This is a genomic window from Streptomyces sp. WMMB303 (genome assembly GCF_029351045.1).
Taxonomy (GTDB): domain Bacteria; phylum Actinomycetota; class Actinomycetes; order Streptomycetales; family Streptomycetaceae; genus Streptomyces.
In genome coordinates, this window is record NZ_JARKIN010000001.1 from 225,322 (window position 1) to 282,091 (window position 56,770).

General features: G+C 73.2%; 49 protein-coding genes and 3 pseudogenes (1 of these 52 cut by a window edge). 22 read left to right on the forward strand and 30 right to left on the reverse strand.

What is annotated here, in order from left to right; all coding sequences use genetic code 11:
- From P2424_RS01050 to P2424_RS01075, 6 genes and pseudogenes are all read right to left on the reverse strand, one after another.
- Nucleotides 1-432 carry the 5' portion of a TIGR03086 family metal-binding protein gene (locus tag P2424_RS01050; RefSeq protein ID WP_276473916.1) on the reverse strand. It extends 177 nt beyond the left edge of the window, so the window shows 432 of its 609 coding nt (coding positions 1-432); it begins with the start codon at nucleotides 430-432; its stop codon lies beyond the left edge, outside the window.
- A 60-nt stretch (nucleotides 433-492) separates the two neighbouring features.
- Nucleotides 493-1,590 (reverse strand): epoxide hydrolase, encoded by a 1,098-nt coding sequence (locus P2424_RS01055; protein ID WP_276473917.1) that lies wholly within the window; start codon nucleotides 1,588-1,590, stop codon nucleotides 493-495.
- Nucleotides 1,591-1,665: 75 nt separating this feature from the next.
- The gene (locus P2424_RS01060; RefSeq protein WP_276473918.1) at nucleotides 1,666-2,415 is read right to left on the reverse strand and encodes a LysR substrate-binding domain-containing protein; all 750 of its coding nucleotides are present in this window, start codon (nucleotides 2,413-2,415) and stop codon (nucleotides 1,666-1,668) included.
- 7 nt (nucleotides 2,416-2,422) lie between these two features.
- A pseudogene (locus P2424_RS01065) lies at nucleotides 2,423-2,602 on the reverse strand (LysR family transcriptional regulator); the annotation flags it as partial.
- A 212-nt stretch (nucleotides 2,603-2,814) separates the two neighbouring features.
- Nucleotides 2,815-3,312 (reverse strand): nucleoside deaminase, encoded by a 498-nt coding sequence (locus tag P2424_RS01070; protein WP_276473919.1) that lies wholly within the window; start codon nucleotides 3,310-3,312, stop codon nucleotides 2,815-2,817.
- Nucleotides 3,313-3,394: 82 nt separating this feature from the next.
- Nucleotides 3,395-3,868 carry an Rrf2 family transcriptional regulator gene (locus tag P2424_RS01075; protein ID WP_276473920.1) on the reverse strand — a complete coding sequence of 158 codons (474 nt, stop codon included), beginning with the start codon at nucleotides 3,866-3,868 and terminating at the stop codon, nucleotides 3,395-3,397.
- 85 nt (nucleotides 3,869-3,953) lie between these two features.
- Here P2424_RS01075 and P2424_RS01080 point away from each other — a divergent pair, with 85 nt between their 5' ends.
- Together P2424_RS01080 and P2424_RS01085 are read left to right on the forward strand one after the other, a co-directional pair.
- Nucleotides 3,954-4,706, forward strand: coding sequence for an NAD(P)H-binding protein (locus P2424_RS01080; RefSeq protein WP_276473921.1), 753 nt, complete (start codon nucleotides 3,954-3,956; stop codon nucleotides 4,704-4,706).
- 130 nt (nucleotides 4,707-4,836) lie between these two features.
- Entirely contained in the window at nucleotides 4,837-6,279 is a 1,443-nt protein-coding gene (locus P2424_RS01085; RefSeq protein ID WP_276473922.1) for a cytosine permease, read from the forward strand.
- 99 nt (nucleotides 6,280-6,378) lie between these two features.
- On the opposite strand, the gene P2424_RS01090 is transcribed toward P2424_RS01085, so the two are convergent.
- Entirely contained in the window at nucleotides 6,379-7,113 is a 735-nt protein-coding gene (locus P2424_RS01090) for a hypothetical protein (protein WP_276473923.1), read from the reverse strand.
- Between the two features lie 158 nt (nucleotides 7,114-7,271).
- Here P2424_RS01090 and P2424_RS01095 point away from each other — a divergent pair, with 158 nt between their 5' ends.
- The gene (locus P2424_RS01095; protein WP_276473924.1) at nucleotides 7,272-7,718 is read left to right on the forward strand and encodes a BlaI/MecI/CopY family transcriptional regulator; all 447 of its coding nucleotides are present in this window, start codon (nucleotides 7,272-7,274) and stop codon (nucleotides 7,716-7,718) included.
- Between the two features lie 3 nt (nucleotides 7,719-7,721).
- Nucleotides 7,722-8,672 carry a M56 family metallopeptidase gene (locus P2424_RS01100; protein WP_276473925.1) on the forward strand — a complete coding sequence of 317 codons (951 nt, stop codon included), beginning with the start codon at nucleotides 7,722-7,724 and terminating at the stop codon, nucleotides 8,670-8,672.
- A gap of 94 nt (nucleotides 8,673-8,766) precedes the next feature.
- On the opposite strand, the gene P2424_RS01105 is transcribed toward P2424_RS01100, so the two are convergent.
- Nucleotides 8,767-9,408, reverse strand: coding sequence for a TetR/AcrR family transcriptional regulator (locus P2424_RS01105; RefSeq protein ID WP_276473926.1), 642 nt, complete (start codon nucleotides 9,406-9,408; stop codon nucleotides 8,767-8,769).
- A gap of 488 nt (nucleotides 9,409-9,896) precedes the next feature.
- On the opposite strand from P2424_RS01105, the gene P2424_RS01110 reads away from it, so the two are divergent.
- Nucleotides 9,897-12,794 (forward strand): penicillin acylase family protein, encoded by a 2,898-nt coding sequence (locus P2424_RS01110; RefSeq protein WP_276473927.1) that lies wholly within the window; start codon nucleotides 9,897-9,899, stop codon nucleotides 12,792-12,794.
- A gap of 78 nt (nucleotides 12,795-12,872) precedes the next feature.
- Here the strand turns inward: P2424_RS01110 and P2424_RS01115 are convergent, their stop codons facing one another.
- Entirely contained in the window at nucleotides 12,873-13,286 is a 414-nt protein-coding gene (locus tag P2424_RS01115) for an organic hydroperoxide resistance protein (protein WP_074999530.1), read from the reverse strand.
- A 120-nt stretch (nucleotides 13,287-13,406) separates the two neighbouring features.
- Here P2424_RS01115 and P2424_RS01120 point away from each other — a divergent pair, with 120 nt between their 5' ends.
- Complete coding sequence (locus tag P2424_RS01120; protein ID WP_276473928.1) at nucleotides 13,407-13,934, forward strand: MarR family transcriptional regulator; 528 nt, start codon at nucleotides 13,407-13,409, stop codon at nucleotides 13,932-13,934.
- 154 nt (nucleotides 13,935-14,088) lie between these two features.
- On the opposite strand, the gene P2424_RS01125 is transcribed toward P2424_RS01120, so the two are convergent.
- From P2424_RS01125 to P2424_RS01145, 5 genes are all read right to left on the reverse strand, one after another.
- Nucleotides 14,089-15,507 (reverse strand): glutamate decarboxylase, encoded by a 1,419-nt coding sequence (locus P2424_RS01125; RefSeq protein ID WP_276473929.1) that lies wholly within the window; start codon nucleotides 15,505-15,507, stop codon nucleotides 14,089-14,091.
- Nucleotides 15,508-15,704: 197 nt separating this feature from the next.
- Nucleotides 15,705-17,219 (reverse strand): cryptochrome/photolyase family protein, encoded by a 1,515-nt coding sequence (locus tag P2424_RS01130; RefSeq protein ID WP_276473930.1) that lies wholly within the window; start codon nucleotides 17,217-17,219, stop codon nucleotides 15,705-15,707.
- A 16-nt stretch (nucleotides 17,220-17,235) separates the two neighbouring features.
- Entirely contained in the window at nucleotides 17,236-18,606 is a 1,371-nt protein-coding gene (locus P2424_RS01135) for a deoxyribodipyrimidine photo-lyase (protein WP_276473931.1), read from the reverse strand.
- A gap of 212 nt (nucleotides 18,607-18,818) precedes the next feature.
- On the reverse strand, nucleotides 18,819-21,188 hold the full coding sequence (gene secD / locus P2424_RS01140) for a protein translocase subunit SecD (protein ID WP_276473932.1): 2,370 nt from the start codon (nucleotides 21,186-21,188) through the stop codon (nucleotides 18,819-18,821).
- Nucleotides 21,189-21,497: 309 nt separating this feature from the next.
- Complete coding sequence (locus tag P2424_RS01145) at nucleotides 21,498-21,923, reverse strand: hypothetical protein (protein WP_276473933.1); 426 nt, start codon at nucleotides 21,921-21,923, stop codon at nucleotides 21,498-21,500.
- A gap of 167 nt (nucleotides 21,924-22,090) precedes the next feature.
- Here P2424_RS01145 and P2424_RS01150 point away from each other — a divergent pair, with 167 nt between their 5' ends.
- Nucleotides 22,091-22,744: a DUF4232 domain-containing protein gene (locus tag P2424_RS01150; RefSeq protein ID WP_276473934.1), complete on the forward strand. Its 654-nt coding sequence runs from the start codon at nucleotides 22,091-22,093 to the stop codon at nucleotides 22,742-22,744.
- A 197-nt stretch (nucleotides 22,745-22,941) separates the two neighbouring features.
- Nucleotides 22,942-23,853, forward strand: a complete 912-nt coding sequence (locus P2424_RS01155) for a glutaminase (protein ID WP_276473935.1) — start codon at nucleotides 22,942-22,944, stop codon at nucleotides 23,851-23,853.
- Between the two features lie 78 nt (nucleotides 23,854-23,931).
- On the opposite strand, the gene P2424_RS01160 is transcribed toward P2424_RS01155, so the two are convergent.
- On the reverse strand, nucleotides 23,932-26,748 hold the full coding sequence (locus P2424_RS01160; protein ID WP_276473936.1) for a SpoIIE family protein phosphatase/ATP-binding protein: 2,817 nt from the start codon (nucleotides 26,746-26,748) through the stop codon (nucleotides 23,932-23,934).
- A gap of 276 nt (nucleotides 26,749-27,024) precedes the next feature.
- On the opposite strand from P2424_RS01160, the gene P2424_RS01165 reads away from it, so the two are divergent.
- Both P2424_RS01165 and P2424_RS01170 read left to right on the forward strand, forming a co-directional pair.
- Nucleotides 27,025-28,308 (forward strand): PP2C family protein-serine/threonine phosphatase, encoded by a 1,284-nt coding sequence (locus P2424_RS01165; protein WP_346660057.1) that lies wholly within the window; start codon nucleotides 27,025-27,027, stop codon nucleotides 28,306-28,308.
- Between the two features lie 211 nt (nucleotides 28,309-28,519).
- Nucleotides 28,520-29,353, forward strand: coding sequence for an alpha/beta hydrolase (locus P2424_RS01170; protein WP_276473937.1), 834 nt, complete (start codon nucleotides 28,520-28,522; stop codon nucleotides 29,351-29,353).
- Nucleotides 29,354-29,438: 85 nt separating this feature from the next.
- Here the strand turns inward: P2424_RS01170 and P2424_RS01175 are convergent, their stop codons facing one another.
- Nucleotides 29,439-29,867, reverse strand: a complete 429-nt coding sequence (locus P2424_RS01175; protein ID WP_276473938.1) for a CBS domain-containing protein — start codon at nucleotides 29,865-29,867, stop codon at nucleotides 29,439-29,441.
- Between the two features lie 125 nt (nucleotides 29,868-29,992).
- Nucleotides 29,993-30,589, reverse strand: coding sequence for a TetR/AcrR family transcriptional regulator (locus P2424_RS01180; protein WP_027761899.1), 597 nt, complete (start codon nucleotides 30,587-30,589; stop codon nucleotides 29,993-29,995).
- Between the two features lie 230 nt (nucleotides 30,590-30,819).
- On the opposite strand from P2424_RS01180, the gene P2424_RS01185 reads away from it, so the two are divergent.
- The 3 genes from P2424_RS01185 to P2424_RS01195 are packed head-to-tail and all read left to right on the forward strand — an operon-like array spanning nucleotide 30,820 to nucleotide 34,501.
- Nucleotides 30,820-31,392 carry a 2Fe-2S iron-sulfur cluster-binding protein gene (locus tag P2424_RS01185; protein WP_276473939.1) on the forward strand — a complete coding sequence of 191 codons (573 nt, stop codon included), beginning with the start codon at nucleotides 30,820-30,822 and terminating at the stop codon, nucleotides 31,390-31,392.
- Nucleotides 31,389-32,381: a xanthine dehydrogenase family protein subunit M gene (locus tag P2424_RS01190; RefSeq protein ID WP_276473940.1), complete on the forward strand. Its 993-nt coding sequence runs from the start codon at nucleotides 31,389-31,391 to the stop codon at nucleotides 32,379-32,381. Before P2424_RS01185 ends, P2424_RS01190 begins: the two co-directional genes overlap by 4 nt.
- Nucleotides 32,378-34,501, forward strand: a complete 2,124-nt coding sequence (locus P2424_RS01195) for a xanthine dehydrogenase family protein molybdopterin-binding subunit (RefSeq protein ID WP_276473941.1) — start codon at nucleotides 32,378-32,380, stop codon at nucleotides 34,499-34,501. The genes P2424_RS01190 and P2424_RS01195 overlap by 4 nt, the downstream gene beginning before the upstream one ends.
- Before the next feature lie 99 nt (nucleotides 34,502-34,600).
- On the opposite strand, the gene P2424_RS01200 is transcribed toward P2424_RS01195, so the two are convergent.
- Nucleotides 34,601-35,548, reverse strand: coding sequence for a LysR family transcriptional regulator (locus P2424_RS01200; RefSeq protein ID WP_276473942.1), 948 nt, complete (start codon nucleotides 35,546-35,548; stop codon nucleotides 34,601-34,603).
- Nucleotides 35,549-35,719: 171 nt separating this feature from the next.
- Here P2424_RS01200 and P2424_RS01205 point away from each other — a divergent pair, with 171 nt between their 5' ends.
- From P2424_RS01205 to P2424_RS01220, 4 genes are all read left to right on the forward strand, one after another.
- The gene (locus P2424_RS01205) at nucleotides 35,720-36,892 is read left to right on the forward strand and encodes an FAD-binding oxidoreductase (protein ID WP_276473943.1); all 1,173 of its coding nucleotides are present in this window, start codon (nucleotides 35,720-35,722) and stop codon (nucleotides 36,890-36,892) included.
- Complete coding sequence (locus P2424_RS01210) at nucleotides 36,882-38,348, forward strand: VOC family protein (RefSeq protein ID WP_276473944.1); 1,467 nt, start codon at nucleotides 36,882-36,884, stop codon at nucleotides 38,346-38,348. The genes P2424_RS01205 and P2424_RS01210 overlap by 11 nt, the downstream gene beginning before the upstream one ends.
- Nucleotides 38,349-38,356: 8 nt before the next feature.
- Complete coding sequence (locus P2424_RS01215) at nucleotides 38,357-39,886, forward strand: aldehyde dehydrogenase family protein (protein ID WP_276473945.1); 1,530 nt, start codon at nucleotides 38,357-38,359, stop codon at nucleotides 39,884-39,886.
- Nucleotides 39,887-40,078: 192 nt separating this feature from the next.
- Entirely contained in the window at nucleotides 40,079-40,852 is a 774-nt protein-coding gene (locus P2424_RS01220) for an SDR family NAD(P)-dependent oxidoreductase (RefSeq protein WP_276473946.1), read from the forward strand.
- A gap of 80 nt (nucleotides 40,853-40,932) precedes the next feature.
- On the opposite strand, the gene P2424_RS01225 is transcribed toward P2424_RS01220, so the two are convergent.
- Together P2424_RS01225 and P2424_RS01230 are read right to left on the reverse strand one after the other, a co-directional pair.
- Entirely contained in the window at nucleotides 40,933-41,253 is a 321-nt protein-coding gene (locus tag P2424_RS01225) for a hypothetical protein (RefSeq protein WP_276473947.1), read from the reverse strand.
- 173 nt (nucleotides 41,254-41,426) lie between these two features.
- On the reverse strand, nucleotides 41,427-42,227 hold the full coding sequence (locus tag P2424_RS01230) for a DUF1990 family protein (protein ID WP_276473948.1): 801 nt from the start codon (nucleotides 42,225-42,227) through the stop codon (nucleotides 41,427-41,429).
- A 78-nt stretch (nucleotides 42,228-42,305) separates the two neighbouring features.
- On the opposite strand from P2424_RS01230, the gene P2424_RS01235 reads away from it, so the two are divergent.
- Together P2424_RS01235 and P2424_RS01240 are read left to right on the forward strand one after the other, a co-directional pair.
- A complete protein-coding gene (locus P2424_RS01235) occupies nucleotides 42,306-42,557 on the forward strand; it encodes a hypothetical protein (RefSeq protein WP_276473949.1) in 252 nt (83 codons plus the stop codon).
- On the forward strand, nucleotides 42,547-43,254 hold the full coding sequence (locus P2424_RS01240) for a DUF1990 family protein (RefSeq protein ID WP_276473950.1): 708 nt from the start codon (nucleotides 42,547-42,549) through the stop codon (nucleotides 43,252-43,254). Before P2424_RS01235 ends, P2424_RS01240 begins: the two co-directional genes overlap by 11 nt.
- Nucleotides 43,255-43,298: 44 nt before the next feature.
- On the opposite strand, the gene P2424_RS01245 is transcribed toward P2424_RS01240, so the two are convergent.
- From P2424_RS01245 to P2424_RS01275, 7 genes and pseudogenes are all read right to left on the reverse strand, one after another.
- Nucleotides 43,299-45,386: an MMPL family transporter gene (locus tag P2424_RS01245; RefSeq protein WP_276473951.1), complete on the reverse strand. Its 2,088-nt coding sequence runs from the start codon at nucleotides 45,384-45,386 to the stop codon at nucleotides 43,299-43,301.
- A gap of 115 nt (nucleotides 45,387-45,501) precedes the next feature.
- Nucleotides 45,502-45,999, reverse strand: coding sequence for a MarR family transcriptional regulator (locus P2424_RS01250; RefSeq protein ID WP_276473952.1), 498 nt, complete (start codon nucleotides 45,997-45,999; stop codon nucleotides 45,502-45,504).
- An 89-nt stretch (nucleotides 46,000-46,088) separates the two neighbouring features.
- On the reverse strand, nucleotides 46,089-47,225 hold the full coding sequence (locus tag P2424_RS01255; protein WP_276478776.1) for a phospholipase D-like domain-containing protein: 1,137 nt from the start codon (nucleotides 47,223-47,225) through the stop codon (nucleotides 46,089-46,091).
- Nucleotides 47,226-47,931: 706 nt separating this feature from the next.
- Nucleotides 47,932-48,156: pseudogene (locus tag P2424_RS01260) on the reverse strand (DUF5133 domain-containing protein); the annotation flags it as partial.
- Between the two features lie 932 nt (nucleotides 48,157-49,088).
- A pseudogene (locus tag P2424_RS01265) lies at nucleotides 49,089-49,916 on the reverse strand (SigB/SigF/SigG family RNA polymerase sigma factor); the annotation flags it as partial.
- 224 nt (nucleotides 49,917-50,140) lie between these two features.
- A complete protein-coding gene (locus P2424_RS01270) occupies nucleotides 50,141-50,515 on the reverse strand; it encodes an ATP-binding protein (protein WP_276473954.1) in 375 nt (124 codons plus the stop codon).
- A gap of 172 nt (nucleotides 50,516-50,687) precedes the next feature.
- A complete protein-coding gene (locus P2424_RS01275) occupies nucleotides 50,688-50,930 on the reverse strand; it encodes a DUF6411 family protein (protein ID WP_276473955.1) in 243 nt (80 codons plus the stop codon).
- 388 nt (nucleotides 50,931-51,318) lie between these two features.
- Between P2424_RS01275 and P2424_RS01280 the strand changes: the two genes are divergently transcribed.
- Complete coding sequence (locus P2424_RS01280) at nucleotides 51,319-52,233, forward strand: diiron oxygenase (RefSeq protein ID WP_276473956.1); 915 nt, start codon at nucleotides 51,319-51,321, stop codon at nucleotides 52,231-52,233.
- A 60-nt stretch (nucleotides 52,234-52,293) separates the two neighbouring features.
- Nucleotides 52,294-53,967 (forward strand): FAD-dependent oxidoreductase, encoded by a 1,674-nt coding sequence (locus P2424_RS01285; protein WP_276473957.1) that lies wholly within the window; start codon nucleotides 52,294-52,296, stop codon nucleotides 53,965-53,967.
- 165 nt (nucleotides 53,968-54,132) lie between these two features.
- On the opposite strand, the gene P2424_RS01290 is transcribed toward P2424_RS01285, so the two are convergent.
- Entirely contained in the window at nucleotides 54,133-54,588 is a 456-nt protein-coding gene (locus tag P2424_RS01290; protein WP_276473958.1) for a nuclear transport factor 2 family protein, read from the reverse strand.
- 101 nt (nucleotides 54,589-54,689) lie between these two features.
- Between P2424_RS01290 and P2424_RS01295 the strand changes: the two genes are divergently transcribed.
- On the forward strand, nucleotides 54,690-55,259 hold the full coding sequence (locus P2424_RS01295) for a PadR family transcriptional regulator (RefSeq protein ID WP_276473959.1): 570 nt from the start codon (nucleotides 54,690-54,692) through the stop codon (nucleotides 55,257-55,259).
- 119 nt (nucleotides 55,260-55,378) lie between these two features.
- On the opposite strand, the gene P2424_RS01300 is transcribed toward P2424_RS01295, so the two are convergent.
- Together P2424_RS01300 and P2424_RS01305 are read right to left on the reverse strand one after the other, a co-directional pair.
- Nucleotides 55,379-55,999 carry an L-threonylcarbamoyladenylate synthase gene (locus tag P2424_RS01300; protein ID WP_276473960.1) on the reverse strand — a complete coding sequence of 207 codons (621 nt, stop codon included), beginning with the start codon at nucleotides 55,997-55,999 and terminating at the stop codon, nucleotides 55,379-55,381.
- 97 nt (nucleotides 56,000-56,096) lie between these two features.
- On the reverse strand, nucleotides 56,097-56,684 hold the full coding sequence (locus tag P2424_RS01305) for a TetR/AcrR family transcriptional regulator (protein ID WP_276473961.1): 588 nt from the start codon (nucleotides 56,682-56,684) through the stop codon (nucleotides 56,097-56,099).
- Nucleotides 56,685-56,770 lie beyond the last annotated feature (86 nt).

A 56,770-nucleotide genomic window follows, 5' to 3' on the forward strand; every position in this document is an offset into this window, starting at 1 on the left:
CAGGTCCGCGGTCAGCGGCGAGGGCCGCCCGAGCGCGACCGCGATGTCCCAGGCGTGCACGGCGGCGTCGAGTGCGCAGGCTCCCCGGCCGAGCTCCGGGGTCATCGTGTTGGGCGGCACCGGCACCCGCACCTCCTCGGCGGCGGCGGGCACCTCCGCCCAGGCGGCGGCCGCCGCGGTGAGCGCCGGCTCCAGCAGCACCCCGGGCTCGTCGCCGAGCTCGCCCGAGGGGGCGAAGGGGTCCTCGGCCGGGCCGGGGCCTCCGGTCAGGAAGGCGGCGAAGGCGAGCTGGTCGCCCACCGCGTGCTGCAGGACCTGTGCGACGTCCCACTTCCCGCAGGGTGTCGGCAGCCGCAGGTCCGCCGGGCCGGCCCCGCGCACCGCCGCGCGCAGCGCCTGGTGCGCCTGCTCCAGTACGAGTCGTCCGGTCACGGTCTTCTCCATCCGTTCGAGGTTCACAGGCTGTTCGAGGTCACAGGTTGTCCGGGCTGTTCACAGGCTCTCGAAGAACGCCACGAGGTCGTCGGCCAGCGTCCCGGGGGCGACGTGGTGCAGGTAGTGGGTGGGCTCCGGATGCACCGTCCAGAATCGGATGTCGCCGTGGTCGCGCTCGGCGAACCGGCGGATTCCGTAGAAGTCGCCCACGGATCCGGACAGCCCGAGCGGCACCGTCGTCCGGCCGTCCGGCCGGGGCGCCTTGGCGTTCTCGTGGTACAGCCGGAGCGCGGATCCCGCGGTCCGGGTGAACCAGTGGATCGCGGCGGTGGTCAGCACGAAGTCGTCGTCGAGTTCCTCGCCCAGCAACTGGTCCAGCCAGCCCAGCAGTCCCGCCGGCGAGTCCAGCAACGCGTGCGCGAGGGTCTGCGGCTGCTGCGCGTGCACCTGGTTGAAGGCCGACTTGTGCTCCATGAACCAGTTCAGGTTCTCGAGCGCCTGCCGCTCCTCGTCGGTCAGTCCGGCCAGTTCGGCCGGATCACCCGAGGGGAAGGAGAAGACCTGGGTGACGTGGGTGCCCACGACGCGCTCCGGAGCGGCCCTGCCCACCTCGACGGAGATCATCGACCCCGCGTCGTTGCCCGCCGCGCCGTACCGTCCGTAGCCGAGTCGCCGCATCAGGGTGTCCCAGGCACGGACGATCCGCCGGTTGTCCCAGCCCTGCTCGGTGGTCGGGCCCGAGAAGCCGAAGCCGGGGATCGACGGGATCACCAGGTGGAAGCCGCTCGCGGTGAGAGGGGCGACGATGTTCTCGAACTCCACGACCGAGCCGGGCCACCCGTGGGTCAGCAGCAGCGGCAGCGCGTCGGCGTGTTCGGAGCGGACGTGCAGGAAGTGCACCCGCTGCCCGTCGATCCGGGTGGTGTACTGCGGGTGGCGGTTGAGCCGCTCCTCCTGGGCCCGCCAGTCGTAGCCGTGCCGCCAGTACTCCACCAGGTGCCGGACCCGGTCGGTCGTCACACCGTGGTCCGGGCCGGGGGCCGGATCGGCGAACCTGGTCGCCGCGAGCCGGGCGGCGAGAGCGTCCGTCTCACTTCTGGGGATCTCGATCCGGAACCGCCGTATCGCCGCGTCCTCGCGGGTGTCCTCGCTCATGCAATCCATCATTCCGCCCGCTCCGACCTGGAACAACGCCCGATCGCAGCACGACCGTGATGCCAGACGAAACGATCACCGGGACGCGGCTGCGGGTCCGTCGGCGAGCCAGCCGCCCGCCCGGGCGAACGCGGCGGCCTCGTCGACGAACGACTGGCCGAGCGCGTGCCGCGTCGCGGCGGCCCACACCGGGCGGATCGGCATCGACGGCAGCCCCAGCAGCGGCAGCACGACCACGCCGGGGCGGTGGTAGGCGTCGAGCAGCGAGCTGAACGTCAGGTGGACGAGACGCTGTTCGGCGACCAGCGGCAGCACGTCCTCGATATTACGCGAATCGGGCCGCCGGAACGAGAGCTTCCGGCCTCCGGGGGTGATGGCGGGGGCCCAGGCGTCCCCGTACCACTTCGGCAGGCTGGGGTAGATCAGTTCGTGCTCGGCCAGGTCCTCCACGTGCACCGTCGCGCCCCCGGCGAGCGGGTGGTCGACGGACATCATCACCGTACGCGGCGTGCGCTGCAGCACCGGCCCGACGACCAGTTCGGGGAGCGGCGCCGATTCCACCCGCATCCAGGTCACGAACACGTCGACGGGCCAGCGCCCCTCCGCCCCGATCCAGTCGAACAGGTCCACTGTCGGGTGGGCCGACTGCACGATCCGGGCAGCCGGGAATCTGCCCTCGAACGCCTCGACGAGCGCCGGGGGCACCTTCTCCGGAAGGGTGGTGGAGAAGCCCCTTGCCGCCCTGCCCGGCGGCTTCCCGCACCTCGGCGACCGCCCGCTCGATCCGGATGTACGCCGCCCGCAGCTCGGCGAACAGGTGCTCACCCGAGGGGGTCAGCCGCACTCGCCTGCTCGTCCGCTCGAAGAGTGGGGTCCCCGCCCGGCGCTCCACGGTACGGACCAGGGTGCTCACCCGCGAGGTCGAGAGCGTCAGCCGCTCCGCCGCCCGGCCGAAGTGCAGTTCCTCGGCCACCGCCAGGAACGCCTCGATCTCCCGCATCTCCAGACCCATATCACCAACGCCCCCCCGAATCGCCGCACGTACGAACCGGCATGCTCATCCGGTATCCAGGAACGCGGATGCGATTGCGGGGTTCGCCGACGACCGGCACGTACCGGCACCTGGAGCGGGCGGATCCACGGATACCCGAAGCGGGCCCCTCCGGCCCTCCGGCCGACGCGCGCCGTCCCGGTGCCGCGCGGACGGCGCACCCGCACCGCCCGTCAGGCGGCGGCCCGCGGACCGGACCCCGTGAGCAGACGGTGGTGCAGGGCCCGTACCTCGTCGAGGAGTTCGGGCACCGGTCCTTCCACGACGGCGTCCGGCACCACCTGGGTGACCGGCAGGGGGGCGACCGGTGCGGCGGGGACGCCCCATGCGGCGAGCCAGTCGGCCAGTTGTGCGCCGGAGGCCACATACACGATCCGCCCGAGGCCCACCCAGCCGTGGGCGGCGGCGCACATGGCGCAGTGCTCGCCCGAGGTGTAGACGGTGGCCGCGGCCCGCTCCTCGGGGGTCAGGTGCTCCGCGGCCCAGCGGGCGAGGGCGAACTCGGGGTGCTGGGTGCGGTCGCCGCCGGCCACCTGGTTGCGGCCCTCGCCCAGCACGACGCCGTCTCCCCCGACCAGTACGGAGCCGAAGGGCTCGTCGCCCGCTTCCAGTGACTCCGCCGCCAGGTCCACGCAGCGCCGCAGGTGCCGAAGGTCGATGTCGTTCGTCACGCGGCCACCTTAGCGAGCGTTCGGGCCCGCCGGGCTCGGCGGGAGCATGCCCGGGTGCGGCCGCGCTCGCGGGGCGCGGAGTCTACGGCGTCCCGGTCAGGCGCCGCCGGGTGCGTGCGGGAGCAGAGGGGGGCAGGCCGTCGATGATCTGGGCGAGCGAGGTCGCGGCCAGACTGCGCCGCCAGGCCTCGTGGGCTTCGGCCATCTTCTCGGCGAGCACGCAGGGGCTCCGGCACTCCTCGTCGGGCAGCGCTCCGCGCCCCTGCCGGCGGATCTCACGGCACTCGTACGGCGCGGAGGGACCGTCGACGGCCTCGACGATGTGCAGGAGTGTGATTTCGGAAGCGGGCCGGGCCAGCCGGAACCCGCCGCGCGGGCCCGTCGTCGCCGCCAGCACACCGGCCCTGACCAGCGCTTGGAGTTGCTTGGCAAGGGAGGCCGCCGGCAGGTCGAAGTACTGGGCGAGGTGTGCCGCCGACGCGGTGGTCCCGGCCTCGAGCTGCGCCAGTGACGTGGCGCAGTGCAACAGCCATTCCGTACTCACAGGCAGCTTCATGATCCCGAGCATATCTCAGATATTGCGGAACTATTTAGTCCTGGATAAGGTCCGCGGCAGCACACGAGACAGAGGAGAGTTCGCCATGCGGACCATGCGCATCGCCGTCGCCGGAGCGACGGGGAACATCGGAGCCCTCACGGTCACCGCTCTGGAGAAGGCCGGGCACCACGTGGTGCGCATCAGCCGCTCTCTCGGCGTGGACCTGCTCTCCGGCGACGGCCTCGACGACGCCCTCACCGGCGTCGAGGCCGTCGTGGACACCACGAACTGCACGGCCACCGACCGGGATGAAGCCGTCGCCTACCTCGGGACCACCACCAGGAACCTGCTCGCAGCCGGGGAACGGGCCGGCATCCGCCACCACGTGCTGCTCTCGATCGCCGGCGTCGACCGCGTCGAGGGCAACGCGCACTACGCCGGCAAACGCGAGCAGGAGCGCCTCGTGGCCGAGGGCCCGGTTCCGTGGACGATCGTTCCGGCCACCCAGTTCCACGACTTCGCCGCGATGGTGACGAGCTGGACCGAGCAGGACGGCACCGCCGCCATCGCACCCCTGCTCGTCCAGCCGATCGCACCCGGAGACGTGGCCGGCATCCTCGCCGAAATCGCCACGGGTGCGCCGCAGGGGCGCTACCGCGAGGTCGCGGGGCCAGAGCCGCAGGACCTGGTGGACATGGCCCGGCGCACGAACGACGCACGCGGCCACACGGTCACGCTGGTACCGACGTGGGCGTCGCTGTTCGGCCCGGCGATGGCCGGCGAGGTCCTCCTGCCCCGTGCGGATGCCCGCATCGCGCCGACCACCTTCGACGAATGGCTCGCAGCGCAGCGGTAGCCGTCCCGCAGGATTCCCGCTGATGTATTGACGGCCATTCACTCGACCCCCAGCATGAATACACCCATGCAGAACCGGCCGGGCTACTACAGGAAGAGCCGTCCGGACCGGCGGAGGAAAGGTGCGGCGGATGGCGGGAGTGGTGGAGCGGCGTTCGATCGACGTCGTCCCGGACGCGGAACGACACGGCAGGGCATTCAGCCAGTTCACCCTCTGGCTGGGCGCCAATCTCCAGATCACCGCCGTGGTGACCGGCGCCCTCGCCGTCGTCTTCGGGGCACCGGCCTTCTGGGCGGTGGCCGGCCTGCTGCTGGGCAACCTGCTCGGCGGGGCGGTCATGGCGCTGCACTCCGCGCAGGGGCCCCGGCTGGGACTGCCGCAGATGATCTCCAGCCGGGCCCAGTTCGGAGTACGGGGCGCGGTGGTGCCGCTGGCCCTGGTCGTCGTGATGTACATCGGCTTCTTCGCCAGCGGAAGCGTGCTGGCGGGCCAAGCCGTCGGCGAGCTGACACACCTCGGCGAAACCCCGGGCATCGTGCTGTTCGCCACCGTCACCGCCGTGGCCGCAGCCGTCGGATACCGGATCATCCACGCGCTGGGCAGGGTGGCGAGCCTGGTGTGCGCCCTTGCCTTCGTCTTTCTCGGAGCCCGGCTGCTGGAGCGCGCGGACCTGTCCGGACTGCTGGCCGAGCGGGAGTTCTCCTTCCCCCTCTTCCTGCTGGCGGTCTCGCTCTCCGCCTCCTGGCAGCTGGCCTTCGGCCCGTACGTCGCCGACTACTCGCGCTACCTCCCGCGTTCGACCTCGGCCCGCGCCACGTTCTGGTGGACGCTGGGTGGTTCGGTGCTCGGCTCCCAGTGGTCCATGACCTTCGGCGCCCTGGCCGCAGCGGCTGCCGGTCCGGCGTTCGTGGGGCACGAGGTGAGCTACGTCGTGGGGCTGGGCGGCGCCGGACTCATGGCCTCGCTGTTCTACTTCGTCATCGCCCTGGGGAAGCTGACCATCAACGTCCTCAACACCTACGGCGGATTCATGTCGATGGTGACCGGCGTCAGCGGCTTCCGGGGGCAGCGCGAGCTGGGGCCGCGGGCCCGGGCCGGGTACATCGCCGTCATCATGGCCGCCGGCACGGCGGTGGCACTGGCCGGCAAGGACAGCTTCCTGACCTCCTTCAAGGACTTCCTGCTCTTCCTGCTCACCGCGTTCACACCGTGGTCGGCCATCAATCTGGTGGACTACTACCTGATCGCCAGGGAGCGCTACGACCTGCCGGCGCTCAGCGACCCGCACGGGCGGTACGGCGCGTGGCGCTGGAGGGCCCTCACCGTCTACGGCGTCGGCCTCTGCGTGCAGTTCCCGTTCCTCGCCACGCACTTCTACACCGGACCGCTGGTGGATCCGCTCGGCGGCGCGGACATCTCCTGGCTCGTGGGGCTCGCCGTGCCCGCCGCCCTCTACTGGCTGCTGTGCCGCAACGACACGGCCCACATCCCGGAGCGGACCGTCCTGACCCCGCCCGGCGACAGTGGCCCCGCGCCGGAGGCCGCACCGGTGGCGGCACAGCCGCCCGGGTGAGGAACGGCCCGCGCGGCCGCCGGGCCGCCACGACGCTCCGGAGGACGAGCCGGTGGCAGCCGGCCCGGTGCGCGTCCCGGGCTTCCCCCGGGGCGCGCCTCACCGTGCAGCGCCGGGCCCGCCGAATCCGGGGCTGTCGAATCCCGGGGACGAGAAGCGGGGGCCGGCACGGCCCCGGGGCCCGGCCTGTTCGGATCCGGAGGGGGTGCCGGGGTCCGCGGCGTCGAGCAGGCGGTGGTGGAGGTAGGGCAGCACCGCGCGCTCCAGCAGCGCCGCGCGCCAGGCCGCACGTGCCGCTTCCTCGGCGGCGGACCGACGCGCCGGCCCGGAGCGGCTGCGTGCCGCGACGGCGAGGCGTCCGAGCCCCAGCGAAGCCGTCACCGCCGCGACTCCCGCTCCGGCCCAGCCGGTCACCACCAGCGAGGCGCCCGCGGACTGTTGCACACCGACGAACATCAGAAGATAGCCGAGGACGAGGAAGATCACCGCTGCCGCGCCCGCGGTCAGGGGGACGAGGACGGCGAGCGCGGCCACCAGGTCGCCGCCCGGCCCCGCGGCAGCGCGGGACGGCGTGTGGGACGGCGCGTCCGGCACGTCGCGCGCCGTCCGCACCCTGCACCACTCGCGGTGCTCGGCCGCCGCCTGCGGCCAGAGGTCCTCGACCGCCTCGTGCGCCCAGCCCCGCAGCCGCTCCGCAACCGCCGGGGGTGCATTCCGCAGTGCCTCGCCGAGCGCCCCGGACCGCAGGGCCTCTTCGACCACCCGCGCGTACTCGGCCCGTTCCTCGGGTCCGATGGGGGAACCCGTCCTCCCCGCGATCGGCGGCGCTCCCATTACTCTTCCTCTCGAAGTACCGACGGAGACCACGAAAATCTACAGACGTGTAGAAGATACTGGGTGAGCGGCACCACGGCCACACCGCCGCCCGGCGGGCGGATCCGGTTGGCAACTCCCCGGCAGGGGCCGCGAGGAGCAGCGGAAGGAGCGAGACGTTGGTCGGCACAGGCGGCACTGACAGCCCCGACGGCACGGCGCGGGAGCCGGGGCGCCGACGCGGCCAGGGTGAACTGGAGGCCGTCGTCCTGGAAGCCCTGCACGGCGCCGGCGAACCGGTCACCGCCGCCTGGGTGCGGGAGCGGCTGGGCGGCGACCTGGCGTACACCACCGTGGTCACGATCCTCACCCGGCTCCTGGCCAAACAGGCGGTCACCCGGCGGAAGTCCGGCCGCTCGTTCCTGTGGTCCCCCGCGGCCGACCCGGCGGGACTGGCGGCCAACCGGATGCGGCAGGTGCTCGACGGACAGAGCGACCGCGGAACCGTGCTGACCCGCTTCGTCTCCGGGCTGTCCGACGACGACGAGCGGCTGCTGCGCCGCCTGCTGCGCCGGACCGCCGGCGAGGGCGCCCACGCCCGCGGCGCGGAACCCGAGGGCGGGTGACCCGTGGGGTTCTTCGTCCTGCTCCCGCTGGTGCTGCCGGTGACCTCCTGGCCCGCGGCCCGGCTCGCCGAGCGGCATCTGCACCCGCGGGCGGCGACCCGGCTGCTCACCGGACTCGGCGTGGTGCTGGCCCTGTGCAGCACCGTCTGCCTGGGGCTGCTGGTCGTGGTGGGAACGGCCCAGCTTCCGGGGAATCCGCTGCCCGACGCCTGGTCCGACCCCGAGGTACGGGCCGCGGTCCCCTACGACGAAGCCCTGGGCCAGGTGTCGATCCCCGCGCTCGGACTGCTGTGCGCCGCCGCCACAGCCACCCTGGTACGGCACGGGCACACCAGGCGGCGCACGAGGCGGGCGCTCCGGGGGCTGCGCCGCTCACCCGTCGCGGTCCTCCCGGACCGTAGCCCCTACGCCTTCGCGCTGCCGGGCGGCCGCGGCGACCGGGCGCGCGTCGTCGTCTCCACCGGGATGCTGGAGGCGCTGGAGCCGGCCGAACGGCGCGCCCTCTTCGCCCACGAGCGTGCACACCTGGCGGCCCGCCATTCCCGCACCCTGCTGCTGGCCGAACTCGCGGCAGCCGCCCACCCCTTCCTCCGCCCGCTGCGCGCCGCCGTCGCCTTCGGCGTGGAGCGCTGGGCGGACGAGGAAGCCGCACGTCAGGTCGGCGACCGGGTGCTGACCGCCCGTGCCGTCGGCAAGGCCGGGCTTCTCATGCGGCGCAGCCCCGCGCCGACGGTGCCCGCCGCCGCGGGTGGCGGACCGGTGCCCCGGCGGGTACGGGCACTGCTGGCTCCTGCCCCGGCAGCCGGGCTGCTGCCCAGGCGCGGGACGGCCGCCGGACTCGTCGCCGGGCTGGCCGCCTGGTTCGCCGCCGCGGGAGCTGCCGTCTCCGCCCTCTCCTCGGCGAACGCCGCCATCGCGCTCGCCGTCATCCTGCACGCGGCCACTCCGCTGTGAGTGCCGGCCGGCGAGCGCCCTCCGCCCGTTCCACGGGAGCGGCCGGGTTCGGTTGCCACCCGGCGGCACGGGCACCGCAACCGACCGCCGCGGATCAGCCCGGCACCGCGCTGTCGTCGCCGGCGTGCTCCTCGGCGGCGGCCCTGGGCCGCACCTGGCCGACCAGGTGCTCGGCCAGGGTGTCCAGGACCGCGGCTGCCTCCTGCCCACCGCCCAGCACGAGGTAGTTGAGCGTGAGCCCGTCGATCACCGAGGTCAGATAGCGCACCAGGATCTCGGCCGGAACCACGGGCACGAGGTCGAGCTCTGTGCACAGGTGGTCGAGGAGTTGCCGGTTGGCGGCGGCGTACTGCTCGTACTGGCGCTCGGCCAGGTATGCGAAACCGGGCCGGCGCAGTGCGTACTGGGTCAATTCGTAGGTGAGCATGTGCTCGGCGGGATGGGCGCGCACATGGTCCCAGTAGGTGCGCAGCGCGGCCACGACGCTCTCGTGCACGTCGCGGCCCGGCCTGAGGTGCTCGGCGACCGGGGTCACCGAGTGCGCGGTGATGGTGTGCATCACAGCCTCGACCAGTGCCTGCTTGGATTCGAAGCAGTAGTGGAAGACGCTGAGCGAGACCCCGGCCTCCGCACAGATGGAACGCGTGGTCGTCTGCGCGACGCCGTCCCGGGTCATCACGCGGATCGCCGCCTCGACCAATTGCCTGCGCCGCTGAGCCGACGGCAACCGTCCCATGGTCCCCTCCTCCTGAGGCCGGGTCCGGGCCCGTGGTGCCTCTCGTTCGGATCGTGCCGGGCACGCGCTCGCGGCGAGCCGGTGCGCGGCCACCCTCGCCCCGGTACTGCTCCGCGACGCCGACCGAGCCCCACGGGCCCGCGCACCGTACCCCGCACCCCGGCCGGTCCGGTCCGGCCCGGCGAAGGTCGCGGCCGCGGCCGAATGCGGTGAAGACTCCGTGGACCCGGCGCGGAGGAACGGAGACGGGCGGGTGCGGCAGGCACCGAAGCGGCGCGGCAATGTCGGGTTTTGACGTACTCGCGCCGGAATTGCGCCGAGCGGGAACGGACAGAGCACGACGTGAGGATGCGTCAGGCGCCGCACCGGTTCAAGCGTCCGGGACGATTGACCTGATGATCCGGCGGCTGCATCCTTCCGGTCACGGGACGGGGGGAGGCCCGGCCTCGCGCCCCCCGTCGAGCAGCGATCGCCTGAGGGGGCATCAGATGCGAAAACGGTGGACCGGTCTGGTCACGGCAGCGTGTCTTGTGGTGACAGCCGCGCCCTCGCTCGCGGTCGCCGCTCCCGCCGCCCCGGCACCGCACGAGCGGACCTCTGCGGCGGACGGGGAGGTCACCGACTACTGCCAGGGGCAGTGCCACGACATCCTGCCGCCGGGCGAGAACGGCTCGGCCACCGCGGCCCAGATCATCCTGAACAAGATCACCGGTGCCAAACCGAAGCACACCGACGACCAGTTGGGCCCGTACGCCGACCTGGTGGACGAGTACACCGGACTGACCAACGGAAAGCTCAGCACCTTCTTCAACGACGCCTCCTTCGGAGTCCCCGACGACCAGGTCGAGAGCAGGAAGCGACCGGGCGGCCGCGACGACGTCACCATCACCCGCGACAGGTCCGGGATTCCGCACATCAAGGGGACGACCAGGTTCGGCACCGAGTACGGCGCGGGTTACGCGGCGGGCCAGGACCGGCTGTGGATGATGGACGTCTTCCGGCACATCGGACGCGGCGAGCTGTCCTCCTTCGCCGGCGGAGCCGAGGGCAACCGGCAACTGGAGCAGCAGTTCTACCTGGGCGGCGCCTACCGGGAGAGCGAACTGGCGGCACAGGTGGACCGGGTGCGCAACTCGGGGCCGCGGGGCGAGCAGGCGTACCAGGACGTCACCGCCTACCTCGAGGGACTCAACCGGTACATCAGCGACGCGAAGAAGGGGCTGTACTTCCCCGGCGAGTACGACCTGACCGGCAACGCCGACATCTTCACCGGCGACGGGATCGAACCGTTCGAGGCGACCGACCTGGTCGCCATCGGCACCGTCATCAGTGCGCTGTTCGGCTCCGGAGGCGGCAACCAGGTCGCCGCCGCGCTGGTCAAACAGGCGGCCGAGCGCAAGTACGGGAAGGAGGAGGGGGAGAAGGTCTACCGGGCCTTCCGCATGCAGAACGACCCCGAGGCCGACCTCACCCTCCACGACGGCCAGCGGTTCGACTACGCGGCCTCTCCCGAGAATCCCCGCGCGGTGGCCATGCCCGACCCGGGTTCGGTGAGCAGGCAGCAGGTGGTCTACGACCCCACCGGCTCGGCCGCCGACGGGCAGGCGGCGCAGCGGAAGTCCGGCACGGACGCGGTGGGCACCGGCGCGGCGGCCGAGTCGGCGCGGGAGCGGTCGGCCACCGCCGAGGCCAACGTCCGGCACAAGCCGGAACTCGCCCGGGCCGAGGACGCGATGTCGGACGGCGTGCTGCCGAAGGATCTCTTCGCCCGCAAGCACGGCATGTCGAACGCCCTGGTGGTGTCCGGCAAGCACACCGACACCGGCAACCCGGTGGCCGTGTTCGGCCCGCAGACCGGCTACTTCGCGCCCCAGCTGCTGATGCTCCAGGAGCTCCAGGGCCCCGGACTCAGCGCCCGCGGCGCCGCGTTCGCCGGGCTCAATCTGTACGTGCAGCTCGGCCGGGGCCAGGACTACGCCTGGAGCGCCACCTCGGCGAACCAGAACATGACCGACACCTACGCCGTCGACCTGTGCAACACCGACGGCAGCCCGGCGACGAAGGACTCCAGCGGGTACATGTTCCACGGCACCTGCACTCCGATGGAGAAGCTCGTCCGCAAGAACGCCTGGAGCCCGACCGTGGCCGACGGCACCAAAGCCGGCTCCTACAAGCTGGTGGCGCACCGTACGGCCTACGGGGTGGTCCGCTACCGCGCCACGATCGACGGCGACCCCGTGGCGTACACCACGCTGCGCTCCACCTACCGGCACGAGGTGGACACGCTGATCGGCTTCCAGATGTTCAACGACCCGGAGGCGGTGACCGGTCCCGAGAGCTTCCAGGAGGCCGCGTCCAGGATCGGCTACACGTTCAACTGGTTCTACGCCGACGCCCGGCACACGGCCTACTACAACTCCGGGCTCAACCCGACCCGCAGCCCGGGGGTGGATCCGAACCTGCCCATCAGGGCCGATGAGAGCACCGAATGGCGGGGCTGGGAGCCGGAGACCAACACCGTGCCCAACACGCCGGATGCGGAGCATCCGCAGGACATCGACCAGGACTACTACGAGTCCTGGAACAACAAGATCGCCAAGGGCTACACGGTGGCGGGTTTCGGCGACGGCCCCGTCTACCGCAGCAATCTGCTCGACCGCCGGATCACGTCCCTGATCAGCGACGGCGGGAAGGTCTCGCGGGCCTCCCTGACCCGCGCCATGGAGGACGCCGCGGTCACCGACCTGCGCGGCGAGGCGGTGCTCCCCGAACTGCTGAAGGTCATCGACACCGAGAAGGTCACCGACCCGGAGGTGAAGGAGGCCGTCGACGGCCTGCGCGGCTGGCTGGAGGACGGGGCTCGACGCAAGGAGACCGGGCCGGGCACCCGGACCTACGCGCACGCCGACGCGATCCGGACGCTGGACGCCTGGTGGCCGCTGCTGGTGAAGGACGCGTTCCGCCCCGGTCTGGGAGCGGACCTCTACGGCGCCCTGACCCACGCCCTGCAGATCGACGAGACGCCCTCCACCCCGGGCGACGGGGTGGCGCACAAGGGCTCGTCCTTCCAGCACGGCTGGTGGTCCTACGTGCACAAGGACCTGCGCAAGGTGCTCGGGGAAGAGGTGCCGGGGGCCGCGCCGAAGACGTTCTGCGGCGCGGGCCACGTGGCGCAGTGCCGGCACGTCCTGCTGAGCACTCTGGAGGAGGCCGCGCGCACCCCGGCGAAGAGCACGTACCCGGGCGACGACGTGTGCGAGGCGGGCGACCAGTGGTGCGCCGACTCCATCCGGCAGCGTCCCCTGGGAGGGATCACCGACGACCTGACCAACTGGCAGAACCGCCCGACCTACCAGCAGGTGGTGCAGTTCCCGGCCCACCGGTGAGGTGACCGGGGAGACGGAGGCGAGGGGGTACCGGCCCGGCCGGTGCCCCCTCGGCGGTGTGCCCGCCCGGCGGCACGGTCACTCGATGACGAGTTCCACCGGGATGTTGCCCCGGGTCGCGTTGGAGTAGGGGCAGACCTGGTGTGCCTGCTCGACCAGCGCGCGGCCCGTCTCGCGGTCGAGGCCGTCGGGCAGCTCGACCCGGAGGGTGACGGCGAGCGCGAAGCCTTCTCCCTGCTTCCCGATGGTGACCTCTCCGGTGACCGCGGCCTCGGAGACGTCGGCCTTCGCCTGGCGGCCGACGACGCCGAGGGCGCCGGCGAAGCACGCGGCGTATCCGGCGGCGAAGAGCTGCTCGGGGTTGGTGCCCTGGCCGTCGCCGCCCATCTCCCGCGGCGGGGCGAGCTGGAGGTCCAGCCGGCCGTCCGAGGCGACGGCGCGTCCCTCCCGGCCGTGCGTGGCGGTGGCGACTGCGGTGTAGAGCGCGTCCATGGAAAGACCATCCCTCTCGACGATGTGCGGCGGTGCGGCCGCTCCGGCCACCCGCGGACATATCGAAGCACACAATTAAATTGTGCACAACTCAAATGGTTCTGCCGGTAGGCTGGGGCCATGAACCAGGTGCCGACACCCCTGCCCCCGGACGCGGTGGAGGAGGACTTCCTCCGGCTGGACCGCCAGCTCTGCTTCTCCCTCAATGCGGCGTCCCGCGCGTTCGGCAGCGTCTACCGGGTCCTGCTCAAGGAGCTCGGCCTCACCTATCCGCAGTACCTGGTGATGCTCGTGCTCTGGGAGCGCGGCGAGGTGTCGGTGCGGGACCTGGGCGCGCGCCTGCGGCTCGACTCCGGCACCCTCTCCCCTCTCCTCAAGCGGCTGGAGTCGGCCGGACTCGTCCGGCGCGAGCGCTCCGCGCAGGACGAGCGCTCGGTCCGGGTGCACCTCACCGAGGAAGGCGGGCAGTTGCGCGAGCAGGCACTGCGCGTCCCGCGCCGGATCGCCGCGGCGGCGGGCTTCGACGCGGCGGAAGCAGCCGAACTGCGCACCCGCCTCGATCAGCTCACCCGGGCACTGGACGCGGCCGCCGAGGACGAGGCGGCCCTGCTGGACGGCGCGTCCGGCACCCGCCCGGCCGCCGGCTGACGCCGCGGCCCGTTCCCTTCGCCCGGTTCACTCCGGTAGCCCTCGGCGCATGGCCCCGCTGGAGGCGTTCCCGGGCAGCAGGGCCGGGACGGCGGGCACGGGACCGGAGCGGCGCCCGGGACCACCGGCGCGGCACGGCGTGCGGCCCGCCCGCTCAGTGGTGAAAGCCGGTCGCCTTCCGCTCGTCACGCTCCAACGGGCCCGGCTGCCGCCGAAGGTCGGGCAGGGACCGCTCCAGCGAGTCGAGCAGCAGGTCCGCCAGGTCGGCGGTGAAGCCGTTGCGGCAGACCACGCGCAGCACCGAGAGGTCCTGCCGGTTCGCCGGGAAGGTGTAGGCGGGCACCAGCCAGCCGTGCTCGCGCAGCCGCCGGGAGACGTCGAAGACGTTGTAGGCGGTGACGCCGGACGCCGTGGTGAAGGCGAACACCGGCAACTGGTCGCCCCACGTGAGCATCCGGAAGCCGCCGAGCGCGGCGATCCGCTCGGCCAGGCTGCGGGCCACGTCCCGGGCGGCCTGCTGCACCGCGCGGAAGCCGGTCCGGCCCAGCCGGAGGAAGGTGTAGTACTGCGCCGCGACCTGCGCACCGGGCCGCGAGAAGTTCAGCGCGAACGTGGGCATCTCGCCCCCGAGGTAGTTGACCCGGAAGACCAGTTCCTCGGGAAGGCTCTCCGCGTCGCGCCACAGCGCCCAGCCCACCCCGGGGTACACCAGCCCGTACTTGTGCCCCGAGGTGTTGATGGAGGCCACCCGCTCCAGCCGGAAATCCCACACCAGCCCGGGGTCGAGAAACGGCGCGACCATGGCGCCGGACGCCCCGTCGACGTGGACCGGCACATCGAGCCCGGTCCGCTCCTGCAGCGCGTCCAGGGCCACGCAGAGATCCTCGACGGGTTCGTAGGAGCCGTCGAAGGTGGAGCCCATGATGCCCACGACCCCGATGGTGTTCTCGTCGCAGAGCTCGGCCGCCCGCTGCGGGTCGAGATGGAAGCGCTCCCCCTCCATGGGCACCGTGCGCGGCTCCACCTCCCAGAAGTTGCAGAACTTCTCCCAGCACACCTGCACGTTCACCCCCATGACGAGGTTGGGCCGGGCGCCGGTGCGGAACCGGTCGGCGTTGCGCCGGGCCCAGCGGCGCTTGAGGGCCAGTCCGGCCAGCATGCAGGCCTCGCTGGACCCGGTCGTGGAGCAGCCCACCGCGCGCTGCGGATCCGGGGCGTGCCACAGGTCGGCGAGCATCGCCACGCAGCGGCGCTCCAGTTCGGCCGTGCGCGGATACTCGTCCTTGTCGATCATGTTCTTGGCGCTGCACTCCGTCATCAGCGCCTCGGCCCTCGGCTCCATCCACGTGGTGACGAATGTCGCCAGGTTCAGCCGGGCGTTGCCGTCCAGCATCAGCTCGTCGCGCACCAGTTCGTAGGTGGTCTCGGACGGCATTGGCCCGTCGGGCAGCCGGTCCACCGGCGGCACTGTCTCCATCGTCTCGGCGGGGTCGGCCACCGCGTGGAAAGGATTGATCGACAGCGTCCCGCGCCGCGGATCGGCGCGGCGATCCGCACCATGATGGACAGCCACAGGACTCCCTTCGCCGGACGCCAGTGGGCGGCACGACCGTATTCGAGCGCATGCGGAGGCCCGATTTCCAGCACGCCGGGCGTGTCAGAGCCGCAAAGCTCCGAGTGGTGGAGGGGATCCGACCGGCACGGCCCAGCCCGCGCCCCGCACCCGGCCGGGGGCATGCCGCCGGTCACGGGGCTCCGGGTGACGGCGCCTCAGGGCGCCCGGTTCCCGCGCTCCTTCTCCTGTTCCAGCAGCGCGTCCAGATCCCGGAGCCGTTCCAGGCCACGGACCGGCTGCGCCATCCGCGCGTTGTGCGCGAACGCCTCCCGGTGCCGGTGCAGGAAGGACCAGTACCCGGCCGTGTAGGGGCAGGCGCGGTCGCCCACGCGCACGTCGGGGCGGTAGGCGCAGCCCCCGCACAGATCGCTCATCCGGTTCACATAGGCGCCGCCCGAGGTGTAGGGCTTGGTGGTCATCCGGCCGCCGTCCGCGTACTGCGACATCCCCACGACATTGGGCAGCATGACCCAGTCGTAGCCGTCGACGAAGCTGCGGTGGAACCAGTCGGTGACCGCGGCCGGGTCCCAGCCGCGCTGGAGCGCGTAGGAGCCCAGCACCATCAGCCGGGGGATGTGGTGGGTCCAGCCGGAGTCGCGCACCTGGGCCAGCACCGTGTGCAGGCAGCGGGCCTCGACGGCGTCCGCGTCCAGCGCGCTGAACCACTCGGGCAGCGGGGCCCGGTGCCGCAGCCGGTTGGCCCGCCGGTAGCCCTCGCCGAAGTACCAGTAGAGCTGCCAGACGTACTCGCGCCACCCGCAGATCTGCCGGACGAACCCCTCCACGCTGTTGAGCGGGGCCTCCCCGGCCCGGTAGGCCCGCTCGGCCCTCTCCAGCACCTCCCAGGGGTCCAGCAGCCCGAGGTTGAGCGAGGAGGACAGCAGGCTGTGGCTGAGCACCGGGTCGGCCGCGAGCATGGCGTCCTCGTACGGCCCGAAGGTGGGCAGCCGGTCCGCGACGAAGCGGCGCAGCGCGGCGAGCGCCTCGCGGCGGGTGGCGGGGAACCGGCGCGGCCCGTCGCGGCCGACGAAACGGACCTCCCCGGCGCGCTCCCAGGTGTCGAGGTCGTGGCGCACCTCGTCGTCGATCTCGTCCTCCCGGGGCCGGTAGGGCGCCCGCACCGGAAGCGTCGCGCGGTCCCCGGGCGGGGGTTCGCGGTTGTCGCTGTCCAGGTTCCACCGGCCGCCCAGCGGCTGGTCGCCGTCCATCAGCAGGTCGTGGTCGCGGCGGACCCACCGGTAGAAGCCCTCCTGGCGCAGCCGGGCGCCCGCCTGCCCGTCCGCCCAGGCACGGAAGGAATCCTGGTCGACCAGGAAGCCGCGCGCCGGCAGGACCGTGACCTGCGGCAGCCCCTGCACCAACCCGAGCGCGGCACGCGAAGTGGGATGGTGGACCGTGACGCTCCGCTCGCCCAGCGCGGTCCGCAGCCCCTCGCGGTAGGTCTCGGCACGCACATAGCTGACCCGGTCGCCGAGTTCGGCGGCGCGGTGGCGCATCGCGGACAGCAGCAGGTGCGCCTTGGCCCGGTGGAAGGGACGGCGCCGGAAGACCGCCCGCGACTCGATCATGACGAGCGGCGCGTTCCCGCCGGGTCCGTCCGGGCCGGGGGTCAGGAAGTGCGGGCCGAGCTGGTCGCCGAAGAGCCAGTGGGCGCGGGGAGGGGTGCTCACGGGGAATCAGCTCCGTTCACTTGCCGCGTGCCCGCAGGAAGCGGCCCGAAGCCGCGGTGAGGTCGGCGATCCGCTCGGGGTAGTCCAGGGCCGCGCGCTGCTGATCGTCCAGTTTCCAGGGCTCGTGGACCGTGCGGCCGGAGAGCTGTGCCAGTTCCGGTACCCAGCGGCGGACGTAGTCGCCCTGCGGGTCGTACTTCTTCGCCTGGGTGATCGGGTTGAGGACCCGGTTGGGACGGGTGTCGGTGCCGGTGCCGGCCACCCACTGCCAGTTCATCTGGTTGTTGGCCATGTCCCCGTCGACCAGGAGGTCGAGGAAGTGGCGGGCGCCGACGCGCCAGTCGATGTACAGGGTCTTGGTGAGGAAGCTGCCGACCAGCAGACGGCCCCGGTTGTGCATCCAGCCCTCGTGGCGCAGTTGGCGCAGGGCGGCGTCGATCACCGGGAACCCGGTGGCGCCCTGCTTCCAGGCCGCTACCTCCTCCGGTGCCTCCTCCTCGGTGCGCCAGCGGTCGTGGTGCGTGCGGTACTCGGCGTGTCCGGACCGCGGCCGGGCGCAGAGTACCTGGTGGTGGAAGTCCCGCCAGGCGAGCTGCCGCACGAACGCGTCGGCGCCGGGCCCGCCCTTCTCCCGGGACCGGGCGACGATTTCGACGGGTGAGAGGGTGCCGAAGTGCAGGTACGGGGACAGCCGGGAGGTGGCGTCCCCGGCCAGGTCGTCGTGCTGTTCCTCATAGGAGTCCATCCCGGAGCGGCGCCAGTCGGTGAACCGCTTGCGGCCCGCCGTCTCGCCACCCTCCGGCACACCGGGCGAGACTCCCCGCACCTTCTCCCTGCTGGGGATCTCCTCCCCGCGGACGTCCTCGACCCCGGGGACACGCCGGGGCGCGCCCAGGACGTCGCGTTGGTGGTCCTTCTCCCAGCGCCGGAAGTACGGGGTGAAGACGGCCATGTGGTCCTTCCCTGCGGGGGTGATCTCCCCCGGGGCCACCGCCGTGATCACCCGGTCGTGGACCCGCAGCCTCCGGCCCGCCGATTCCAGGGCCGCCGCCAGCCGTTCCTCCCGTCGGCCGGCGTAGGCGCTCACGTCGGCGGAGATGTGCACCTCGGCGGCGCCGGCCTCGTGCGCGACCCGGCACACCTGCTCGACGACGTCTCCGGTACGCACCACGAGGCGGGAGCCCCGCTCCCGCAACTGCCGGTCGAGGTCGGCCAGGCAGTCCGCGAGGAACGCGCGCCGGTTGGGAACGGCGTATCCGGCGGCACTGATGGCGTCGTCCCGCACGAAGAGCGGGACGACCGCGTCACCGTCGGCGAGGGCTTCCCTCAGCGGCGGGTTGTCGCGCAGACGGAGGTCGCGGGTGAAGAGCACGACGGAGACGGCCATGTACTGCTCCTGCGTCGGGGGTGGGGCCGGGTCTTCGCGGGACACGGGCCGGGCGGCGGCCGGCGGCCCGCGGAGACCCGGCGGCCCAGCATCTCGTGTCACCGGCTGCTGTGTTGACAGGCGGCCCGCGTGTCGGCCCTCTGTTCCGGGCACCCGGCCGCCGGCGGGGCACCGACGGCGCCCACGCCGCCGGTGCCCCGCCCGGCGGCCGGCTACACGACGGCGCCCGAGTCGTTCCCGGCGCGCCGCCGCTCCGGCACCGCCCGCCGCGGCTTCGGCCGCCACCGCTCCAGCACCGCGGCCAGCGGCGCGGCCGTCAGCGCCGTGGACACCATCCCGAGCACCACACCGGCCAGCAGCGCCACCGAGAAGTCGGTCAGCGAGTCACCGCCCAGCACCGCCAGCGCGACGAGGATGAACAGCGCCCCCATACCGGTGTTCACCGTCCGCGGCAGGGTGCGCAGCACCGCGGCGTCGGCCAAGTCCGGCAGCGGCCGGGAGCGATCCGCGCGGCGCATGGAGCGGAGCCGGTCGAAGACGACCACGGTGTCGTTGACCGAGTAGCCGACGACGGTCAGCAGCGCGGCGAGGAAGACGCTGTCGACCGGGTTGCCCAGCCAGGCGAACAGGCCGACGACCAGCAGCACGTCCTGCACCATCGCGGCGACCGCGGCGGTGGCCAGCGTCCAGCGGAACCTGACGCTCAGGTACAGCAGTTGGGCGCCGACGGCGAGGGCCAGCGCCAGCAGTGCCTTGTCGCGCAGTTCACCGCCGAGGCTGGGACCGACCGTCTCGTCCCGCTCGACCGTGATCCGGCCGCCGGCCTCGCGCAGCTCCTGCTGGATACGCTCGCTTCCGGCGTCGCCGAGCGCTTCGGTGCGCACCGAGACACCGCCGTCGCCCGCCTCCTGCACCACGGCGCGCGGAAAGCCGGCGTCCGCCACGGCCTCTCGTGCGGTGTCGGCGTCGACAGGCCGGCCGGTGCTGTACTCGATCAGGCGGCCGCCGGTGAACTCCACGCCGAACTCGAGTCCGCGCAGTCCGATCCCGGCGAGGGCCGCCAGGACCAGTCCGCCCATCACACTCAGCCACAGTCCGGGGCGGCGCGCCAGCCGCGGCCCACGCGAGGCGGGCCGGGTGCGCAGCCGCGAGCGGCCCGCCAGGCCGGTGATCCCGGGGCGCCGCCGCACGCCGCGGCGCCGCACGGACCACTCGGCAAGCACCCGCGTGACCAGCATCGCGGAGACCATCGAGGCCAGCACGCCGAGCGAGAGCGTCACACCGAAGCCCTTGACCGGCCCGGTCGCGAAGACGAACAGCAGCCCGGCGGCCAGCAGCGTGGTGACATTGGAGTCGATGACGGCGCTGTACGCCTCCCGGAAGCCGATCCGCAGCGCCCGCGGCAGATCCCGTTCGGACCGGCCCCTGTCCGGCCGCGGAACCGGGCGGCCGTAGTCCTCCCGGGCGCGTTCGAAGACCAGGACGTTGGCGTCGACTGCCATGCCGATGGCGAGGACGAATCCGGCCAGCCCCGGGAGCGTCAGCGTGGCGCCGAGAGCGACGAGCGCCGCGTACGAGAGCAGGCCGTACACCCCGAGCGCGAGCGTGGCCAGTCCGCCCAGCAGACGGTAGCCGACGGTGAGGAACAACCCCGTGCACACCAGTCCGACGACCGCCGCCTGAGCGCTCGCCCGGATCGCGTCCGCGCCCAGGGTGGGGCCCACCGTCCGCTGTTCGACCACCTCGACGGGGACGGGCAGCGCGCCGCCCTTGACGAGCGCCGCCAGGTCCTTGGCCTCCGAGTCGTCGAAGCCGCCGGTGATCTGCGTGGAGCCGCCGGTGATTCCGGTGCGGCAGGGGACGCTCTGCTCGATGTGCGGTGCGGAGACCACGCGGTCGTCCAGCACGATGGCCACCCGCCGCTGCGGGGCGTCCGGAGCCCGGCAGGCGGCCTGGCCGGTCAGCTCCGCCCAGCGGCCGGAGGCGCCGTCGCGGAAGTCGACGGTCACGCTCCAGCCGCTGCCCTGCGTGTTGTCGAACCGCGCCTCGGCGTCCCGCACGCCCTCTCCGGTCAGCGCCGCCGGCCCCAGCCGGAGGAAGGCGCCCGCAGCGTCCGGGGCGGGCAGGGTCCGTTCGCCGCCGGGCTCCTTCCCGGTGCGCTCCCCGGCTGCCGGCCTGCGGTCGGTGACCTCCTCGACCGGGTGGAAGGTCAGTTGGGCGGTACGGCCGATCACCTCGGCGGCCTCCCGGGGGTCCCGCACTCCGGGCAGTTCCACGACGATCCGGTTCTCCCCCGCCCGGGAGAGCGCGGGCTCGGCGACGCCCAGGGCGTCCACACGCTTGCGCAGGACATCCAGCGCACGGTCGGTGGCGGCCCCGTCGGCGCGCACGCCGGGGCCGTCCCGCGTCTGGAGGACGAGATGGGTGCCGCCCTTGAGGTCCAGCCCCAGTCGGGGCGGGGTGCTCAGGGCGAAGAAGAGCGAGACTCCTATGGCGACGCAGCCCAGTAGCGCGCGCCACAGGGACGCGCGGGACCGGCGCCGAGCACCGGAGGCAGAGGTACGGCGAGGCGTACGGGACACGACCACTCCAGGCTGAAGAGGTACCGCGCGGTGCGCGGCACACGGGGCAGTCGGCCGCCCGCTCGCGTCCCGGAGCCGCCTCGGGGGCGGCGCCGGTGGAGTGCACCGCGGGGCGCCCGGGGCACGGCGTCCGCGCGCGATCGGGCGCGCGGAGTGCCGGACGGGCGTAGCGATACGGGGCGCGGCATCGGCCCGCCGGGGCCGGCAGCGCGGCGGTCCTCTTCGGTGCGGCGCGCTGTCAGGCACTCCCGTCGCGGGGAGCACCGGGGCGCCGCTGTCCGGGGCGTGGAAGGGGGCCGGCCGACTCGGTCAGACGTCGAGCGGCGCGGCGGGCGGGCCCCGGCTGGAGCGCGGGTCGTACCAGGAGGGCGGCGGTGCGCGTTCCTGTGCGGGACGCCCGGCGAGTCGGCTGTGCAGCGGGAGGGCATCCACGGCCGGAACGGCGGTCGGCAGCGCGGGGTGAGGGGCCGGGTGGCCGGACAGCCGCGCCTGGTGCGGGGCGTCGGCCGTGGCGTCGTGCGCCGCGGGAGCGGAGTGGGAGTCGGAGCGGACAGCGGGTGTCCGCGCGCTGTGCTGCGCTTCCCGGTCCACCGGCACGACGACGGTGGCGGCCGGTGCGCCGCCCGGTCCGGTCAGAGCCGTCGCGGTACCCGGCACCAGCAGCAGGGCGCCCCATACGAGGGTGAGGAGGACGGACGCCGTACGACGGGACCACGCCCGCGCGTTGCGCTGCATCGTCCCTCCCCGTCTCCGCCCGGCCGGTCCGGCTCAGTCTACGCGGGGCGCACCCGCCCGGCCGGCACGCGTGCGGACGGCCGACTCTGCGCGGGATACGGCGCATCCGGTGGGCTCGGATGGCTTGAGGCCCGAAGTCGGGTACTGATAGGTATAGAGCAATGATCATGGCTTTCGGTGTTCCGGGTACGGCGTATACGGCGTACCGGGCCCGTCGCGCCCCGGGCCGGTGGCGGCGGAGTACGCGGGCTGCCGCGGGGACGGTGCTGCTGCTCGCCGCGGTCGCCGCGTGCGGCGGCGGGGAGGACGCGGACGGGAAGGATCCGGGCGCGGGCGACTCCCCGCCCGCTTCCGCCGCCGACGGCGCCGCCGACTCGTCCGCCCCGGCCACCGGCGGCCATGAGGCAACCGGAGGCGGAACCCGGCGCTGTGCCGCCTCGGATCTGACGATGTCCCTGGATCCGGCGGAGAGCCGGGCGGGCAGCCGGTACTTCGACATGGCCCTGAAGAACACCACGGACGCCGCCTGCCTCCTCAAGGGCTACCCCCGGGTGTCGCTGACCGGCGAGGACGGCGCCACGATCGGCAGCCCGGCCGCCCACGCGGACGACGGCACCGCCCGGACGGTGACCCTGCAGCCCTCCACCCGGGCCCACGCGAAGCTGCGCACCGGGAGCGAGGACGCCGCCGACGGCTCCTGCTGGGCGAGGCCGCGGTCAGTCGAGGTGCGTCCGCCCGGCTCCGACCGGGCCCTGACCGCCGAGGTGGACGGACTGCGGGTGTGCGGCGGCCTGTTCACGGTCACCGCCCTGGAGTGGTGAAGCACCCCGGCGGACCGCGGCCGCGCGCGGCCCCCTCCGGGATGCGGCGACAGGGCCGCGCCGCAGGTCCCGCCGCAGGTCCGGCCCCTCCCGCAGGCTAGAGTCTGCGCCGGACCCGGCGTGCGCACCGGTGCCGCCCCAGGCGGCGCGTGCCCGGCATCGGAGACGGCACACGACGCTCGGGAGAAGCGCGGACGATGGACTACCAGGCGGTGCTCGAGGAGGTCGCGGCCACTGCGGCGCCCCAGGTCGGCCGCGGGCAGCCGGCCGGATACATCCCGGCGCTGGCCGAGGTGGACCTGGGCGGGTTCGGCATGGCGGTCGCCGACGTGGACGGTTCGGTCACCGGGGTCGGCGACTGGCAGGTGCCCTTCTCCATACAGAGCGTCTCCAAAGCGTTCGGCCTGGCGCTGGTACTGGCCCGGGACGGCGAGAGCCTGTGGGGCCGGGTGGGCCGCGAGCCGTCCGGCACCGCCTTCAACTCCCTGGTGCAGTTGGAGTACGAGAACGGCATCCCGCGCAACCCCTTCATCAACGCGGGCGCGCTGGTGGTCACCGACCGGCTGCAGTCGCTCACCGGCGACGCCAGCACCTCGATGCTGGACTTCCTGTGCACCCAGAGCGGCAATCCGGCCGTCGCCTTCGACCCGCAGGTGGCCTCCTCCGAGTCCGAGCACGGGGACCGCAACGCCGCCCTGGCGTACCTCATGGCCAGCTACGACAATCTGGACAACCCCGTACCGACGGTGCTGGACCACTACTTCTGGCAGTGCTCCATCAGCATGAGCTGCCGCGATCTGGCGCTGGCCGGCTCCTTCCTGGCCCGGCAGGGAGTGGGGACGGACGGCTCCCGGCTGCTCCCGGCCCGCGATGTGAAGCGGGTCAACGCGGTCATGCTCACCTGCGGGACCTACGACGCGGCGGGCGACTTCGCCTACCGGGTGGGACTGCCGGGCAAGAGCGGGGTCGGCGGGGGGATCCTGGCGGTGGTGCCCGGCCGGTGCACGCTCTGCGTCTGGAGTCCCGGCCTGGACCTGCGCGGCAACTCGGTGGCGGGCGTCGCGGCACTGGACGCCTTCACCTCGCTCACCGGATGGTCGGTGTTCTGATCCCCTGGCCCGGGGGCGGGGCAGCAGCTCCCGGGCGCGCCCCGGGGGCGCCCGAGCCCTGCTCCACCGCGTCGGGCGTCACAGCTCCACGTCGCCCCACTGGTCCAGCAGACTCTCGCCGGGCTCCTCGCCGGTTTCGTCCCCGCCGTCGTGCAGTGGCTGCTCGGTCCAGATGATCTTGCCGCGGCCGGTGTAGCGGGTGCCCCAGCGCCGCGCGAACCGGGCGATGAGGTAGAGCCCGCGGCCCCCTTCGTCCGTGATCGCCGCGCGGCGCAGATGCGGTGACGTGCTGCTCCCGTCGGCGACCTCGCAGATCACGCTGTTGCGGTCCTGCAGCAGCCGGAGGCGGATGGGCGGGGTTCCGTAGCGGATGGCGTTGGTGACCAGCTCGCTGACGATCAACTCGGTGGTGAAGGCCAGGTCCGCCAGGCCCCAGTCGGCCAGTCGCCGGGCGCATGCGGCGCGGACGGGCGCGACGGCGGTCGGGTCGTCGGGCACTTCCCAGGTCGCGACCTGGTCCGGGGCCAGGGTGTGGGTGCGGGCCACCAGCAGCGCGACGTCGTCGCTCGGGTGTTCGGGCAGCAGTGCGCCGATCACGGCCCGGCAGGTCTCCTCAGGCGTCCGGTCGGCCCGGGCGAGGGCGTCGCGCAGGAGCGCGAGACCGGTGTCGGCGTCGCGCTCCCGGTTCTCGACCAGGCCGTCGGTGAACAGCGCCAGCCGGCTGCCGGCGGGCAGGTCCAGGTCCGCGGTCTCGACCGGCATCCCGGCTCCGAGGCCCAGGGGCGGCGCGAGGGGGAGATCGGGGAAGGTGACGCTGCCGTCGGGGTGCACGAGAGCGGGCCCGGGGTGACCGGCGCGCGCGGCGGTGGCCCGGCCGGAGACCGGGTCGTAGACGGCATAGAGGCACGTGGCTCCGGTGAGGGCGGTCCCGTCGCCCTCCACGGCGCGCTCCTGGTCGATGCGGGCGACGAGTTCGTCCAGGTACGAGAGGAGTTCGTCGGGTGCCAGGTCGAGAGCGGAGAAGTTGTGCACCGCGGTGCGCAGCCGGCCCATGGTGGCGGCCGCGTGCAGTCCGTGACCCACCACGTCCCCCACCACCAGCGCCACCCGGGCACCGGGCAGCGCGATGACGTCGAACCAGTCCCCGCCCACCCCCGCACCCGCCGGCAGATAGCGGAAGGCCACGTCCACGGCGGAGAGTTCCGGCAGCTCGCGGGGGAGCAGGCTGCGCTGCAGGGTGACGGTCATGGCGTGCTCGCGGGTGTAGCGCCGCGCGTTGTCGATGCTCACGGCCGCCCGGGCGGTCAGCTCCTGGGCGAAGGACAGGTCGCTCTCGCCGAACGGCTCGCCCTCGGAGCGCCAGAAGTCGGCCACCCCCAGCACCACGCCGCGCGCCTGGAGCGGCACCGAGAGCAGGGAGTGGATGCCGTAGGAGAGGACGCGCCGGGCGCGCTCGGGGTCCTGGGCGCGCCAGCCGCGGGAGGCGGCCAGGTCGGGCTCCAGCACCGGCCGGCCACTGGTCGCGACGGTGGCGACGGGATTGGTGGGCGCGAACCGGATCAGCTCACCCTCCGGATAGAGGGGAGGGTCGTCGCGGATGCCGCGGACGGCGGTGCGGCGCATCTCGGTGCCGGCCTCACCCGGCTCCTCTCCGCGCAGCACCGGGTCCAGCAGTTCGACGGTGACGAAGTCGGCGAACCTGGGCACGGTGACCTCGGCCAACTCCTCGGCGGTACGCGCCACATCAAGGGTGGTCCCGATCCGGACCCCGGCGTCGTACAGCAGTTGCAGCCGCTCCCTGGCCACCTCGGCGCGGCCCGCCAAGGCCTGCAGCTCCGTGGTGTCGCGCAGCGTGGCCACGCTGTGGGACGCTCCCCCGTGCTGCTCGACGGACCGCACATTGACGGCCAGCAGCCGGTCACCGACCCGGTGCACCTCATCGGTGGTGGGTTCACCGGAGGCCAGCAGTTCCGCCGTGCCGGGAGCCAGACCGAGGTCGCCGACCGCTCGTCGCTCCGCGTCCTCGGGCAGGTCCAGCAGTCGCCGCGCCTCGTCGTTGGCCAGCAGCAGCCGTCCTCTGTCGTCGACGATGAGCACGCCTTCGCGTACCGCGTGCAGCACCGCGTCGTGGTGCTCGTACATCCGCGTCATCTCGACCGGGCCGAGTCCCCGGGTCTGGCGGCGCAGCCGCCGGCTCACCAGCGCGGAGCCGCCCATGGCCAGCACGAGCACCCCGGCGGCCGTGCCGAAGAGCAGCGGCAGTTGCTCCTGGGCCTCCTGGTTGACGTTCTCGATGGTGATCTCCGGGGCGACCACGCCCGCGACGGTGCCGTCCGCGCGGAAGACGGGCACGGCCGCGTACACCGACAGTCCCAGCGGGTCGGTGACGGTGTGGGTGAAGGACTCGCCTCTGAGCGCCTTCTTGTAGGGCCCGACGAAGCGCTGTCCGATCCGGTCGGGGTCCCGGTGGGTGAGGCGGATGCCGTCCGTGGTGGCCACGACGATGTTGTCGACGCCGGTCCGCTTCCGGGCGGCCTCGGCGCGGGGCTGGAGCACCGCGGTCGGGTCGGAGCTGTCCAGGGCTTCCGCCGTTCCCGGAGCGTTCGCGAACCCTTCTCCGGCCGCGAGTACCTCGTCGCGGGTCCCCTCGATGCTCTGGCGGCGGGACTGCAGCACGAGGCCCGCGACCGTCACGGCGACGAGGACGACCACCAGCACCAGTTGCAGCAGCAGGACCTGGCCCGCGACGGTGTGCACACTCAGCGGGGAGCGCGCCTGCCGTCCCCACGACAGGGAGGGCCTCCGAGGCGCGGCACCGGGGCGCTCGGCACGCTCGGGCCCGGTACCCGGCGCGCTGCGGCTCCTCGCGCGCCGGAGCCGGTCCCGTTTCGCCATATTATGAGTATTGTCGTTCGAAGGGGGTCGCTCAATCCGCGGTTCGACGGCTCCGCACGGGGGCGGAGGCTGCGGAAGCGGGGGCACGCGCCGACCACCGGCCGGGAACACGGCGGTGAGTACGCGTCAGCCGGGAAGGGATGACCCTCGCCGATGACCTGATCGGGTGATGCGGGGCCGGACACTGCCGCCCACCGGGCCGCCGGCTCCGCCCGGACACGCTGCCCACGGGTGTTGCTCGCCCCCGCGGTGACCCTCCACGACGAGAGTGGGGGCATGACTACTCCCCTGGGACGCTCATCCGGCCCCGAGGGAGCGGCGCCGGAACCGGCAGCGGCACGTGCGGCCATGTTCGGGGCGCTGCTCATCGCGAGCCACACCTCCACCCTGGAGCACCTGCCGCAGCTCGTGGCGGCACACGCCCGGCGGGTGGGGCTCAGCGAAGTGCTGATCTACCTGGCGGACCTGCAGCAGGATGTGCTCTCCCCGCTGTCCGGCAGGCCGGCACCGGCGGGTGCCGGGGAGGGCGAGGAGCTCACCATCGAGGGCACGGTGGCCGGACGGGCCTTCCAGCACGGCGAGATCCTCCCGGTCACGGTGGCCGATCCCTGCCAGTTTTGGGTCCCGCTGGTGGACGGCACCGACCGGCTCGGTGTACTGCGGATCACCGCCGAGGACGCGGACGCGGCGAGGCGTGAGGACATGGAGCGCCTGGCGGCGCTCGTGGCGCTGCTCGTGGTCTCCAAACGCGGACTGAGCGACTCCTACGCCCGCCTGGTCCGCCGCAGGCGGATGAGTCTGGCGGCGGAGATGGAGTGGCGGATCATGCCGCAGCGCACCTTCGCGACGGAGCGGGTGGTGATCAGCGCGGTCATGGAGCCCGCCTACGACGTCAGCGGCGACGTCTACGACTACGCGGTCGACGGCCGAACCGTGCACCTCGCGGTGCTGGACGCCATGGGCCACGACACCGCGGCGGGGCTGACCGCGAGTCTCGCGCTCACCACCTTGCGCAACAGCCGCCGCGAAGGCGCCTGCCTGGTGCGTACCGCGGCCGCGGTGGACGAGGCGTTGCTCGAGCAGTTCCGCGGGGACCGGTTCGCGACCGGCATCCTGGCCGCGCTGGACGTGCCCAGCGGCGAGCTGACCTGGCTCAGCCGCGGCCACCATCTGCCGGTCATCGTCCGGGGCCGCTCCACCATCGAGCCGGCGCACCCGCCCGGACCGCCGATGGGCACCGGGTTCCGGACGGACACCCAGGTGTGCCGCACCCACCTGCAGCCCGGCGACCGGCTTCTGCTCTACACCGACGGCATCACCGAGGCCCGGAACAGCCGGGGCGAGGAGTTCGGCATGGAGCGCTTCACCGATTTCCTCATCCGGCACCAGGCCGACGAACTTCCCGTGCCCGAGACCCTGCGCCGGCTGATCCGGCATCACCTCGAACACCACCAGGGCCGGCTGCGCGACGACGCCACGGTGCTGCTCGTCGAGTGGCCCGGCTCCCCCTACCCGCCGGGCGAGGCCGAGGAACTGTCAGGTGTCCCCGCCGAGCGCTGACCCGCGGCCCGGTGCGGCCACGGGTGCGGGCGGGTCCGGATCCGGAGGGAGGGCGTCACCGGCCCGCTTGCGCGGAGCACTCCGCGGACTCGCGCTGTCACACCTCGGGGAGCCGCCCGTGCGGGAGCCGAAACCGGCCGGGCGCGAGCGATGATTCCCCTACGGCCGGACGGTCTCTGTCACCGACAGCCGCACTCCCTTCGGAGGAACCATGGACTCCCGCTCACACGACACCGCCGCCGCCCGCACCCTGGAGGTGCCCGGTGCACGTCTGCACTACGAGGTGCGCGGCGACGGCCCGCTCCTCGTCCTGGTCGGCGCCCCGATGGATGCCGGCGCCTTCGCCCCGCTGGCCGAGCTGCTCGCCGCGGACCACACCGTGCTCACCACCGATCCGCGCGGAATCAACCGCAGCGGGCTCGACGACCCCGCCCAGGACTCCACTCCGGAACTGCGCGCCGACGACCTCGCCCGGCTCGTCGAGGCGCTCGGCCGCGGCCCGGCCGCGGTGCTGGGCTCCAGCGGTGGGGCCGTCAGCGCACTGGCCCTGGCCCAGCACCACCCCAAAGCCGTGCACACGGTCGTCGCCCACGAGCCGCCGCTGATCGAACTCCTGGAGGACCGCGACGCGCTGCGGAAGGGCACCGAGGAGACCGTCCGCACCTATCTCGACGGCGACGTGACCGGAGCATGGCGGAAGTTCTTCACCAACGCCGGAATCAGCCTCCCCGAACCGGTGATCGAGGAGATGTTCGGCGGCGAGCGCGACCCTCAGCAGGTGGCGGACGAACAGCGTTGGTTCGCGCACGAGATGCGGGCCTCCAGCTTCTGGCAGCCCGATCTCGCGGCGCTGCGCTCCGCTGCCACCAGGATCGTGGTGGGAGTCGGGGAGGACTCTGCCGGACAGTTGTGCGACCGGACCTCGCTCGCGCTGGCCGAGGCGCTGGGCGCGGAGCGGGCCGTCTTCCCCGGCGACCACACCGGCTTCGTCGAGGACCCCGAGGCCTTCGCCACGCGGCTTCGGTCGGTCGTATCCGCCGGCTGACCGCCCGGATCCGCCTCGGCCCGCCCGGGCAGACCGGCGGCCCGCCCGGCGAGTGCCGAGGCGGGTCCGCCGTGGGGTGCGGGACTCAGGCGTAGACCTGTTCCACAAAGCCCGCGAGCTGCTCGTCGTTCAGGTGGTGCCGGCCCAGATCGGTTTCGCTGATCACTCCGACCACCCGCTTGTTCCCGTCGATGACGGGCAGGCGCCGGATCTGGTGGGTCTCCATCTCGCGGAGGACCTCACTCAGGTCCGCGTCGGCGCTGATCCAGCGCGGAGTGCCCTCGCACAGTTCTCCCGCCGTCACCCGCGAGGGGTCGCGTCCGGCCGCGATGCAGCGGACGACGATGTCACGGTCGGTGATGATGCCGCACATACGCTCGTCGGGGTCGTTGGGGTCGCTCACGGGCAAGGCACCCACGTCCATCTCGCGCATCAACTGGGCGGCCCGGTCGAGGGTCTCGGTGGCGGGTACCCACCGGACGCCGGGGTGCATGATGTCGGCTGCCGTGGTCATCGCATCCTCCTGTCACCGCGGTCCAGCATTCTGTTCGCCCCCCGGTCCATCGTGGTCGCCCTGCCCGGTTTACGCCATTCGGGGCCGCCGGCCCCGCACACCTGGGCGGACGGCCTCGCAGGGACTCACTCGGCGGACGCCGGGCGCCCCGGGGCGCCGGCCCGCAGCCCGTCCATCACCAGGTCGAGGAGCCGGTCGGCGCGGGCCTGCCAGTCGTGCTGCGGATCGATCTGCCACAGCCCCGCGATGGCCAGGAGGAAGTCCTCCGGGGTCATCCCGGGGCGTATCGTTCCGGCGCGTTCGTTGGCCTCCAGCAGGGTGCCCACGGCCTGCGTCAGCGGACCGTACCCGAGCCCGGCGAGGGTGCCGCAGGCGCTGGTGGCCGCCCGCAGCGCGTCCGCGAGACCCGCCTTGGCCAGCGAGTACCGGGCGAGCCGGTCCATCCACTCGCGCAGCGCCCGGTCCGGCGGCCGGGTGCGCAGCAGTTGCTCGGCGGCCTCGGCCACCTGCTGCACCTCGTACCGGTAGACCTCCAGGACCAGGGCCTCGCGGCTGGGGAAGTTGCGGTAGAGGGTGCCCTGGCCGACCCCCGCCTTCTTGGCGATGGTGCTCAGCGGCGCGTCGGCGGCGCGGGTCAGCTCCGCGAGCGCCACCTCCAGGATGCGTTCGCGGTTGCGCTGCGCGTCCGAGCGCAGCGCGGTGCCGGGCTTGTGGTGCCGCACTCGTCCTCCTTTCCGCCCCGGCGCGGAACTGCGGTGCGCAGCGGCGATACGCGGAACTCTTGCGAACCGGACAACTGTCCGATACGTTCATGACGGATGGAGTGGACTGTTGTCCGCTTTCTCCAACCCACCATAGCGTCGGATCCCCGGGCGGCGGACGCTCCGTCCGCCCCAGCCTCTCCGCCCGCGCGCCGATCCTCCTCGTACCGCACTCGCGAAGGAAGCTGTTCATGGCTCCAGCCACCGCCAGCGCAATCACCTTGCAGATCAACGGAGAGCACCACACCCTGACCGTCGACAACCGCACCACCCTGCTCGACGCGCTGCGCGAGCGCCTCGACCTGACCGGTTCGAAGAAGGGCTGCGACCAGGGACAGTGCGGCGCCTGCACCGTCCTGGTCGACGGCCGCCGGACCGTGGCCTGCCTGCAACTGGCCGTCGCCGCCGAGGGGCGTGCCGTCACCACCATCGAAGGCGTCGCGGACGGCGAGCAACTCCACCCGGTGCAGCAGGCGTTCCTCGACCTCGACGGCTATCAGTGCGGCTATTGCACCCCGGGGCAGATCTGCTCCGCCCTCGGCGTACTCGAGGAGCACGCGGCGGGCTGGCCCAGCGCCGCCACCGGCGACGTCCGGCCCGAGGCGGGACCGCCACCACTGACCCCGGAGGAGATACGGGAGCGGATGAGCGGCAACCTGTGCCGCTGCGGCGCGTACGTGTCGATCGTCCAGGCCGTCTCGCAGGCCGCCTCGACCCCGGCCCGGCCCGCCGTCGGCACGGGCCCGAAGGAGCCCGCCGCATGAGGGAGTTCAGCTACCAGCGCGCCACCGATGTCGAGGGGGCCGTCGCGCTGCTCGACTCCGACCCGGACGCGCGCTACCTGGGCGGGGGCACCAACCTGATCGATCTGATGAAGACCGGCGTCGAACGCCCCGGGCGGCTCGTCGACGTCCGGGAACTGCCCCTGGACCGCATCGAACCGACCGCGGAAGGCGGACTGCGGATCGGCGCCACGGTCACCAACAGCGACCTGGCCGCCCACTCCGAGGTCCGCGGCCGCTACCCGGCGCTGGCGGAGGCCGTACTGGCCGGAGCCTCGGGCCAACTGCGCAACATGGCCACCGTCGGCGGCAACCTCCTGCAGCGCACCCGCTGCCCCTACTTCACCGACACCTCCCTCCCCTGCAACAAGCGCGCCCCGGGCAGCGGATGCTCGGCGGCCACCGGGGAGCACCGCAATCACGCCGTCCTCGGAGCCTCGGCGCACTGCGTGGCCGTCCACCCGTCCGACATGGGCGTCGCGCTGGCCGCGTTCGACGCCGTCGTCTCCTTCGAGACCGCCGAGGGAAGCGGCGAGCTGCCGCTGGCCGACTTCTACCTGCCGGTCGGCGACACTCCGCATCGGGAGACCGCGCTGCCGCAGGGGGCGCTCATCACGGCCGTCACCCTGCCGCCCGCGCCGGTCGCCGCGCGCTCCCGCTACCGCAAGGTGCGCGAGCGGGCCTCCTACGCCTTCGCCATCGGCTCGGTCGCCGGTGCGCTCGACGTGGCCGACGGCGCCGTGCGCGACGTGCGGCTGGCCTTCGGCGCCGTCGCCTCCCACCCATGGCGGGCAAGGACCGCCGAGCGGGCACTGCTGGGGCAGCCGGCCGAGGAGACGGCGTTCGCGGCGGCGGCCGACGCCGAACTGGCCGCGGCGCAGGCGCTGGAGCAGAACGCCTACAAACTGCCGCTGCTGCGCAACCTCGTCGTCTCCCTGCTCACCGAACTGGCCGAGGAGGCCGCCCGATGACCACCACGGCGAAACCCCGGACCGTCGGTGCCGCCCGCACCCGCGTCGAGGGCCGGGAGAAGGTGACCGGCGCGGCCCGCTACGCGAGCGAACAGCCCTTCGAGGAGCTGGCACACGGCTGGCTGGTCCTCTCGACCGTCGCACGCGGCCGCGTCCGCGCGGTCGGCGAGGAGGCGGTGCGGGCCCTCCCCGGTGTGCTGACCGTGCTGCACTCCGGCAACGCTCCGCGCCTGACCACGGACTTCGCCTCCTTGCTCGGCCCGCCCGATCCCGTCGTGGCACTCTTCCAGCACGACCGGGTGCCGCACCTGGGATGGCCGGTGGCCCTGGTCGTCGCCGAGACGCCGGAGGAGGCACGGGAGGCCGCCGAGACGCTGGTCGTCGAGTACGACGAGGAACCGCACGACGTCGCCTTCCACGCCGGCCGGCCCGGCACCTACCCGCCCGAGGACGGCAGCGCCGTGGCGGCGAAGGGCGACCTGGAAGCCGAACTGGCCGCCTCCAGTGTGCTGGTCGACGCCTCGTACACCACCCCCGAACAGCACCACAGCGCCATGGAACCGCATGCCGCCACCGCCCACTGGGACGAGGGGCGGCTGGAGGTGCTGGACACCAACCAGGGCACCGGCTGGGTGGCGGGCGATCTGGCCCAGCTGTTCTCGCTGGACGCCTCCTCGGTACGGGTGCGCTCGGAGCACATCGGCGGTGCCTTCGGCTCCAAGGGAGTCCGGCCGCACCAGGTGGGCGCTGTGATGGCCGCGACCGTCCTGCACCGGCCGGTCCGCCTGGCGCTGACCCGGCGCCAGGTGTTCGCGGTCACCGGCTACCGCAGCCCCACCGCACAGCGGGTGCGGCTCGGCGCGGAACCGGACGGGCGGTTGCGCGCGTTCGGGCACGAGGCGCTCAACCTCACCTCGACACTGCGTCCGTTCGTGGAGACCAGCGCCGTCTTCGGACGGGTCATGTACGACGCGCGGGCGCACCACACCGCGCACCGCCTCGTCGGTCTCGACATGCCGACGCCGACCTGGATGCGGGCACCCGGCGAGGCCCCGGGGTCCTTCGCGGTGGAGTCGGCGCTCGACGAGCTGGCCGAGCGGCTGGAGATGGACCCGATCGCGCTGCGGGCCCGCAACGAGCCGGAGAGCGGACCGCTCTCCGGCCTCCCCTTCAGCAGCCGCAACCTGCTCGGCTGCTTCGAGGAGGGCGCCCGCCGGTTCGGCTGGGCCGGGCGCGACCCGCGGCCGCGGCTGCGCCGCGAGGGCCGGTGGCTGCTGGGTACCGGAACAGCCGCGGCCACCTACCCGTCCGGCGCCGCGCCCTCGACCGCCTCCGTGACGGCCGAGCCGGACGGCGGCTTCACCGTGCGGATCTCCGCGGCGGACGTGGGCACCGGCGCCCGCACGGCCCTCGCCCTCGTCGCCGCGGAGGCGCTCGACGTGGAGGCCGAGCGGGTGACCGTACGGATCGGGGACAGCGACTTCGGCCAGGCCTGGGTCGCCGGCGGCTCCATGGGCACCCGTTCGTGGTCCCTGGCCGTCGTCTCGGCAGCCGAGGAACTGCGCGGCCGGCTGGCGCTGTCCGACGGTGACATCCCGCCGGACGGCATCACCGCGCGCACGGACACCGCGAGGCTGCTCGCCGAGCTCGCCAAGAAGGAACGGCACTCCTTCGGGGCACAGTTCGCCGAAGTCGCCGTCGACGTGACCACCGGCGAGGTCCGGGTGCGGCGCATGCTGGGGGTGTTCGCGGCAGGCCGGATCGTCAACCCGCTCACCGCCCGCAGCCAGCTCGTCGGCGGGATGACCTGGGGCCTGTCCATGGCCCTCCACGAGGAGGCCGTGCGGGACGCGGCGTCCGGGGGCCAGGTGGGGGCGGATTTCGCCGGTTACCACGTCGCCGCCAACGCGGATGTCCCGGTCATCGAGGCGGACTGGATCGACGACCCCGTCCCCGACGACCCGGTGGGGATCAAGGGCATCGGCGAGATCGGCATCGTGGGCGCGGCCGCGGCGATCTCCAACGCGGTCTGGCACGCGACCGGGGTCCGCCACCGGGACCTTCCGCTGCGTCCGGACCGGATTCTGCGGGCGGAGGAGGGGACCGGGACCGGCGCCTGAGCCCGGGCACGGCCCAACCGGTGCGGGAGCGGACCCGGCCGCCCCCGCTCCCGCACCGCCCCACACCCCCGCGCCCCCGCGCCTGCGGTGTCCGGAGGGTCAGCCGGGCCTCCCGCTCCCCTCCCCCGCGGGCCGCCCCTGCTCGCCCGCCGGGGCACAGGCGGCCGAGCGCAGCACGTCGACCAGCGCCGCCACCGTCGGCCGGTGCCGCGAGGCGGTCCGGCAGACCACCACGATGTGCCGCTCCACGGCGTCGCTCAGCCCGAGGACGTCGAGGTGCGAGGGGCGCAGCCGCAGCATCAGGTCCGTCACCAGGCTGACTCCCACCCCGGTCTCGACCAGGGCCAGTGTCGCGGCGGTGTCGGTCACCTCGTGCAGCACCCGCGGTTCGAAACCGGCCCGGCGGCAGGCGGTGAGCGCCGCGCGGCCGTAGTAGCTCCCGGCCGACGGCAGGATCCAGCCCCGCTCGCGCAGCTCGTGGAGCGCGACCGTCGCCCGGCCGGTCAGCTCGCCCGTAGGTGCGGCGAGGGAGAACCGCTCGCGGGAGAGCGGGAGCACGCACAGCGACGCGTCCCGCGGGAGGGGCACGTCCGGGTAGTCCAGGCCCAGGGCCAGCTCCACGGAGCCGCCCGCCACCGCGTCGTACACGTCGTCCACGTCCATGTCGCGGCTGCGCACGGTGATGCCCGGGCAGGTCTCCCGGGCGTGCCGGAGCGCGAGCGGCAGGATCTCGGCGGCGGCGGTGGCGAAGAGGCCGATCCGCAGTGTCCCGCAGACCTCGTGGCGGGTGCGCTCCAGCGCCTCCACGGCTTCGGCCTCCGTGGCCAGGATCCGCTCGGCGTGGGCCGCCAACGTCACACCCGCGTCGGTCAGTTCGACCCGGCGCCCCACCCGCCGCAGCAGCTCCATACCGGTGGACCTCTCCAGCGCGGCGATCTGCTGGGAGACCCCGCCGGGGGTGTAGCCGAGGGAGCGCGCGACCGCGGTGACCGTGCCCCGCCGGGTCAGCTCCACCAGCGACCGCAGTTGCGGACTCGTCCATTCCATGCAGGAACGGTAAACGAATGTGAGCAGAAACTGTTCATGGACGTCAACGGTCGCGCTGCGTCACGATGTGGGGCAGCACGCTGATCAGCACCGCCGCACTGACAGCAGCGCCGCGTACGGGCTCGGGCCACTCCGCTCGATCCCGCCGTCGGCCCTCGGAAGGGACCGCCTATGCCCTCCTCCGCTTTCCGTACCGTCCCGGACTCCGCCGACGTCGTGATCATCGGCGGTGGTGTGCTGGGCACCAGCGCCGCCTTCCACCTCGCCGAGGCCGGGGTGCGCGACGTCGTCCTGCTGGAGCGCGGCGAGCTGGGCTGCGGCAGCTCGGGGAAACCGATCGGCGGCGTACGCGCCCAGTTCTCCGACCCGCTCAACATCGAACTGGGCCGGCGCAGCCTGGATGCCTACCGCTGCTTCGGCGACCGCCCCGGTGCGGACATCCGGTTCGCTCCCGTCGGCTACCTGTTCCTGCTCGACAGCGCGGAGCAGGAGGCGGACTTCGCGACCGGTGTCGCCGTCCAGAACGGCCTCGGCGTCCCCAGCCGCATGATCGGTCCGGACGAGGCGCGCCGGCTGTGCCCCTGGCTGAGCACCGACGGCCTGGTGGCCGCCGCCTACTGCCCCACGGCGGGCCACGCGCGCCCGGGCGCTGTGGTGCGTGGCTACGCGGAGGCCGCGGCCGCCGGCGGCGTGCGGGTGGCCGAGCACACCGAGGTGACCGGCCTCGGGACGGTCGGCGGCCGGGTGACCCACGTGCACACCAGCCATGGACGGATCTCCTGCGGCAGCGTCATCTGCGCGGCGGGAGCCTGGTCCGGACAGATCGGCGACATGGCCGGCGTCAGCCTTCCGGTGCGCCCGGTGCGCCGGCAACTGGCGTTCACCGCGCCGCTGGCCCCGACCGCGCCCCGCCTCCCCTTCACCATCGACTTCTCCTCCAGCGCCTACTTCCACAACAGCGACGACGGACTGCTGTTCGGGCTGGCCGACCCGGACGAGACCGAGGGTTTCGACACCACCTGGACACCGGACTGGCTGGAGCGCTTCCGCGCCGTGGCGCGCCGCCGCGCCCCCGCCCTGGCCGGCATGGAGACCGTCGGCGGCTGGGCCGGACTCTACGAGAACACCCCGGACCACAACGCGCTCATCGGCCGCTCCGGCGAACTGGAGAACTTCCTGTACGCCACGGGGTTCTCGGGACACGGCTTCCTCCAGGCGCCCGCGGTGGGCGAGATCGTCCGCGACCTCCACCTGGGACGCCGCCCGTTCGCCGACCCCGCGCCGCTCAGTGCCGACCGGTTCCACGCCGGATCCGGGATCCGTCCCGAGGCCCATGTCGTGTGAGCCCGTACCCCCCGGGAAGGAAGGGCGAACCGTGAAGAGAGTCGAACAGTGGCAGTTGAGGGCCGCGTTCGCCGAACGGCTGTCGCGGATGTACGGGAAGGAGGTGCCCGCCTACACCACGCTGGTGGAGGTCTCCCACGAGGTCAACGAGGACGTCCTGCGCACCCGGGGCAGCGCGGCCGAACGCCTGGGCTCCCTCGACCGGGTGACCGCGGAGCGGCACGGCGCCGTCCGCGTCGGCACCCCCGCGGAACTGCGGCAGGTCGCCCGGATCTTCGCGGCCCTGGGGATGCGCCCGGTCGGCTTCTACGACCTGCGTGAGGCCGCGGTCAGCGCGGTCCCCGTCGTCTCCACCGCCTTCCGGCCCGTCGACGCCGAGGAGTTGGCGCGCAATCCCTTCCGCGTCTTCACCTCCCTGCTCACTCCTGGCGACCCCCGGTTCTTCGACCCCGGGCTCCGGGCACGGCTGGAGGCCTTCCTCGCGGGCCGCGAACTCTTCCCGCCGGAGCTGCTCGCGCTGGCCGACCGGGCCGCCGCCGAGCGGGAACTGCCGCCGGAGCAGGCCGAGCGCTTCCTCCGGCTGGCGGTCGGCGCCTTCGAACTGTCCTGCGAACCGGTCGACCGGGCCTGGTACCGGACCCTGGAGCGGGTCTCGGCCGTGGCGGCGGACATCGGCGGGGTCCGCAGCACGCACCTCAACCACCTCACCCCGCGGGTGCTCGACATCGACGAGCTGTACCGCCGGATGACCGCGCGCGGCATCGAGATGATCGACACCATTCAGGGCCCGCCCGGCTGGCAGGGGCCCGACGTGCTGCTGCGCCAGACATCTTTCCGGGCGCTGGCCGAAACCCGGGCGATGCGCACCCCGGACGGCAGCGTGGTCGACGGTGCGCTGCGGGTGCGCTTCGGCGAGGTCGAGGCGCGCGGTATCGCCCTGACCCGGGAGGGCCGCGCCCGCTACGACGAGCTGGTCGACCTGGTCGACCGGCGCAGCGCGCGGACGCCCGGGCGGCGACGCGAGGAGATCGCCCGGGAGGTGTGGGAGCAGCACCTGCCCCGCACCGAGCGGGAACTCGCCGCCCGCGGACTGGCGCACTTCACCTTCCGTACGGCCGCCGATCCACCCCGCGACGGCACCCGGCCCCCGGCGGACATCGGGACACTGCTGCGGCGGGGGTGGGTCCACGCCGAACCTCTCGTCTACGAGGATTTCCTGCCCCGCTCCGCGGCCGGCATCTTCCAGTCCAACCTCACCTCGCAGGGCACCCGCGACAACTCGCGGGAGGCCGCCGCCTACGACGCCGGGTGGCTCTCCGGTGCGCTGGAGCGCGAGGTGCTCGACCCGTTCGCGCTCTACGAGCAGCAGCAGCACCGCTCTCTGGCCCGGGTCGCGCACGAGCTGGGGCTGGATCGCACCGCCCTCGTCCACCCCGTCCACCGCGAACACCCCTGAGGATGGCCATGACCAGCACCGCCCTGCCCAGTACGGATGACCTGCGGGCCCGCGCCCGCACCCGCCTCGACGCGATCGGCGTACGGGTACCGGAAGGCGGCGACCTCCCGGCCCGGACCCCGCTCACCGGGGAGTGCCTCTTCGGGCTCCGCACCGCCACCGCTGCCGAAGCCGAGACTGCCGTCGCCGAAGCACGCGCGGCGTTCCGCACCTGGCGCGGCACGCCCGCGCCGCGCCGCGGGGAACTCGTGCGCAGGCTCGGGGAGCTGCTGCGCGAGCACAAGAGCGACCTCGCCGATCTCGTGACCATCGAGGCGGGCAAGATCAGGTCCGAGTCCCTGGGCGAGGTCCAGGAGATGATCGACATCTGCGACTTCGCCGTCGGTCTGTCGCGCCAGTTGTACGGCCGCACCATCGCCTCCGAGCGTCCCGGGCACCGACTCGCCGAGACCTGGCACCCGCTCGGGGTGGTCGGCGTCATCTCCGCCTTCAACTTCCCCGCGGCCGTGTGGTCGTGGAACACCGCGGTCGCACTGGTCTGCGGGGACACGGTCGTCTGGAAGCCCTCGGAGCTGACCCCGCTCACCTCCCTGGCCTGCGACCGCCTGCTGGCCCGCGCGGCCGACGACGTCGGAGCGCCCCCCGCGGTGCACCGCCTGCTGCTCGGCGACCGTTCCGTCGGCCGGCAACTCGTGGACGACCCCCGGATCGCCCTGCTCAGCGCCACCGGCTCGACCCGCATGGGCCGCGAGACAGCGCCCCGCGTCGCGGCTCGGCTCGGCCGCAGTCTGCTGGAACTCGGCGGCAACAACGCCGCGATCGTCGCCCCGTCCGCCGATCTCGACCTCGCCGTGCAGGGCATCGTCTTCGCCGCCGCGGGCACCGCGGGACAGCGCTGCACGACGCTGCGCCGTCTCCTCGTCCACCGGGACGTCGCCGAACCGCTGACCGCCCGGCTGGGCTCGGCCTACCGCACGCTGCCGGTCGGCGACCCGTTCGACGACCGCACGCTCGTCGGTCCGCTGATCTCCCTCGCGGCCCTCGAGGGGATGGACGGCGCGCTGACGCGGGCCCGGGCTACGGGGGGCGAACTGCTGGCCGGGGGCCGCCGCAGGCTGGCCGACGCCGCCCCGGAGGCGGCCTACTGCGAACCGGCTCTGGTCCGCGTCGACGAACAGTCCGACGTCGTACGGGAGGAGACCTTCGCACCGATCCTCTACATACTCGCCTACGACACGCTCGAGGAAGCGCTGGCCCTGCACAATGACGTCCCGCAGGGCCTCTCCTCCAGCATATTCACCCGCGACCAGCGGGAGGCCGAGGTCTTCCTCTCGGCCGCGGGCTCCGACTGCGGGATCGCCAACGTCAACATCGGCACCTCGGGGGCGGAGATCGGCGGCGCGTTCGGCGGGGAGAAGGACACCGGCGGCGGGCGCGAGTCGGGCTCGGACGCCTGGAAGTCCTACATGCGCCGGGCGACCAACACCGTCAACTTCTCCGATGAGCTCCCGCTGGCCCAGAACGTCAGCTTCCTGTGAGCGGCAGTCTTCCCCTGCACGCGGGACGGTGCGCCGTGCGCCCGGCCGGACGCACGGCGGCCGGGCCGCGCCACCTGCCGGAGCGGCTGCCCGCAGGCGGCTGCGCGCTTCCGGGGCGGCTGCCCGCAGGCGCGGGAGCCCGCATACCCTGACCGGAGCCCACCGCAGGTCCCAGAGCCTCCAGGAGCGTCGATGAGCACCGCCTCGCCCGCCACCCCCTCCCGCACCGCTGTCGTCACCGGAGCGAGCAGCGGCATCGGCGCCGCCACCGCCCGCCGGCTGGCGGCGGCCGGCTACCGGGTCGTGCTGGCCGCGCGCCGTGCGGAGCGCATCGCCGCCCTCGCCGCCGAACTCGTCGAGGAGGGGCAGCAGGCCGAGGCCCACACCCTGGATGTGACCGACCGTGCGGCGGTCGACGCGTTCGCCGAACGGTTCGAGACACTGGAGGTGCTGGTCAACAACGCGGGCGGGGCGCTGGGGGCGGACCCGGTCGCCTCCGGCGACCCCGAGGACTGGCGGCGGATGTACGAGACCAACGTCCTCGGGACCCTGCACACCACGCAGGCGCTGCTGCCCGCGCTGACCGCCGGTGCGGGCACGGTCGTGGTGCTCTCCTCGACGGCGGGCCTCGCGACGTACGAGGGCGGGGCCGGGTACGTCGCGGCGAAGCACGCCCAGCACGTGCTCGCCGAGACCCTGCGTCTGGAGATCGTCGGCAGCCCCGTCCGGGTGATCGAGATCGCGCCCGGGATGGTCCGGACCGACGAGTTCGCGCTCACCCGGTTCCGGGGGGACGAGGAGAAGGCCGCACGGGTGTACGAAGGCGTGGCCGAGCCGCTGACCGCGGACGACGTGGCCGACACCATCGCGTGGTGCGTCTCGCGGCCGAGCCGGGTCAACGTCGACCTGCTGGTGGTGCGCCCGCGCGCGCAGGCGTCCAACACGAAGGTGCACCGCGAACCGTGATCCGGCGGCCCCCGGGCGCCGGGTCCGGGGGAGGTCCGCACACGTCGGGCACGGCGACCGGCAACCGGCGGCCGGGACGGTCACTCCGTCGGCACGCCCACCGTCACCTCGACCTCGTTCCCCAGGGCACGGAAGTCTCGGACGAGCCAGGTCCGCTCCGGCAGCCGGGTGCCCGCACGCGTGGTGTGGCCGGAGACGACCAGGACGGCCTCACCGCCCGAGGTGATCAGAATCTCGGCGTCGGTGGCGGCCCCGTCGGCGAACCGGAGCACGAGTCCGGTGGCGCGCGGATTCTCGGCATAGGCCGCGGGCCGGCTCAACTCCTGGATGCGCACGGACGCGCCGCGGAAGAGGTGCGTGTAGGAGCAGACAGCGGTGTGCGGGGCGGTGTCAGGGGGCACCGGATCCTCCGGCTCGGTCAGGGCGGGCGGGGCTCGGACGGACGGCTCCGGTCACCACTTTCGCCCACCCGCACCCGGTCCGCCGGTACATCCGGTCCGCACGCGTGGCGCCGCCCCGGATCACCGCCGCGCCCGGGGGCGGTGCGACAGCCTCCCCGCCGCGGTCGCGGAGGTCAGCACTGGACTACCGACTCGCAGGAGGCCGCCGGGACACCGCGGGTCTCGATGGTGACGCCCCCCTGTGCGCGGCCGCCCGCGATGGCGGCGGCGCCCAGCACGAAGTGCACCCACATGTTGAACTGGATCTCCTTGGCCACCCGGAGCCGACTGTAGAGCAGGTCGGCCCACCAGTCGCCGGCGCGCGACCACGCCTCGACGTGGAAGCGGAGTCCGTTTCCCGGGTCGTCGGCGGTGAACTGGATCTGCCCGGCCTCCAAGTGCCCGTGCAGCGTGCCGAGCCGGATCGTGACGGGGTCGCGGTGGAGCACGCGGACCGGGCCGTCCCAGGGGCCCGGCATCTGCACTCGGTACTCGTCGCCGGGGCGCGCCGGCCCTGGGCCGCCGCGCGTCTTGTGGAAGACCGCCACGGTCGAGGGCGCCGGGCGGTTGAGGTCGGCCGCGACCGCTCCGATCAGCTCCTCGGGGCTCATCCGGGCGCCCTGGATTCGGACGCCGAACCGGCGGTGGAACATCGGCCCGACGCCGTCGCCGAGCCGTTTGGTGAGCTCGTCGACGCGATCGGGGGGCAGCGGGGGCGGCAGGTCGCCGGAATCCCCCGCCACTTCACTGCGGTGGAGTGCGGTCACCCGCCACATGTACTCCCAGGACACCAGCAGAACACCGGCCGGGAAACGCAGCAGGGTGCCGATCCGCCGCCGGGCGGACGGTCTGCCGGGCCGCCTGGCCGGCGGTCGGCCGGAGTCGTGCCGGGTCCGTGTCCCGATCACCGACCACATCCATCCCTGTAGCGACATAACACCTATGACACCATGAAAGACACATGAGTGGATATAAATGGCACTCATCTCCCCCACCCGTATCAGGAGGTCGGCGTGCTGTTCGAAAAGCTGATGCACCGGATCGGACTGCGCAGGACACATCTGCAACTGGCGTCGATGGGGTCCGTAGGGCTCTGCATCGTCTTCTGGATGCGGGCGGCGAGCTTCGACCAGGACGAGCGGGGCAACGCCGAGCGCCGCGCCCTGTTCGTCGGCCTGTGGGCCCCCACGCTGTGGGGTATCGGCCAGTCGCTGGAGGACACCCCCGCCGGACACCCCCGGCCGGACGGCCCGCATGCTGCGTGAGCGGCGCCTCTACCGTGCACCGGCGGTCGCCGCGCTGCACTCGCTGGCCGGGCGTTCGGTCAACTACGCCCCGGTGACGGGGAGTCGGGTGCCCACCTGGAACGCGCGCTGGCACGTCGACTACCTCCGCCAGCCGCTCGCCCGGGAACCGGCGGGCGCCCCCGTGCGGGGCGGCGCGTGGGAGATCGCCTGCCGCCTGGTGCGCGACTACCAGTTCGCGGAGCCGGCCATCCTGCGCGCGCTCTACCGGAGTGACGCACCGCTGCTGGGCCGGGACATGCTGCTGGAGGGCAGGTTCGCCGGACTGCGATTCGACATGGGCGTCCGGGTGACGTCCGTGACCGACGAGACGCACGGCAGCGGCGCGTGGGAGTCACGCGTATGGGGGTGGGCCTACCGGACCCTGGAGGGCCATCTGGAGCAGGGCGAACTCGCCTACCAGGTCGTCAAGCGGCTGCGGACCGGTGCCGTGGAGTTCCTTATCACCGGCCACTCGCGGCGGGCACCGCTGCCCAACCCGGTCGTGCGGACCGGCTTCGCGGTCTTCGGACGCTGGACGCAGCACCGCTTCTACCACGCGAGCGCCCGCAGGTTGCAGCGGCTGCTGCGCGCGGAACTCGAGGGCGCGCCCCCGTTGGCGGCAGCGGCCCTGCCCGGGTACGACAACGTCGTGCTCGCGCCCACTCCGCGCCGCTGAGCGCCGTCGACGGCCCGCTGTCCGAGCCGCCGACGGGCGGCGGTTCACCTGCGGCTGAGGACACCGGGCCACCAGGAGACCGGGCCGATGTCCCGGACCAGCGCCGGCACCAGGAGGGACCGCACCACCAGGGTGTCCAGAAGGACTCCGAAGGCGACGATGAAGGCGACCTGGGCGAGGAAGGCCAGCGGGATGACGGCGAGCGCCGCGAAGGTGGCGGCGAGCACCACACCCGCCGAGGTGATGACTCCGCCGGTGGCCGTCAGGCCACGCAGCACACCCTCCCGCACGTCGTGCCGCAGTGACTCCTCGCGGACCCGGGACATCAGGAAGATGTTGTAGTCCACGCCCAGGGCCACCAGGAAGACGAAGCCGTAGAGCGGTACCGAGGCGTCCGCTCCGCTGAAACCGAGCAGTTCCCGGAAGACCAGCGCGGAGACGCCCAGGGTGGCGAAGAAGCTGAGCGCGACGGTCCCCACCAGCAGAAGTGGCATCAGCAGCGAGCGCAGCAGCGCGACCAGAATGATCAGAATGATGGCCAGGACGACCGGCACGATCAGCGCGCGGTCGCGTTCGGCCGTCCGCTGGGTGTCGTGCTGTCGGGCCGTGTAGCCGCCGACCAGCGCGTCGGAGCCCGGGACGGCCCGCACCGCCTCGCGTAGCCGCTCGACCGTACGCTTGGCGGCGTCGCTGTCCGCGGCGTCCTCCAGAGTGACCTGGAGACGGACCCTGCCGTCCACGACCTGCGGCGCCTCGGCGTCCGGGCGGCCCTTCGCCCCCAACGGCACGGCCGAGGCCACTCCCTCGGTACCGAGCGCCGCCCGCCGCACCTTCGTGAGGGCCTGCTCGTCGGTGAGCACCGTGGCCGGGTTACCGGAGCCGCCGGGGAAGTGTTCGCTGAGGGTCCGCTGGGCGGCGACGGAGGGCGCGTCGTTGATGAAGACCTCGTCCAGCGGCACGCCCCGGGCGTTCAGCAGCGGCGCGAAGGCGCTCGCCGCGAGCAGCACCGCAAGCGTGCAGGCCCAGATCCTCCGGGGCGCCCGGTCCACGGCACGCGCCACCCGCGGCCAGACCCCGCCCCGCGCGGACGACTCCCGCTGCTCCGGCGAGCGCGGCAGCTTTGCCGGCCAGTAGGCGAAACGGCCGAGGAGTGCCAGTACCGCAGGGAGGAACGTCAGCGCGCTGAGGAGCGCGCAGACGATCCCGATGGAGCCCACCGGCCCCAGGGCGCGGTTGTTGGTCAGGTCGCTGAGCAGGAGGGCCAGCAGGCCGGCGACGACGGTACCGGCGCTGGCCAGCACCGGTCCGACGGAGCGGCGCAGGGCGGCCCGGACGGCGGTCTCGCGGTGGTGCCCCGCGCTCAACTCCTCGCGGAACCGCGCGGTCAGCAGCAGCGCGTAGTCCGTCGCCGCGCCGATCACCAGGATGGACAGGATCCCCTGCACCTGCCCGTCGACGCGGACCATGTCCTGCCGGGCGAGCACGTAGACGGCCGCGCAGGCCAGTCCGAGAGCGAACACCGCGCCGAGAATGATCACCAACGGCAGCAGCACGCTGCGGTAGACCAGAACGAGGATCAGCAGCACGGCGGCGAGGGCCACCCCCAGCAGCAGCCCGTCGATTCCGGCGAACGCGTCCGACAGGTCGGCCTGGGTGGCTGCCGGCCCGGCGAGGTGGACCGTCGTCCCGGGTACCTCTCCGGCGGCCGAGCGGAGCTTCTCCAGTGCCCCGGGTAGTTCCTCGCCCAGGTCGGGGCGGAGTTGGACGATGCCCCGCAGTGCCGCGCCGTCCCGGGAGGGAATGGCGGGGGTGGGCGGGCCGACCGCGTCGACGCTGTCGGCGGCCCGGTCCAGCGCGCGTGAAGCGGCCCCGCGCTGCGCGCGGGTGACGGACTGCCCGTCGCCGGACGTCCACACCACGATGGCGGGCAGGGTCTCCTCCTGGTCGAACGCCTTCTGTTCGTCCAGGACCCTGGTGGATTCGGCGCTGCGCGGCAGGAAGGCGGCCTCGTCGTTGGTGGCGACCTCGCCGAGCTTCCCGGCGAACGGCCCCAGCGCGCCGCCGACGGCGATCCAGACGACAAGCAGCAGAAGCGGGATCGAGAGTCGGGCGAGACGCGGCGCGGACGGCATGCATCCTCCGGGGTGGTCGTGGGGAAACCAGTTCAATGATTGGCTATCTTAATCATTGAATTAAATTGTTCCGCACCTCGCCGTCGGCGCAACTGCCCACGCCGCCGCGAAGCCGTCAGCTTCCGCCCTCGCGGAGGGCGGAGAGCTCCTGGTTCAGCAGAGCGAGGAAGCGCAGCACCACACGCTGCTCCTCCTCGTCGAACTGCGAGCGGGCGCGGTCGGTCGCCTGCGCCAGCGGCCGGAAGTACCCGCGCGCGGCCGCCCGCGCGTCGCTCGGGTAGTGCAGGCGCACCACCCGCCGGTCGGCCGGATCCCTGGAGCGCCGCACATGTCCGGCCCGCTCCAGCCGGTCCAGGCAGGCCGTCACCGCTCCGGAGGTGAGCCCCAGATGCTCCCGCAGCAGCCCCGGGGTCAGCGGCTCCTCCGCGTCGAGGATCGCGGCGAGCGCGGCGGCGTCGGTGGCGTGCAGCCCCTGAGCAGCGGCGAACCCGTGGACCAGCCGGCCGAACTCCCCGTTCATCCTCCGCAGCTCCACGGCGAACTGCTGGAGATCGGTGGGACCGGCCCCGGCGGTGCCGCCACCTGCCTGCCGGCCCCCGTCTGCACTGGTCATCCGGCCACTCTATAAAAGAACCGGGCCGCACGACCGCCGGCAGCAAGGCCCCGGAACATACGCCGAGCCGCGAAACGGCACGCCGATCCCTACAGGAACCGGCGAATGGGGAGCACCGCCGCTTCCTTGAGGCGCTCGGCGCCCGGGCGCCGCCGCCAGCGGCCTGCGGTGATGCGCTCCGCATCGTCCCAGTCCGCGGCGAAGTGGTCGTCCAGCGTCGCCGTGAACCGCTCGTCGATGACGGCCAGCATCACCTCCTCGTCGTGTTCGAGGGAGCGGCGGTTGAGGTTCGTGGAGCCGGTGAGGGCCACGATGCCGTCGACGGTGACGACCTTGGCGTGCATCATCGTGGGCCGGTACTCGGCGATCCGCACACCGGCGCCGAGCAGGTCGTCGTAGGCACGCCTGCCGCCCAGCCGGGAGACACGCTTGTCGGTGTGCGGTCCCGGGAGCAGGATCTCGACCCGGACCCCGCGCCGCGCCGTCCGGCTCATCAGGTCGACGAAGTAGTCGTCCGGCGTGAAGTACGCCGTGCACAGCCGCACCCGCTCGCGAGCCGACTCCAGCACGACGCGCAGCAGGGTCTGCATGTCCTGCCACCCGAAGCTCGCCGAGCCGCGGACGACCTGGACGAGAGCCGTGCCCGGGGCGTCGTGCTCGACGAACCGGTCGGCCTCGTCGAAGAGTTCGTCGTGGCATTCGGCCCAGTTCTGCGCGAAGGCGGCCGAGACGCCGTCGACCGCGGGGCCGCGCACCTCGACATGGGTGTCGCGCCACTCCCCCGGATGCCGCGCGTCCCCGCACCATTCCTGAGCGATGCCGACGCCGCCGGTGAAGGCGGTGCGCTCGTCCACCACGAGGGCCTTGCGGTGGCAGCGGTGGTTCTGCTTGAAGGGCGAGACCCACATCGGCTTGCGGAACCACTGCACGGCGACGCCCGCCCGTTCCATGTCCGCCAGCAGGGACTTCTCGATGGGTCGGCTGCCGAATCCGTCCAGGAGCAGTCGCACCCGCACGCCGCTCCGCGCCCGCTCGCTCAGCGCGTGGGCGAATTCGTGGGCGATCTCTCCCTGCCAGTACACGAACGTCATCATGTCGATGGTGTGCCGGGCTTCCCGGATCGCCCGCAGCATGGCGGGGAAGATCTCGTCACCGTTGCGGAGGACCCGCAGTGCGTTGCCCTCGGTGGCGGCGATGCCGATCAACCGCTCCAGGCGTCGGCGTATGTACTGTTCGCGCTCGCGTACCGACTCCGCCGGCCGGCCCTCGGCGCCGTCGGCGGCCGGGCCGGGGGCCGGCCGCTCGGCAGCGGGTGCGGCGACGGCCTGCGCGGTCGGGGCACCTCCCGGCGCTGCCGGGTCCTGCGCCGTCACCGTCTCACCGATCCGGACAGCGGATGGCCGGGGCGCCGGGCCGCGGCACCGACCGGGCGTGCACGGCTCCCCGTTGCGGAGTGTGCCGCCTTGCGGGGAGCGGTGCACCCGGGTGCGACGAGCGGCGCCGGAGGACCGGGCGCGGTCAGGGCTGTCTTGGGCACGGGGGGGTCCTTTCGCTGGGGAGCGGTGGGAGCGGAACCGGCCGCCGGGGGACGGCCGACGGGTCCGGCTCGCCGACAAGAGGGGAGACGGTGTGACGGTCAGCCGGCCGCGAGCAGTACTGCCGCGCGCAGCGGCACGAGGGAGGAGGCCGGACCAGCGGGCGAGCCGACCGGGTCGGCAGCCGGACAGGCCGGACGGCCGGGCCGGAGAGGCCGGGTGGCGGTGACCGGGGACGCCTCTCCCCCACCCCGGTGTGCGGGCATGCGGCGTCCGCCGGTCCGGGGCGCGCTCACACCGCGGCGGCGGGCCGGGGCGCTCGCTGCGACGCCTCCGGAACAGCGACGACCGTCACGGCGAACTCCGGCGGTTCGGGGTGGTCCGCGGGGGCGTCCTGCGCGTACAGCAAAGAGTCGTCGCCGACGCGGGCGCCGGGCAGCCGGTGCCGGGCTGCTACGAGAGCGGTGTCGATGTCCCCGGTTCCGGTCGAGACGCACAGCGTGTAGGCGATGTCGTTCATACGCTGCCGCACCTCGGGGGACCCGTCCTCGGCCCGCAGGACACTCAGAGCCGCGTACTGCTCGACGAGATCGCGGAGAACGGCGGGGTGGGCGAGCAGCATGGGAAGGTTCCCTTCAGGAGGTGTGGAGGCGAAGCGGCCCGGGCGAGCGGGCGCGGGGCGGTATGCGGTGGCGGGTGCGGGCCTGCGGCGCGGGGAGCCCCGAACGGCGGGGGCTCGTACGCACTCCGACTGCGCCGGGCGGCGGGCGCACCGGGCGGCCTGGTGTCCGGGGGCGGAGACCCCCGGGACGCGCGGCGGCCTTCCGGTGGGCGCGGCGGTGTCGCCGGGCCGGTACCGATCGGCACTCATGGGCTGCTCCTCCCGCTGTCGTCGACGGTGCACAGCGCGGGGAGAGGCGGCTCGGGAGCACCACGCGGGCCACGAGTGGGCATCTCCTCCGCGTATGTGCCTGTTCTCCCAAGCACGTGACCGCACTTCTCACCGGCTTCGGCGGCGGTAAACCTCATGCCTCGCAGGGCTGCGGGACCGCACCCGCACGGAGGCGGCATCCGGCAGAGAGCATGCTCGGCCGGAGCCGCCGCGTTGCCGTGCCGTGCCGGTCAGGCGGTGCCACCATCCGGTGCGGAGCCCGCTGCCGCGCCCGCGCGCGGCACGGGGGCGTGGGGCCGGGATTCCGCCCAGCGCGTCAGCTCCGACGTGCGGTAGAGGAGTTCGGCGCCCCGCTTGCCCGCAGCCGCGGGGAACCTCTCGTCGTTGGCGCGCGCCCAGCGCAGCGCCGCCAGCGAAATGCCGGGCAGCAGCCGCTCATGGGCCTGCCGCAGCCCCAGCAGCCCCTGGTCCTCCGAAGCGGAAGCCGCGTCCGGACGGCCGGCGGCGCCGGAGGAGTGCCCGCCGCTGTCCGCGGGGGCCGCTTCGGGACCCGACTCGGTACCCGGCTCGGGGCGCGGAACCGGCTGGGAGGGTGAGCTGCGGGCCGCCGCAAGGGCGCCGGATGGGACGCGAGGCCGGTCGGGCTGCTGCGTCATGGCGACGCGCAGCCGCGCCAACAGGCGGCTGAGGAGCCGGGAGACGTGCATCTGCGAGACCCCCAGCCGCTCGCCGATCTCGGCCTGGGTGAGTTCGTCCACGAAGCGGTGGTGCAGCAGGATCCGGTCGCGTTCGCCCAGTTCCGCGATCAGCGGGGCCAGCGTCTGGAAGTCCTCCACCAGTTCGAACGCCGGATCGGGTCCCCCGATGCAGTCGGCCAGGGCCCGGCCGCCCTCGGCGCCGCCCGTGACCGCGGCGTCCAGCGAGGTGGTGGTGTATCCGTTGGCGGCCTTCCGCGCCTCGATGACCTCGCTCTCGGGCAACGACATGAGCGCTGCCAATTCCGCCACAGTCGGCTCCCGGTCGAGCCGGGAGCGCAGTTCCTCGTCGGCGCGGGCGAGCTGTTCTCTGGCCTCCTGAAGCCGCCGGGGTACGTGCACCGCCCAGGTGGTGTCGCGGAAGAACCGCCGGATCTCCCCCACGATGCACGGGACGGCGAACGTGGTGAAGGCGACCTCCCGCGAGACCTGGAACCGCTCGATAGCCTTGATCAGCCCGATCGTGCCGACCTGGACGACGTCCTCCAGGTCCTCGGCCCGGGTGGAGAAACGGGACGCCGCGTAGCGGACCAAGGACAGGTTCATCTCGATGAGGGTGTTGCGGACGTACTGGTACGCGTCCGTGCCCTCCTCCAGTTCGTCCAGCCGGGCGAGGAACTGCTTGGTCAGCGCCCTGGCGTCCTTGGCCGGAACCCGGGAGGGCGACTCGATCACGGGGAGATCGGTACCCCCGGGAGAACCCGCGTGCCCGCGTGCCGTCGAATCGGTCACCATCATGAGCGCCTCATCTCCTCGGACTGCGCGCCGGCTTCCGTGCGCGGCGGCCGCTTCCCGGCCGCACTCTCCACCTGCCCGCGAAACGCGAGGTCATGGCACCCGAATCGGCGATTCATCTCACGTATCGTCGCGACTCGGGGCACCCGGACGGCGCCGGAAGTCGCGGCTCCACACGCGGGGAAGGCGTTCGGGCCCGTCGGCGGATGCATCGGCAGGTGTACTCAGGCGGCCTGCGCGGGCAGATCGGGCCAGCGCGCGCTGACCGTCTTGCCGGGGCCGTCGACGGTGACTTCCACCGAAGGGGTGAGCGCGTGCACCAAGTGCATGCCCCATCCGCCGGATCCGTCCAGTGCACCGCTGCGCACGCCCGGCAGTTCCCGACTCGCGTCCCGCACCTCGACGCTCAGGACACCACCGGTCCGGTCGATCACCAGCAGCCAGGGACCCGAGGTGTGGCGCTCGGCGTTGACAACGAGTTCGGTGACCACGGTTCCCACCGTGGCGGCGTCGACGGTCGGGCAGTGTTCCACCACGTAGGCGGCGGCCAGGGCGCGGGCGTCGGCGACGGACGCTTCGTCGGAATGAAGTGACAACACGATGTTCCTCCTCTTCCGTTCGCCCCCGTATGCCCGACCGCACCGCTCGACACACTCCCCGACGTGCCCGCCTGTGAGAAGTGAAGAAGGCGGAATGTCACCTTTTCGTACCGTCATGCACCGGTAGTTCGCCGACCGTCGTGCGCCCGGCGCACCGACGGGATACCAGCACTCAGAGCGGAAGGCGCCCGCGCGCCCTGCGCCCTGCCGAACCACTCCGCCCGACGGCCTTCTGGCTGCTGCGGAAAGGCTTGCTCAACAACCGGCCCAGCGCTCCCGGGGCCTTGCCCGCGGTGCGGTTTCCGGCACCCAGCGTCCGCTGGGTGCCCCGCTCCGGGCGACGGGACAGCCGCGGCGCGAGAAACGCCAGAACGAGCAGGACCACACACACCGCGACGATGCCTACGACGGCCATGATGCAGCACTCTCCCTGAGTTCGGCGGTCGTCGCGCCGGGTGCGCGACACCGCGTCGAGGCTGCCGGGTGTCCGCCGTCCCGCGGGCCAAACCAGCGCGCGTGCGCGGGACGGACGCACCCGGTGCGCCTCGCACTCCCCGTCGGCCCGGCACAGGCGGGGAGCCCCCGGAGGCCGCCTTCTTACTGGAGGGTAGGCACGATCCACCCCTTGTTATACAGTCCGTCTAACAAGGGGTCCGGGGGCCTCGGCGTCCGCTCCGCCGAGCGCACCGGCGGCCCGGCCCGCGGAGACTGCGTCCGGGCCCACCCTCCACCGGCACACCAGCACCCGTACCGCACCGACGGGGGCCGGAACGGCCCACTGTCCGAACCCGAGGAGTCGCAGCATGGCAAGCAGCATCACCCGGCCGGACCTTCCGCAGCTCTCCGAGGAGGACGGCGTCGCCCGGCGGCTGCTGGACTCCTCGGCGAAGCTGTCCTACGACCCGCTCGCCGAAGTCGACTGGGACACCCCGCTGGACGAGGACTTCCACGGCACGAGCCCGGAGTGGAGCACCCTGTTCGGCACCGCCTACTGGGCCGAGTTGACCGACGCGCAGCGCAAGGAACTCACCCGCCAGGAAGCCGCCTCGGTGGCCGGTACCGGCATCTGGTTCGAGATGATCCTGCAGCAGATGATCCTGCGCGACGTCTACGCCAAGGATCCGTCCCAGGAGACCGTCCAGTGGGCGCTGACCGAGATCGCCGACGAGTGCCGGCATTCGATCATGTTCGCGCGCGGGGCCAAGAAGCTCCGGGCACCCGCCTATCAGCCCCGCCGCGTGGCCCGCGAACTCGGCCGGGCGTTCAAGACCCTCGCCTTCGGAGAGGCCGCCTACGCGGCGATCCTGGTGGCCGAGGAGGTCCTCGACGTGATGCAGCGGGACTGGATGCGTGACGAGCGGGTCGTGCCGTTCGTCCGCACCATCAACAACATCCACGTCGTCGAGGAGTCGCGGCACATGAAGTTCGCGCGCGACGAGACCCGCAAGCGGCTGGCCAAGGCCGGCCGGCTGCGCCGCCAGATCAACGCGTTCGCCATCGCCGTCGCCTCCTACGTGATCGTCACCAGCATGGTGAACCGGAAGGTGTACGCCACCGCCGGTCTGGACGAGAGCCGCGCCCTCCGCGAGGCGGCGGCCAACGAGCACCACAAGTCGATGCTGCGGTCGAGCTGCGCGGGACTCATGGAGTTCCTGGCCTCGGCCCGGCTGCTGACCAGGCCGGCGCTGGTCTTCTACAAGCGCGCCCACCTGATCTGACCCCGCCCGCCCGCGTCGCGGCGCCTCCCACCGCCGCACGCCGCACACGGAACCGGCCCCATGACCTACGCCATCAGCCAGAACTGCTGCAACGACGCCACCTGCGTCTCCGTCTGCCCGGTCAACTGCATCCACCCCACTCCCGGCGAGCGCGACTTCGGCAGCACCGAGATGCTCTACATCGACCCCGCCGCGTGCATCGACTGCGGGGCCTGCGCGGACGCCTGCCCGGTGGACGCGGTCTTCCCGGTGGAGAACCTCACCGGGCCGCAGCGGGCGTACGCCGAGATCAACGCCGCCTACTACGCCGACGCGCCCGCACCCCGACCCGCGGAGGACAGCCCCAACTTCCACCCCTGGAGCGAGCCGTCGTTCCCGCGGACCCTGCCCTCCGACTTCACCGCGCCCCGGGTGGCGATCGTCGGCACCGGCCCGGCCGGCATGTACACCGCGGAGGACCTGCTGCTGCACACGGCTGCCGAGGTGACGCTGCTGGACCGGCTCCCCGTGGCCGGAGGACTGGTGCGGTACGGCGTCGCGCCCGACCATCCGGCGACCAAGGGCATCGGTGACGCCTTCGCCCGGTTCCACAGCCACCCGCGGGTGCGGATGCTGCTGGGTGTCGAGGCGGGCCGGGAGATCACGGCGGAAGAACTGAGCGCCCACCACGACGCCGTCGTCTACGCCGTGGGGGCTCCCGGTGACCGGCGGCTGGGGATTCCGGGCGAGGAGGCGGCCGGCTCTCTCGCCGCCACCACCTTCGTCGCCTGGTACAACGCCCATCCGGACGTCCCGGCGGACGCGATCGATCTGTCGGCGCCGCGCATCGTCGTGGTGGGCACCGGCAACGTCGCCCTCGATGTGGCCCGCATCCTGCTGACCGACCCGGAGGAGCTGGCCGGTACGGACATCGCCGACCACGCCCTGGCGGCCCTGCGCGCGAGCGCCGTGCGCGAGGTCGTACTGCTGGGCCGCCGCGGCCCGGAGGACGCCGCCTGCACCCGGCCCGAACTCCGCGCGCTGACCCGGTTGTCCGGGGTGCGGCCGGTCGTCGACGACCACGACCCGCGCACCGGCACGGCGATCGACGCCGCGGGGCCGCAGGAGAAGGCCGCGCTGCTCCGCGACATCCCACGCGAACGGGTGGACTACTCCTCTCCGGCGGCCTCCGGCCCCCGACGCCTGGTCTTCCGCTTCCACTCAGCGCCGCTCGAGGTGCGTGACTCCGTCGACGGCGGCCGGGAGGCACACGGCGACCTGCACGTCCGGGTCACCGGGGAGGCGGGCGGTACCGGCATCCGGACGGGGATGCTGCTGCGGGCCGTCGGCTACCGGGGCGCGCCCGTCCCCGGGCTGCCCTTCGACGAGGACAGCGGGACCGTCCCGCACGAGGGCGGGCGGGTGGCCGGCCTGTCCGGCAGCTACGTGGTGGGCTGGATCAAACGGGGGCCCACCGGGGGCATCGGCGCCAACCGCTCCTGCGCGGCCGAGACCGTCACGACGCTGCTGAGCGACGCGGCCGACGGCTCCCTTCCGCAGCCCACCGGCTCCGCGAAGGCGTTCCGGCGCCTGGCCCGACACCGCAGCAGCCATCTGGTCGACGCGCGGGGGCTGGCGGCCATCGACCGCGCCGAGCAGGCGCGGGGCCGCCGCGCCGGCCGACCACGCAGCAAGCTGGCGACCGTGCCCGCGCTCGTGGCCGCCTCCCGCTCCCGCCTCCCGCTCCCCCGCTGACCGGCGACACCGCCGAACCGGGACAGCACTCCGGCGGGACCGACATGGCCGGGACCGCCCCCGTCGCCGACCGCCCCCGTCCGACCGTCCGGGTCTTCGTTCCGGGCCGGACGTACGGACCGGCCCGCCGGGGGCAGGCACCGCTGCGGGACGGCGCACACGACGCTAGCGGGAGGCCGGTGCCGGGCCCTCGTGCTCGTCCCCGGCGGGGACGAGGCCGTCGGCCACCAGACCGGCCAGGACCGCCTCGCCCAGCGCGTGCACCGCGGACTGCGGGCGGACCATCACCGTCAACTCCGCGATCCGGCCCTCCGGATCGAGGTGCAGCAGGTCGATACCGTGGATCTGCCTGCCGTTGACGACAGCCCGGAAGACCAGCCCCGCGGCGGGGGCCTGGTCCCCGTCCCGGCCGGCCTGTGCGGTGCCGTCGAGATGTCCGACGTAGCGGAAGTCCTCGAACGTACGGAGCAGGACCCCGAAGAGGCCCAGAACCGCCTCCCGGCCTTCGAACGGGGTGAACTTCACCGGACTGTGGAGCCGGATCTCCGGGGTGAACAGCCCCTCCAGGGCGCTGAGATCGCGGCTGTCGACGGCGGCGCGGAAGCGGTCCACTGTGGTCATGGCTCACCCTTGATAGTCATGAGTACGATTACTCAGATTCATGACTATCACGCCCTCGGTGCCCTGGACAGGGGCGTGCACGGCGGAGAGGGGACGGCCCGGTGGCTTTGCGGCACGCCGTACTGGCGGCGCTCCTGGACGAGGAGTTGAGCGGATACCAACTGGCCAAGCAGTTCGACGCGGGTGTGGCGAACTTCTGGCACGCGCTGCCGCAGCAGGTGTACGCGGAGTTGACGAAGCTGGAGGAGGACGGGCTGGTCTCGGGACGCGAGGTGGTCCAGGAGTCCCGCCCCAACAAGCGCCTCTTCCAGGTCACCGACGCCGGGCTGGACGCACTGCGGCGCTTCGCCGCGACCCCTGCGAAGCCGACCTTCGTCCGCGACGACCTCCTGGTCGCGGTACAGGCCGCCGACCACCTCGGCACGGCGGACCTGATCGACCGGCTCGAGCAGCGGGCCGCCTTCGCGCAGACCAGGGCCGAGCTGTTCGAAGCGCTGCTGCGGACGATGCGCGGGAACCGCGCGGAGGAGGAATTCCTGCGACACGGCAGGCGGATCGGCCCCTATCTGACCTGCCTGCGCGGCCTGGACTTCGAGCGGAACAACCAGGAGTGGTGCCGACGCACCGCGGGGGTCCTGCGGGAGCGGAACGGCACAACCGACCCCGAGTGACAACACGGCGCCTACCCGGCACCTGCCCGTCCCGGCGAGCGACCGAGGCGGCCCCCGACGCGTCCGGGGCGCGCGGGAAGCCGCGTCCCGGTCACGCGCGGGCCGCCCGGGGTGTGCCGCTAGGAGAACAGCGCGAGATCGCCCGCCCCGGCCCGCACGATCTCGACCGTGTCCCCGGAGAAGTCCACCACCGTGGTGGGCTCGGTACCGCAGTCGCCGGAGTCGACCACGGCGTCCACGACGTGGTCGAGCCGCTCCTTGATCTCCCAGCCCTGGGTCATCGGTTCGTCCTCATCCGGGAGGAGGAGGGTGCTGGAGAGCAGCGGCTCGCCGAGTTCGGCCAGCAGTGCCTGTGCGACCACGTGGTCGGGGATACGGACGCCGACGGTCTTCTTCCTCGGATGCAGCAGCTTGCGCGGCACCTCCCTGGTCGCCGGGAGGATGAACGTGTAGCGGCCCGGCGTGGCCGCCTTGATCGCGCGGAACACGTCGTTGTCGACGTGCACGTACTGGCCGAGCTGCGCGAAGTTCTGGCAGACGAGCGTGAAGTGGTGGCGTTCGTCGAGGTTGCGGATGGAGCGGATGCGGGACATGCCGTCGCGGCTGCCCGGCCGGCACCCCAGAGCGAAGCAGGAGTCCGTCGGATACGCGATGAGCGCGTCCGCGCGGATGCTCTCGACCACGGTGCTGATGGTCCGGCGCTGTGGGTTCTCTGGGTGCACGTCGAAGTACTTCGCCATCCACCGACCCTAAAGCGTCTCCGCCGGGCCGTGCCCGCCGGACGGGGTGCGGTGCCGCCCGAAGGGGCTGGTGCGCCGGCCGCTACGCGCGGCGCGGTCACGGTCCGCCGTCCTCCCCGGGGTGCTCCTCCCGGGGGCGGTCGAGCACCAGGTCGGCGGCGTGCGCCCGCACCTCGGCCCGCGTCCGGCCCTGGTAGTCGGCGGCGATGAAGTGCTCGCCGATCGCCACGCAGAAGGCGAGCATGCTGCGCGCCTCCACCTCGTCGGGGTCGGGGCAGAAGGTGCCGATCATCTCGCGCAGCAGCGCCATCCGCCGGTTGTCCACCCTGCGCAGGCGCTCGGCGACCGCGGCGTCCCGGCGAGCCCAGCCGCGGACCGCGAGGTCGATGGGGAGCAGCCGGTCGCTGGAGAAGGTCAGCGCACCGGCCCGCTGGATCTTGGTCTTCGGGTCGCCGCCCTCGCGCTCGACGCGGTCGATGACCCCGTCGACGCTCTCCCGCTCCCAGGTATCCAGCATCGCCTCCAGCAGCGCTCCCCGGTCGGCGAAGTAGCCGTAGAAGCCCCCCTTGGTGACGCCGAGGTGCTTGGCCAGCGCTTCGACGCGGACCGCGTCCGGGCCGCCGCGGGCCAGCACCCGCAGCCCCTCCTCGATCCACCGGCTCCGGGGGGTGCGCGCAGCGCCCACGATGCCTTCCACCTCGCCTCTCACCCGGGTACCCGGTCTCGCATACGGGCACGGCCGACGTTGTGTACGCCATCGTATGGCCGAAC

Coding starts and splice junctions, on each gene's coding strand:
- P2424_RS01185 (WP_276473939.1), top strand. CDS start 30,820: ATGGCTCCAGCCACCGCCAGCGCAATCACCTTGCAGATCAACGGAGAG.
- P2424_RS01290 (WP_276473958.1), bottom strand. CDS start 54,588: ATGACCACAGTGGACCGCTTCCGCGCCGCCGTCGACAGCCGCGATCTC.
- P2424_RS01220 (WP_276473946.1), top strand. CDS start 40,079: ATGAGCACCGCCTCGCCCGCCACCCCCTCCCGCACCGCTGTCGTCACC.
- P2424_RS01190 (WP_276473940.1), top strand. CDS start 31,389: ATGAGGGAGTTCAGCTACCAGCGCGCCACCGATGTCGAGGGGGCCGTC.
- P2424_RS01090 (WP_276473923.1), bottom strand. CDS start 7,113: ATGGGAGCGCCGCCGATCGCGGGGAGGACGGGTTCCCCCATCGGACCC.
- P2424_RS01135 (WP_276473931.1), bottom strand. CDS start 18,606: ATGGCCGTCTCCGTCGTGCTCTTCACCCGCGACCTCCGTCTGCGCGAC.
- P2424_RS01200 (WP_276473942.1), bottom strand. CDS start 35,548: ATGGAATGGACGAGTCCGCAACTGCGGTCGCTGGTGGAGCTGACCCGG.
- P2424_RS01300 (WP_276473960.1), bottom strand. CDS start 55,999: ATGGCGAAGTACTTCGACGTGCACCCAGAGAACCCACAGCGCCGGACC.
- P2424_RS01245 (WP_276473951.1), bottom strand. CDS start 45,386: ATGCCGTCCGCGCCGCGTCTCGCCCGACTCTCGATCCCGCTTCTGCTG.
- P2424_RS01240 (WP_276473950.1), top strand. CDS start 42,547: ATGCTGCGTGAGCGGCGCCTCTACCGTGCACCGGCGGTCGCCGCGCTG.
- P2424_RS01145 (WP_276473933.1), bottom strand. CDS start 21,923: ATGCAGCGCAACGCGCGGGCGTGGTCCCGTCGTACGGCGTCCGTCCTC.
- P2424_RS01085 (WP_276473922.1), top strand. CDS start 4,837: ATGGCGGGAGTGGTGGAGCGGCGTTCGATCGACGTCGTCCCGGACGCG.
- P2424_RS01120 (WP_276473928.1), top strand. CDS start 13,407: ATGAACCAGGTGCCGACACCCCTGCCCCCGGACGCGGTGGAGGAGGAC.
- P2424_RS01210 (WP_276473944.1), top strand. CDS start 36,882: ATGTCGTGTGAGCCCGTACCCCCCGGGAAGGAAGGGCGAACCGTGAAG.
- P2424_RS01160 (WP_276473936.1), bottom strand. CDS start 26,748: ATGGCGAAACGGGACCGGCTCCGGCGCGCGAGGAGCCGCAGCGCGCCG.
- P2424_RS01275 (WP_276473955.1), bottom strand. CDS start 50,930: ATGGCCGTCGTAGGCATCGTCGCGGTGTGTGTGGTCCTGCTCGTTCTG.
- P2424_RS01215 (WP_276473945.1), top strand. CDS start 38,357: ATGACCAGCACCGCCCTGCCCAGTACGGATGACCTGCGGGCCCGCGCC.
- P2424_RS01230 (WP_276473948.1), bottom strand. CDS start 42,227: ATGTCGCTACAGGGATGGATGTGGTCGGTGATCGGGACACGGACCCGG.
- P2424_RS01080 (WP_276473921.1), top strand. CDS start 3,954: ATGCGGACCATGCGCATCGCCGTCGCCGGAGCGACGGGGAACATCGGA.
- P2424_RS01205 (WP_276473943.1), top strand. CDS start 35,720: ATGCCCTCCTCCGCTTTCCGTACCGTCCCGGACTCCGCCGACGTCGTG.
- P2424_RS01105 (WP_276473926.1), bottom strand. CDS start 9,408: ATGGGACGGTTGCCGTCGGCTCAGCGGCGCAGGCAATTGGTCGAGGCG.
- P2424_RS01285 (WP_276473957.1), top strand. CDS start 52,294: ATGACCTACGCCATCAGCCAGAACTGCTGCAACGACGCCACCTGCGTC.
- P2424_RS01250 (WP_276473952.1), bottom strand. CDS start 45,999: ATGACCAGTGCAGACGGGGGCCGGCAGGCAGGTGGCGGCACCGCCGGG.
- P2424_RS01075 (WP_276473920.1), bottom strand. CDS start 3,868: ATGAAGCTGCCTGTGAGTACGGAATGGCTGTTGCACTGCGCCACGTCA.
- P2424_RS01155 (WP_276473935.1), top strand. CDS start 22,942: ATGGACTACCAGGCGGTGCTCGAGGAGGTCGCGGCCACTGCGGCGCCC.
- P2424_RS01110 (WP_276473927.1), top strand. CDS start 9,897: ATGCGAAAACGGTGGACCGGTCTGGTCACGGCAGCGTGTCTTGTGGTG.
- P2424_RS01195 (WP_276473941.1), top strand. CDS start 32,378: ATGACCACCACGGCGAAACCCCGGACCGTCGGTGCCGCCCGCACCCGC.
- P2424_RS01150 (WP_276473934.1), top strand. CDS start 22,091: ATGGCTTTCGGTGTTCCGGGTACGGCGTATACGGCGTACCGGGCCCGT.
- P2424_RS01175 (WP_276473938.1), bottom strand. CDS start 29,867: ATGACCACGGCAGCCGACATCATGCACCCCGGCGTCCGGTGGGTACCC.
- P2424_RS01115 (WP_074999530.1), bottom strand. CDS start 13,286: ATGGACGCGCTCTACACCGCAGTCGCCACCGCCACGCACGGCCGGGAG.
- P2424_RS01165 (WP_346660057.1), top strand. CDS start 27,025: ATGACTACTCCCCTGGGACGCTCATCCGGCCCCGAGGGAGCGGCGCCG.
- P2424_RS01055 (WP_276473917.1), bottom strand. CDS start 1,590: ATGAGCGAGGACACCCGCGAGGACGCGGCGATACGGCGGTTCCGGATC.
- P2424_RS01280 (WP_276473956.1), top strand. CDS start 51,319: ATGGCAAGCAGCATCACCCGGCCGGACCTTCCGCAGCTCTCCGAGGAG.
- P2424_RS01170 (WP_276473937.1), top strand. CDS start 28,520: ATGGACTCCCGCTCACACGACACCGCCGCCGCCCGCACCCTGGAGGTG.